A 56,594-nucleotide genomic window follows, 5' to 3' on the forward strand; every position below is an offset into this window, starting at 1 on the left:
TACGCCGGCCGCCGGCCGCTGGTCGGTGGTCTCACTCATCGTCGCCTCCGGTGGTGGTGGAGCGGATCCCGGCCGCCCGCTCGATCCGTTCCTTGATCACCGCGAGCTGGACGCGGCTGTTGGCGTTGATCCGCGCGGTCATCCCCGCGTTGTCCAGCGGCGCCTGCGGGCGCATCGCGAAGTCCTGCACCCAGGTCATCCGGGTGCCGTCGGGCTCGGTGTCGTAGCGCCAGTGGATGCGCATGTACTCGAACGGGCCGGTCTCCACCCGGTGCGCCCGCACCTCGCGGTTCTCCCAGTCGGTGGTGCGTTCGCTGACCCAGCTCCACACCGTGCCGTTCTCGTCCGGGTGCATGGTCAGCCGGAACCGGACGGTGCGGCCGTCGCGTTCGAGGATGTCCACCGCGGCGTACTCGGTGAACAGGTCCGGCCAGTTCGCCACGTCGTTGGTCAGCTTCCAGACCAGCGGCAGGGGCGCGGCGATGACGATGCCGTTCTCGGTGTGCCCGGGCGGATCGGTCTCCCGGGCGACCAGGTCGGCGACGGCGTCGATGCTCAGCTGCCCGGCCTCCTCCGGGATGCGCACCCGGTACCGGTCGGCGAGCACGGCGGACAGTTCGAGCAGGGCGAGCGAGTCCATGCCGAGTTCCTCCAGGGACGCGGCCGGTTCCCGGGCCGCGACCTCGGCGTCCAGGCCGCAGTGCGCCACCAGGATCTCGGTGATCTCGGTGGTCAACGGTCGGCCGTGGGTGACGGTCATCAGTTCCTCCTCTGGTCGGGGCCGGACGGCACGGCGCCGTCGGCGGTCGGGGCTGCGGCACCGGCCGCGGCGTCGGCGGCCGGGGCTGCGGCGTCGGCGGCCGGGTCGGCGGCCCGCAGCAGCCGGTCGACCAGGCCGGTCGAGTAGCGCCCCTTGCGGAAGGCGGCGTCGTCGAGCACCTGCCGGACGAAGGGGATGGTGGTCCGCACACCCTGCCCGCCGATGTCGAACTCGCCGAGCGCCCGTTCCAGGCGGTCCAGCGCCAGCTCCCGCTCCGGCGCCCACACGGCGACCTTGGCGAGCAGGGAGTCGTAGTGGGGGCCGACGACGTAGCCGGGCCGCCCGTGGGTGTCCACCCGGGTGAACGGCCCCCCGGGCGGGTGGAACCGGTCCAGCCGGCCGGGGGTGGGCGCGAACCCGCGCTCCGGGTCTTCCACGTTGACCCGGCACTCCACCGCGACTCCGTGCGGGCGGACGTCGGACTGTCGCATTCGCAGCGGCACCCCGGCGGCGATGTGCAGCTGCTCGTGCACCAGGTCGATCCCGGTGATCATCTCGGTGACCGGGTGCTCCACCTGGATCCGACAGTTGATCTCCAGGAAGTGGAACCGGTCGGCGTCGTCCACCAGGAACTCCACCGTGCCCGCGCCGGTGAAGCCGACCTCCAGCACCCCCCGCAGCGCGGCCCGCTCGATGCTGTCGACGACGGCCGCCGGCAGCGACGGGGCGGGTGCCTCCTCCACCAGCTTCTGGTGCCGCCGCTGCACCGAGCAGTCCCGGGTGCCCAGGTGCACGCCGTTGCCGCTGTCGTCGCAGAGCACCTGCACCTCGACGTGCCGCGCGTCGGTCAGGTACCGCTCGACGTACACCCGGTCGTCGCCGAAGGCGGCCTGGGCGGCGGCCCGGGTCCGCGCGTACGCCCGGGGCAGGTCGCCCGGGGTGTGCACCACGGTCATGCCCCGCCCGCCACCACCGGCGGCGGCCTTCACGATCACCGGGTAGCCGACCTCGGCGGCGATCTCGGCGGCCCGCTGCGCCGTCGGCAGGGTCTCCACGCTGCCCGGGGGCAACGGCAGCCCGGCCCGGCGCATCCACGCCCGCGCGGTGGCCTTGTCCGCCAACGCGGACATCACCGGCGGGGGCGGACCGATGAACGTGAGCCCGTTGTCGGCGCAGATCTCGGCGAAGTCGGCGTCCTCGGAGAGGAACCCGTAGCCCGGGTGCACGGCCTGCGCCCCCGTGCGCCGGGCCGCCTCCACGATCGCCGCCGCGTTGAGGTAGCTGCGCCGGGCCTCCGCCGGCCCGATCCGGACCGCCTCGTCGGCCAGTCGCACCACCGCGGAATCGGCGTCGGCGCTGGAGTAGACGGCCACCGTCCGCACGCCCAACTCCCGGCACGCCCGCAACACCCGCAACGCGATCTCGCCCCGATTGGCGATCAGCACCTTCTCGAACATGTCCCCACCCGACCTAGGCCGGTTCCAGCGCGACCAGCGGCTGGTCGTACTCGACCGGCGCCGCGTCGTCGGCGAGCACCGCCGCCACCCGGCCGGCCCGGTCCGCTGTGACCTCGTTCATCAGCTTCATCGCCTCGACGATCCCGACCACCTGACCGGCCCGGACCAGGTCCCCGACCGCGACGAACGGCGCGGCGCCGGGTTCCGGCGCGCGGTAGAACGTGCCGACGATCGGCGACCGCACGACGGCGCGGTCGGTCTCCTCGCGCGGCGGCGCGAGCTCGGCGCGCGGGGCGGCCGGCTGCTCCGCCGCCCCGTGCCACTCCACCTCCAGGGCGGTCTCCCCGCTGCTCAGCCGCACCCGGCGCACCGGGCCGGCCAGCTCGGCGACGAGGGCCCGGGCGTGTCGGCGCAGCCCCGCCAGCACCGCGTCGTCCGGCATCGTCTCGGCGCTCACCGGACGACCCCCACCGTCGCGCCCGCGCCGCCGGTCCGGGCCGCGCCGTACCGGCGGAACCGCTGCCGGCGGCGGCGTACCAGCGTCACGGGCGGCACGTCGAGCAGCGGGGTCAGGTTCGCCAGCACCGCCCGGCGCAGCAGTTCCCCGGCGGCCTCCGGGTCCGCGTGGGCCGCCGGTTCCGGCTCCGCCACGACCTCGTCGGCGATGCCGAGCGCGCACAGGTCCGGCGCGGTCAGCCGCAGCGCCCGGGCGGCCAGCGGGGCCGCGGAGCCGTCCGGCCAGAGAATCGCGGCGCACCCCTCGGGGCTGATCACCGAGTAGACCGCGTGCTGGAGCATCAGCACCCGGTCGGCGACCGCGAGGGCCAGCGCCCCGCCGCTGCCGCCCTCACCGGTGACCACCGCGACCACCGGCACCGGCAGGCTGCTCAGGGTGAGGATGTTCTCGGCGATGGCCGCCGCCTGTCCCTGCTCCTCGGCGCGTACCCCGGGGTCGGCCCCGGGGGTGTCGACGAGGGTGACCACCGGCAGGCCCAGCCGGGCCGCGAGCCGCATCAGCCGCAGCGCCTTGCGGTGCCCGGCGGGGCTGGCCATCCCGAAGTTACGGGCGACGAGCTCGGCGGTGTTGTGCCCCTTCTGGTGCCCGATGACCATCACGTGCCGGTCGCCGAGCCGGGCCAGCCCGCCGACCACGGCCGGGCAGTCGGCGCCGAGCCGGTCGCCGTGCAGCTCGACGAAGCCGTCGAACGCGATGTCGAGGTAGTCCAGGGTGGTCGGTCGGCCCGGGTGACGGGCCGTCCGCACCGTGTCCCACGGGTCACGCGCACCCGCCCTGCCCCCGTCGGCCCTGCCCCCGTCGGCCCGGACCCCGTCGCCCCTGCCCTCGTCGGCCCTGCCCTCGTCGGCCCGGACCCCGTCGCTCCGGCCCGCCGCCGCACGGTCGTCCGGAGCGCCGCCCAGCCGACCGGGCGGCCCGTCTACCCCGGCGCGACCGTCCGGCGCGGCGCTCGTGGCGCGGCCCGGCGGGGCGGCGAGCCCGACGCGGCTGTGGCCGCCCGGCCCGGCGGCCGGCTGGCGGGGCATCAGCTGCCCGGCCTCCGGCCGGCACACCAGCCGCCGGTCCGCCGCCCGCCGGTCCGCACGGGCCGAGCGGGCCGCCGCGAGCAGCACCAGCAGCCGTGCCCGCAGGGACCGCCGCTGCACCACCATGTCGACCTGACCGTGCCGCAGCAGGAACTCGGCGGTCTGGAACCCCTCGGGCAGGTCGCGCCCGGTGACCTGGCGGATCACCCGGGGGCCGGCGAAGCCCATCCGCGCGCCGCTCTCGGCCAGCACCACGTCCGTGTTGGTGGCGAACGACGCCGCCACACCCCCGTACGTCGGGTCGGTCAGCACGCTCACCGTCAGCAGCCCCGCCTCGCGCAGCGCCGCCACCGCCTGGCTCACCGTGGCCATCTGCATCAGCGACAGGGCACCCTCCTGCATCCGCGCCCCGCCCGAGGCGGTGACCAGCACCAGCGGGACGCCGTCGGTCAGCGCCCGCTCGGCGGTACGGGTGATCAACTCGCCGACCACGCAGCCGAGGCTGCCGCCGAGGAACCGGAAGTCCATCACCGCGAGCGCCACCGGATGGCCCCCGATCGTGGCCGTGCCGCAGACCACCGCCTCGGGCAGGCCGGTGGCCGCCCGGGCCGCCACCAGCCGGTGCGGGTACGGCAACGCGTCGACGAAGCTGATCGGGTCCACGTCGTCGGGACGGTCCGGCAGCGCGGCGAAGGACGACGGGTCCACCAGCTGACGCAGCCGCTCCGGCGCGCCGAGCCGGACGTGCGAGCCGCACTCCGGGCAGACGTCCAGGTTGCGCCGCAGCCGCTTGCGGTAGAGCAGGGCCTCGCACCCGTCGCAGCGCGACCAGAGCTGCTCGCCGTGCCCGATGGTGGCGGTCACGGCCGCCGCCCGGCTGTCGGCTCCCAGCGGTGGCAGCAGCCCGCCCCCGGCCCCCGGCCCGGCTGCCCGGCATCCTCCGGGCGGACGTGGCGGTCGTACGGCCGGCACGGCGGCCGGTGACGGGACTCGGCCGGGCGCGGCAGCTCCGTCGCGCCGGGCCCGGTGAAGACCCCGGCAGCCGGGGCCACCGGGGCGACAATCAGCGAACGATCCATGGACGTGCCTCCCTAGGGCGCGTGGCGGACGTGGCCTGGCCCGTTCGTACATGGCCTGGCCCGTTCGTCACGCGGGACGACTGCCGCCACGGTGCGCGTGCCGCCGTCACAGCGGCGTCACCACCGACCCCGGATCGGACACGACCTATGGTGACGGTGCGTTGATGCAAGCTGTGAATAATCCATGCCGCACCTTTGAATCACCTGACGGTGACGACAAGTTTTCGCAGTTGGGAAGGTGTCAATCAGGTGACATGGCCCGCGCCACCAAGGACAGCATGTTGACTCACCGTAATCACTGGGGTTAACCTCCGAGAGGGCCAGCCCGGTGGTCGCGGCGCTCGGTCCGGTGCCTTGTGGAGCCACCGGCGACAGTGGCGTCCCGGGCACGCCGCACCGGGACACGACAGTCCGGACGAGGTCCGGTGCAGGGGGTGCCGCCGTGACCGCTGATCCGCCCACGCCGACCACGTTGGACGGCCCCTCCCCACAGGTCTCGCTGCACCTGCTCGGCGGCTTCCGCCTGCTGCACGACGGAACCCCCGTCGTCGTCCCCCGCGGGCTGCAACGGGTCCTCGCGCTGATCGGGCTGCGCCCCGGCGCCACCCGCAGCCACCTCGCCGGCATGCTCTGGCCCGAGGCGCCCGAGGAGCGCGCCCTGTCCTCCCTGCGGACCGCGCTCTGGCGGCTGCGCCAGGACCCGTGCTGCCCGCTGGTCACCACCGGCGACACCGCGCGCCTGCACCCCCACGTCCGGCTCGACGTCGACGAGCTGACCACCACCGCCGCCCGGGTACGCGACGGCGACGACCCGGGCACCACCAGCGCCGCCCGCACCGCCGGCCGACACGACCTGCTGCCCGGCTGGTACGACGACTGGGTGCTGCTGGACCGGGAACGACTGCGCCAGTTGCGGCTGCACATGCTGGAACAGGTGGCCCGCAACCACATCGCGGCGGGCCGGCACGGCGAGGCCCTGGAGGCCGCGCTGGAGGCGATGGCGGCTGAACCGCTACGCGAGACGCCGCACCGGCTGGTGGTCCGCATCCACCTCGCCGAGGGCAACGTGTTCGAGGCCGTGCACGCCTTCTACGCCTACCGCGACATGCTCCTGCGGGAGCTGCGCCTGGAGCCGTCCCCGGCCATGTCCGCCCTGCTGCACGACACGCTGGCACCGATCCGGCGGGCCACCCGGCCGGCCGCGCCCGAGCCACGCCGCGAGCCGCTCCCCCGCACCGGCCCCCGCCCGCGCTGACCCGCGCCGGGGTTGGCCGACTCGTTCCCGTTCCCGGCTGGCCCCGCCCCGCACCGCCGGCGGTCCCGTCACCGTCGCCACACGGACAGTGACGGCGACGTGACAGGGCGGCCGGCAAGGTGGGCGGCAACGGTGCACGCGGTCACCCGACCTGATCCAGGAGCACCACCGGCGGGAGGGGTCCCATGAGTCGTCTACTAATCGTCAGCCGGATCATCCCCGGCGCGGAAGGCCGGGTGGCACAGATCTTCGCCGAGGCCGACGCGACGGAACTACCGGGCCTCACCGGGGTCCGGCACCGCTCCCTGTACTGCCTGCACGACCTGTGCGTACACCTGATGGAGACCGAGGACGTCGACCCCGACGTCCTGGCCGAGGCGCGCAACCACCCGCTCTATCTCCAGGTCAACGAGCGGCTCTCCGCGCACACCTCGCCGTACCTGCCGACGTGGCGCTCACCGCGCGACGCGATGGCCGGCTGCTTCTACAGCTGGGACGCCACCTCGTCGGTCAGCACGACCGGCACGGTCGGCTGACACGGAGCCGGCCCCGTGTCAGCCAAAGCACCACACGTACTGGTCATCGGGGCCGGCACCGGCGGCCTGTGCCTGGCCCACGGGCTACGCCGGGCCGGCATCGACGTCTCGGTGCACGAGCGCCACACCACCCGCGCCGACGGCCTGCTCGGCTACCGCGTCGGCATCAGCCCCACCGGCAGCAGGGCCCTGCGCGAGTGCCTGCCGCCGGAGCTGTTCGACACCTTCGTCGTCACCTGCGCCCGCGCCCCCCGCTACTTCAACGTCATCACCGAGCGGCTGCGCCAGACCGCGTCGTTCGAGCTGCGCCCGGACACCCACCCGGTCGACACCGAACGCTCCGTCGCACGGATGACCCTGCGCCAGGTGCTGCTCACCGGCCTGGAGGACGTCGTCCACTTCGGCCGGACCTTCACCCGGTACGAACAACGCGACGACGGCACCGTCACCGCCCACTTCGCCGACGGCAGCAGCGCCACCGGCGACCTGCTGGTCGCCGCGGACGGCACGCACTCCGCGGTCCGCCGCCAGTACCTGCCGCACGCCGCCAGCCGGGACGCCGGCACGATCAACATCGCCACCCGGATCCCGCTGACCGACCACACGCGCGAGCTGATCCCGGAGCGGCTCCAGCAGGGCATCTCCCTGATCTTCGGCGCCGGTGGGATGATGGGCGTGCTGCACGTGATGGAGTTCAAGTGGGACCGCCACGGCGAGATCAAGCCCGGGGTCACCGACGCCGACGCCGCACTGTTGCGCCGCTGGCCGGGCCTGCGCCACGACACCACCCGCGACAACATCAACCTCATCGTGTGGAGCACCACCCGCCGGTTCCCCGCCGACATCATGCGCCGACGAGACGGCGAACTGGTCGAGGTCGCCCAGGAACTCACCCGCGGCTGGCATCCGCAGCTACGCGAGTTGCTGGCCCGCTGCGACCCGGGCAGCGCCCTGCCGGTCAAGGTCTCCACCGCCGAGCCGGTCCCACCGTGGAAGAGCAGCACCGTCACCCTGATCGGCGACGCGATCCACAGCATGACCCCGGGCCGCGGGGTCGGCGCGAACACCGCCCTGCGCGACGCCGCCCTGCTCACCCGTCAGATCAGACTGGCGGCCTCCGGCGACAAGACCCTGGTGCAGGCCGTCGCCGACTACGAGGCCGCGATGATCCCGTACGGCTTCGCCCGGGTCGCCGACTCGTTGCGCAGCAGCGGCACCAGCGGCGACGACGCGCTGTTCCGGCCGGTGATCGGCCGGCTCGCGCTGCTCGGGGCGCGCAGCTACTTCGGCGTCACCAGCCGGGTGCCCGCGCTGCGCCGCAGGTTCGTCGACGACTTCTACACCTACCGCGGCGAGGCCGACTGACCCAGCCCGCGCGGGCCCGGTACCGTCCTGCGGTGCCGGGCCCGCGCTGTCCGGGTCCGTTCGCGTGCCCTCGGTGGACGACGGGGCCGGCGACGCGGCGGAGCGCGGGCACCCCGCCGCACCACGTTCAGTCACCCCACCACCACCTAGGGTGCGAAGCATCCCACCAGCACTGGAAGCCACGGTCCTCCCTGACGCCGACACGGCGCGTGTGCGAAGCTGCGACGGATTTTTCTCGCGACTTTTCACCGAACACACTCAATAAAGGGGAGGTTTGCCGTGCCGTCGACTTTCGGGCAATGGCTGATCGTGATCCTGGCTCTGCTGCTGGGCGCGGCGGCCGGATGGGTGCTACGCGGCCGGCAGGACGCGCCGGCCACCGTTACGCCCATCGTGGAGGGCGACCCCGTCGCCGGGGTGGCCGTGGTGTCCGGCCCGACCGCCGAGGCCACCGTCGACACGCACCGGCCGGAGGCGATCGTGGCCCCTGCCGTGGCCCCGGCCGCCGTGGTCGACCCGCCCGCCCCGGAGACCGCCGAGGCGACCCGGCCGGGCGCGGTCCTCGCCGACAAGGACCCGACCGTCTTCGCCCCGGCCGACACCGCCACCACAGGGGTTCCCGCCGACGTCGAGCCCGGCCCGGCCCCCGCCTCCGCTCCTGCCACCGACCCGAGCTCGGTGGACGCGGTCACGACCGACGCGCTCTCGGCCGACGCTACCGTTGACAACGGAACGCCGAAGGCCGGCCCGTTCGCCGACAAGGGCCGGACGGACGACGAGGCCAGCCCGGCCGAGCCAGCCAGCCCGGCCCACACCGGGGCCGCGCCGGTCGAGGCCACCCCCGCGCAGGTGACTCCGGCCGAGGCCACCCTCACCGAGGCCGCTCCCGCCGCGACCACGCCCGACGGGGGCCCGGCGGAGAAGCCCGCTCCTGTCGCGACCCCGTCGGCCGAGGAAGCTCCGGTCCCGGTTGCGGTCCCGGCAGTAGCCGGACCAATCGTGCCGGCCCCCCGGGCCGCCGCTGACGACGCCGAGCCGGCGCCGGCTGTTCCCGGCGACGCCGAGCCGGCTGTTCCCGGCGACGCCGAGCCGGCTGTTCCCGGCGACGCCGAGCCGGCTGTTCCCGGCGACGCCGAGCCGGCTGTTCCCGGCGACGTGGAGCCGGCCCCGGCCGTTTCCGTCGACGCCGAGCCGACCCAGGCCGTTTCCGGCGACGCCGAGGTGCCCGGAGCCGAGTCCCGGAACGGCGTCGACGAGGCCAGCCCGTCGGTGCCGGACGCGGCCCCCGTCGCCGCTCCGGCAGCCGGTCCCGCAGCCGCCGACGACTTCCGGCGCATCCAGGGCATCGGGCCGAAGATGGCCGCCGCGCTCCAGGACGCCGGCATCCGTACCTACCGGCAACTCGCCGGCCTGAACGAGGCCGCGCTGCGGGACACCATCCGCGCCGCCGGCCTCCGGGGGACGCCGAGCTTGGCCACCTGGCCTCAGCAGGCTGCGGTGCTCGCGGGCGCCTCGGCTGAGGCCGACCGGGCCCTCCCCGCGCCGGTCGGCGCCGACGACCTGTCCTGATCGACGACGCCGGTCGATGGCTCCGCACGGGGCCATCGACCAGAGCGCCGTTCCTCGTCAGCACCCGGGCAACGGCGCTCTGGTCGCCGGCGCCATGTTCAGCCTCAGTCAGCCGAAGGCGGGGCAACCCGGCCGCCTCCGGCTGACGGTCCACGCAGGCCCGGCGCCGTTCCCGGTCGGCCGGGCCGACCTGGGGCGCGAGGTTGTCCGACCGGGTCTCGCAGTCCCGCCCCGACGGCCCACCTGCTGACGCTCACGCAGTTCCCCTGGCCGGTGCTCAGGTAATGGAGGGCTTGGTAAGGCGTGAGTGGAGTTGTTGGAAGGGGATTGGTCAATCCGTCGGGTGAGGGTTCCCGGTGAACGAAGTGGCGTGGTCGGTGGCCCACTGGCGGAAGGTTCGCGCTGGCCTTCCGAGAAGGGCGGACACCGTGGAGGTGACGTATGCCGGGCGTCCCGTCGCGGCGTTCCACGCGGCCAGGAGCATGTCCACGGCCGGGCGCGAAATCTCTGGGGTCTCGCGTCGGAACTCGTCGGGCGGCATTTCCTCGAACGTTAGCTGGCGACCCAGCGCGTCTCCGATGATGCGTACCTGTTCGGCCTGAGTGAGTGACTCGGGGCCGGTCAGGACGTAGTCGCCGCCGGCGTGTCCGCTTTCGTGCAGGGTCCGCGCGACGACCGCGGCCACGTCTCGATCGTCGACCGGGGCTGTCTCGGCCACGCCGTATGGCCACCGGACCACGCCGTCGCCACGGATCGCGGCGGCCCACCAGAGCAGGGCGTTCGACGCGAACATCCCCGGCCGGATGATCGTCGAGTCAAGTCCGGTGGCCGCGATGAGCCGCTCGATCTCGGCGTGCAACGCCGCCATCGGGTTCGGTTGCTGGAAGAACGGGTGCGGGGTCCGGTGCGGTGCGGACAGGTAGACGACCCGCTGTGTGTGGACGGCCAGCCGGTCGACGACGGCCGCTGCGGTCTGCGGCGGGGCGGTCCAGACCAGAAAGACCGTTCTGATGGCGTGCAGCGCGGTGTCGAGCGATTCGGGCACGGTGAGATCACCGGTGACGATCTCGACGTTGGTGGGCAGTGTCGCCGCCGACTCGGAGCGGCGCACGAGGGCGCGGACCGGCACGCCCGCATCGGTCAGCAGGTCGACCACGGCGCGGCCGATGCGTCCGGTCGCCCCGGTGACGAGCACCGGAGGCCCTTCTGTGGGCGTCATGGCATCGTCGCCGTCGCCGTCGCCGACGAAGTGCGGCGAGTGTCTGTCTGTTCCATGGCCCCATTGAAACGTTACCGAATTAAATACGCAACTCGGTAATGAATGTTACCCTGATAAGGTGAGCGAGCCGGTCGGGCTGCGGGCCCGCAAGAAGGTACGAACCCGGGACGCGATCGCTGGTACGGCGATCTCGCTGTTCCTGGCGCGCGGGTTCGACCAGGTATCGGTGTCCGACATCGCCGCAGCGGCCGAGGTGTCGAAACCAACCCTGTTCCGCTACTTCGCCACCAAGGAAGACCTCGTCCTGCACCGCTTCGCGGACCACAGCGGTGAGGCCGCACGCGTGGTCCACGACCGGCGCCCCGGTATCACGCCGATCGCGGCGCTGCACCGGCATTTCCGGGCCGGTCTCGATCGCTTCGAGCCCGTCACCGGCCTCAACGATCATCCCGAGGTGGTGGCGTTTCATCGGCTGGTGTTCACCACCCCAAGCCTGGCGGGGCGGCTTCTGCAGTACATGCTCGACGATGAGGCCGCATTGGCCGCCATCCTCGACCCGGGTATCGGGGGCCGACTGCAAGCCGCCCAGGTAATCGCGGTTCAACGCGTACTGGCCCGGACCAACTGGCAGAAAATCGCCGACGGGCGGACCGCACACGATGTGCAACCCGAGGCGGTCGCCGAGGCAGACCAAGCCTTCGCCCAACTGTGCCACGCAACGGGCAGCTCCTAGCCCGCTGCGCCCGCACAAACCGGCCAGCGCCGCCGGGTGTGGGGCTGTCTCGCAAGGATCCACAGACCGCCTGCTCGGCCCGGACGCCGTTTAGCCGCTCGCCGCGGATGGGTACAACGGGGCCACCTCGACCTACCACAACCTCGACCTACCACAACCCGGAGGAAGCCATGCGGCGTGGCCCGTCGATTTTGGGAATCATCCTTGTCATCTGGCTCGTCATCGGTGCGATCGCCGCAGGCCAGCGTGGCTACTACAAAGGCGACGACACGAACTGCGCCGAGGCGGGCACCATCCTGGTGACCATCGTGGCCGGTCCGCTGAACTACATCGGCGCCAACCCGAAGGTCGACTGCGACCTTCCCGAGCCGTCCAAGTAGACCCGCTCGCCCCGGCCCGCGCCCCCGCCCCGGGGGCGCGGGCCGTTGTATGCCCGCCGGCCCCGGTCCCGCCCTCCCGGGACGGGAGCCGAGGTGCCCCTTGTCGGGCGGGACACTTCGGGCAAGGCGCCCTAGGAGGCCAGCTCGAAGATCACCCTTGGCGTGACTATATCGAGGGCGGCCCTGTGCGCGGTCCGTTAGGGCCGGCCGGGGGCCGCTTGTCGTGCACGGTCCCCGGCCGGGGCTCACACGGTGAGGTGCTGCTTGGTGCCGGAGCCGTCGGAAGTTGCCTCGGGGGTGATGCCGTGCTGCTCTTCTTCGGGGCGGCCCTTCTTGGGCAGCAGGAAGGTGATCGCGAGGAAGACCACCAGTAGGCACGCCTGGACGATCAGCGCACGGTGGAAGCCGCCGGTGAAGTCACCGGTCTTGGCCTGGGCGAAGAACACCGAGCCGAAGACCGCGACGCCGATGGAACCGCCGACCGCCTGGACCGCCGACAGGACACCGGAGGCGGATCCGATCTCGTCGTCGTCGACCGCCGCCAGGATGAAGCTGAACAGGGCGGCGATCACCATGCCGGCACCGACGCCCGTCACCGTCACGCCGGGAACGATGTCCCAGATCGAGAACGAGGCGGCATCAAGGCCGTCGAGCTCGAACCACAGCACGGCCGCGCCGGCCAGCTGGACCAGCGGTCCGATCTGCAGCACCTTGCGGCCGATCTTGTCCGCGAGGAACGCGCCGCTGACCGCGCCGCCGATCGCAGTTCCCACCGCGAGGGGCAGGTTGCCCAGTCCCGCCTCACCGGCGGTGAAGTGCTGGCCGATCTGGAGGAACAGGGTCAGCACGAGCTGGGTGCCGATGAGCCCGCCGAAGAACAGGGCGATGCCGCCGAGCCCGACGGTGAAGGCCGGCTTGCGCAGCAGGCCCGGGGTCACCAACGGCTCGCGGCCTGCGGCGGCCATGCGGCGCTGCTGGAGTGCGAAGAGAGCGAACCCGATCATCGACGCGGCCATGGACAGCCACGTCCACAGCGGCCAGCCGTTCTCCTGCCCCTGGTTCAGCGGCAGCACCAGCAGACCGCAGGAGATCACGACCAGGGCGGCGCCGGCCATGTCGACCTGTACCGTGTGGTCGCCCGCCTTCTTGGGCACGAACTTCGCGGCGGCGATCAGTGCCGCGATGCCGATGGGCAGGTTGATCAGGAATACCGACCGCCAGCCCAGGCCGAAGAAGTCGCCCTCGATGAGGAAGCCGCCCAGGACCGGGCCGATGATGCCGCCCAGACCGAGGACGGGTCCGAAGATCGCGAAGACCTTGGTGAGCTCGGGGCCGGAGAAGTTCTCCCGCAGCAGACCCAGGCCCTGGGGCAGCAGCATCGCTCCGGCGGTGCCCTGTAGCAGGCGGAAGGCGATCAGCGACTCGATGTTCGGCGCGACCGCGCACAGCAGTGAGGTCGCGGTGAAGGCCGCAAGGCCGATCAGGAACATCCGGCGCCGGCCGTAGCGGTCGCCGAGCCGGCCGCCGAGCACAAGCCCGGCGCCCAGGGTGAGGGCGTAGCCGCCGATCACCCATTGCAGTCCGACGGACCCGGCACCGAGGGACTGCTCCAAGTCCGGTCCGGCGACGTTGACGATCGAGGCGTCCAGGAGATCCATGATCTCCGCGACGATCATCACTGCCAGGATCAGCCATCGCCACCGGTAGGGCTCGGTCGTCTCGTCGGGGGTGGGGGACGGGTCACGCACGTCAGATGCCTCCATGGTGAAATAATTCCACCATGAAGGTAAAGTGGCGGCGGGTAGGTTGTCAAAGCGGGATGGCCGTGCGGACCGCGTGACAGGAGAGAAGGGCGGAGGCATGGAGGAAGCAGTACGCAACGGTGTCCCGGAGCAGCGTGAACGGCTGATGGAGTCGCTGAGGATCTACGGCGGCCACTACGCCGAGCTCAGCCGGCGCTTCGCCGCCTGGCTGGGCCTGCACTCCACGGATGCGACCGCGGTCCTGGAGATCGCCGCCGCCGAGGAGCGCGGCACCCCCCTGTCACCGGCGCGGCTGAGCGAGCGAATCTCCCTGTCCACGCCAGCCACCACCGCACTGCTGAACCGTCTCGAATCGGCCGGGCACATCACCCGCGCCCGCGAGCACTCCGACCGGCGCATCATCACGCTGCGCAGCGGCGGGCACATCCAGGAACGGGCGGACGAGTTCTTCGGCCCGCTCGCCCACCGCCTCGACGCCGCGATGTCGCCCTATCCGCCCCAGTTCCTGGAACAGGTCGAAGCGTTCATGGCCGACCTGAACACCACCATGGACAGCCACCTCACGGAACAGGACCCGGCGCCACCACGCTCCCTCCGCACCCCCTGATGGACGAACTCCCCTGACCGGCTTGCTCCCCGCCGCCCAGCCAGCTTCCCCTCAGGGAGCGACCCTGGTGGCCTGTCAGGAGCGCGTGCTGGAACTGCTCGGAACTGTCCGACGGGACAGGGCGGCCGTGCCACACGGTGGTCTCCGACGGCGGTTCGCCGTCCCGCCGTCAGCCGCCGACGTGGATGCCCGGACGGCGGGACGGGTCCGGCTCGGACTTGCGGATGATCTCCCGCACCACGGGCGGGGTGTCACCCCGGCCGAGGATCAGGTACCGCAGCAGGTGGGCGATGGGGTTGCCCTCGGACCACTCGAAGTGGGCGTGCGGGCGTACCCCGGTGGCGTCGCGCAACGCGAGCAGGATCGCGGCGATCGCGTTCGGCACGGCCGGGCTCGCCGCCCGCAGCACCCGGAACCCGCCGGCCTCCACGCCGTGCACCCGCAGCACCCGGCTGAACTCCGACGGGTCGACCACGTCGATCTCCAGGAACAGCACGTCGGCGGCGCCCGGGACCGGGTTCATGCCGCGCTGCGCGCGCTCCTTGACCCGGTACTCCTCGACCGTGCCGCTGTCGCGCTTCTTGGCGATCAGGTGCAACCGGCCGTCGTGGGCCAGCGACTCGGCGACGAACCGGCGGGCGTCGTCGTCGAACTCGATCCGCTCGGCACGCAGCTCGGTGGTGCGGGTGACCCGGGAGATCAGCGAGACGGCGACGATGCCGGCCACGAACATGCCGGAGATGGCGATCCCGTCCGGCTTCTCGATCACGTTCTCGGCCAGGGCGTAGAGCAGCACCGCCGTGAGCACGGCGAAGCCGGCCGCGGCGGACCGCTGGCGGGCGGTGACCGCCGCGGCGGTCACCGCCACCGCGCCGGAGACCATCATCGCCAGGATGCCGGTGGCGTACGCGCCGGCCTGGGCGGTGACGTCGGCGCGGAAGGCGACGGTGATGGCGATGCTGATCAGCGTGTAGACGATCACCACCGGGCGCACCGCCCGCCCCCACTCCGGGGCCATCCCGTACATGGGCAGGTAACGCGGCACGATGTTGATCAAACCAGCCATCGCGGAGGCGCCGGCGAACCAGAGGATCAGCACGCTGCTGACGTCGTAGGCGGTGCCGAACCCCTCGCCGAGGCGCTCGTGGGCCAGCCAGGCCAGCGCCCGACCGTTGGCCGCGCCGCCCGGCTGGAACTCCCGCGCCGGGATCAGCACGGTGGTGACGAAGGTGGTGCCGACCAGGTACACCGACATGATCAGCGCGGCGGTGGTGAGCAGCCGGCGGGTGTTGCGGATCCGAGCGGCCAGGCGTCCGGCGGCGTCCGGGCCGTTCCCGCGTACCAGCGGCATCATGCTCACCCCGGTCTCGAAGCCGGAGAGCCCCAGCACCAGCAGCGGGAAGGCCAGCGCCGCCGGGCCGACCACGTCGGCGAACCCGGTGCCGCCGGCGGTCAGCGCGGCGGACCAGTCGCCCACCGTGCCCGGTTCGGCGGCGATCTGCGCCAGCCCCGCCACCACGATCACCGCGTTCAGTGCGAGGAAGACCGCGACCAGCGGGATGGCCACGGTCACCGCCTCGCTGAACCCCATCAGGAACACCCCGCCCAGCACGAGCAGCAGCACCACGGTCACCGCCACCGCCGCGAGTTCGCCGTGCGGGGCGGACGCCGGCAGGTACGGGTTCTCCAGCAGGTGGACCGTGGCGTCGGCGGCCGACAGGGTGATCGTGATGATCCACGAGGTGGCGACGAAGCCGAGCAGGACGAGAACGATGATCTTGCCGCGCCAGAACGGCAGCAGCCGCTCCAACATCGCCACCGAGCCCTGCCCGTGTGGGCTCTCCCCGGCGACCCGCCGGTACATCGGCAGCATCCCGAACAGGGTCAGCGCCACGATCAGCAGCGTTGCCAGCGGGGACAGCGCCCCGGCGGCGAGCGCGGCGATGCCGGGGAGGTACGACAGGGTGGAGAAGTAGTCCACCCCGGTCAGGCACATCACCTGCCACCAGGGGTGGGTCTTCGCCTGCGCCTCCCCGGCCTCCGGCCCGACCGGCTGCACCCGATGCTGGAACAGCCAGCGGCGCAGCCGGCCGACGGGCTCGTCCCGGGGGCCGGGACGCTCGACGCGCTCGGGGATCGCCGCCGGGCCGGGGCCGCCGCGTCCGCCCAGGCGCGGGTCGCGGGCGGCCCGGTCGGCCGGGCTCGGATCCTGGGCAGGCCGCTCCTCCGGGCTCGGGTCCCGCGAGACCCGCACCCGCCGCTCCCGGGGCCGCCTCGGCCGCGCACCGTCCCGCCGCTCCGCCATGCCACGCCACCCCTTCACGCCCTGCTCCGACGGTAGGCGGTGCCGACGGCGTCGCCCGCCGGAACGGTGAGGAAGGCCGGCGGAATGGGCTCCGGACCCTGGCAAGGGGTACCGAGACGGGCGAAGCGGGCCACGCGGCGACGGGGCGCGGGCGACGACGGGGAGCAGCGCGGGGGCAGGGGCGGCGGGGACGGCGGGTCAGCTCGGCCCGACGGGGGCGGCGCGCGAGAGGCTCAGCTCAGCCCGACGAGGGCAGCGCGCGAGAGGGTCGGCCGACCAGGCGTCCCGGTGCCCGTCCAGGACTGTTCGCCGGTCGTCATCCAGCCGTCCTGCCCGAGACAGGGGGATGCCCCCGCGCTCCCCCCGGTAGCGCGGGGACCCCCCGTCCCGGCTACTGCAGGAACGCCCCGAGGGGCGACAGCAGCAGCCGGCCGAGCGCGGCGGCGTTGTCGTCCAGCCGTTCGCGCTCACACTCGCGGGCATCCGGATCGTGCCGGCAGCGCCAGACCTTCTGCGCGTTGCGCCAGGCCACGTTCCGGGTGTACTCCACCAGCTCGCCCTGGTACCAGTCGTCGATGTCGCCGTTGAGCATGTCGATCATGAGCTGCCAGTTGTCCAGGTATCCGCGGCGCAGCTCCGGGATCCGCTCCGCGAAGATCTGATTGATCTCCAGGTAGTCGTGGTGCTGGTCGCTGCCGTCGACCGGCTCGGACTCCAGGCTGTCGAACGTGGTCACCAACGCGAACGGCAGGTCGTAGTTGATGTGCGCGTTCACCCCGGCCGCGGCCGAGGGAAGCGGCCGGGCGTCCGGGCCACGCATCCGCCGGAACAGGCACGACCAGGCCCGCGGCGTGACCGGGCTCGACTCGGTCCAGTAACGCAGCGCGTCGAAGTAGCGGGCGGCGAACTCCACGTCGAGCCGGGCCAGGAAGACCGGGTCGGCGAAGCGGTCGTCGTACAGGCCGTTGAGCACGCTGGTGGTGATGGTCAGGTAGAGCTCGTTGAAGTCCGCCAGGGGGCAGCTGCGCTCCAGCGGAGGCAGCCGGACCAGCATGTCCTGGAGCTTGGTGAGGTGGTCGACCACCGCCGGCACGTCCGCCGGGTGGTCGGCCAGCAGGCCGACGATGTCCTGGTGGACAGGGCCCCAGACCGGTTCGTCCATCTCTCCTCCACTGTGGTCCGAGGCACCCCCGTGCCGCCGTCATCGGAGCACAGCCTTCCAGCCACGGCCCGTGCGGCGGATCAGTAGAACGACGTATAAGCAGCCGACCGACGTACGTCGGCGCCTACTCGGAACGGTTGCGCAGGAAGATCGCGCTGGCCTGCACCCGGGTGCGGACCTGAAGCTTGTCGAAGATGTGCGAGACGTGCACGCCGATGGTCCGCTCGCTGATGAACAGCCGCTGGCCGATCTCCTTGTTGGTCAGCCCCTCCGCCACCGCGGCGAGCACCTCACGCTCCCGGGCGGTGAGCATCGCCAGCTCGTCGCTGGCCGGCTCGGCGCCGGCCGGGGACCGGCCCTCGACCGACGCGCCGTGCTCCTCCAACTGCACCCGGGCCCGGCCGGCCAGCGTACGGATCTCGGTGCTCAGCGGCACCGCGCCGAGCCCCTGCGCCACCTGGTACGCCTGGCGCAGCAGCTTGCCGGCGGTCGCCGTCCGGCTGCGCCGGGCCAGCAGCGCCTCGGCCTGCCGCAGCCGCGAGTACGCCGCCGGGTACGGGTGGTGACGCCGTTCCCACTCGCTCACCGAGCGGGCCCACAGCTCGGGGTCGCTGCTCCCGTCGAGGCGGCTGAGCTCGGCGTCGCACAGCGCCAGGAACCCGTCGACCACGTCCCGCACGGAGCGGACGGCGTGCTCGCTCTTGCGGGCCACCCGCTCGGCCACCTCGCGCAGGCGGCGAACCGCCGTCCGGTCGACCGGCACCGTGCGGGACGCGTGCGCCTCGGCCTCGGCGCGCAGCCCGTGCCAGACCAGCGCGGCGAGGATGCCCACGTCGTCGGAGCGGCTCTCGGTCAGCCCTCGCTGCACCGCCTGACGGGCGAGGTCGTGCCGCCCCTGCCACATCGCCAGGCCGGCGCGCAGGGTGAGCAGCGGGATGACGTGCCGGGCGCCGCCGCCGGCCAGCACCGTGGCGACGGCCTCCAGGTCCCGGTCGGCGGCCTCGATGTCGCCGTAGCCGACCGAGAGGCGGCAGCGGGCCAGCAGGAGCTCCACGGCGTCCGCGCCGGAGGGGCGGTGCCGCAGCGCCGCCGCGACCACCTTCTCCGCCTCGGCCCACTGCCCGACCCGGAACAGCCCGTTGGTGGCGATGGCCAGCAGCCGGGTCTCGTACGTGCGGCCCAGCCCCAAATCGGCGACCCGCTCGGCGCCCCGGCGGGCCACCACGACGCCCTCCTCCAGGATGTTCAGCGGCCCGGTGAGCAACTCCGCCAGGTGCAGGTGCGCGCACGCCACATCCTCGGGCCGGCCGGCCCGCTCGGCGGTGTCCAGGGCCTCCCGCATGACGGCCAGCCCGGTGTCCGGGTCCTCCAGGTAGGCCTCGCTGAACCCCAGAGCCATGCTGGCCATGACGACCTCGGAGACGGACCCGTCCACCTCGGCGGCCAGCGCCAGGGCCTCCCGGGCCCGGTCGCCGGCGTCGGCGTACCGGCCCAGGTGCAGCAGCAGCTCGGCCAGGTGGGCGGCGGCGGTGGCCCGCTCCCGGGGGGTGCAGTCGGCCGCCGCGAGGGCCCGCCGGTACTCCGCCTCCGCGGGGGCGGACCGGCCGGCGGCGGCCAGGTAGCGGGCCCGCCGGATGTGCAGCGCGCAGGCCGGGGCAGCGCCGTCGGCGGTGGTGGTGGCCAGTTCCTCCAGCAGGGCCAGCGCCCGGGCGTGCTCGCCGCAGTGGTGCGCCGCCTCGGCGGCGTTCCGCAGCAGGTCCGCGCGGTCGACGACGCCAGCGTCCGCCGGGGACGTCCCGGTGGTCGCCGCGGACGCCCCGGTGGGCTGGACGCCGGCCAGCTGGAGGGCCACCGTCCAGTGCCGGTGGGCCTCGGCGTAGCCGTGCAGTCGCTCGGCCTCCTCGGCGGCGGACACCGCCGCCGGCAGAGCGCGGGCGGGCTCGCCGGCCAGCCGCCAGTGGTGTGCCAGCCGGGCCTGGTGCAGCTCCGCCGGGGCCGCGGTCAGCGCCTCCGCGTACCGGCGGTGCAGGGCCGACCGCTCGGCGGGCAGCAGCTCATGGGCGAGCACCTCGGCGACGAGCCGGTGCCGCAGCCGGTACCCGTCGCCGTCGCTGACCAGCAGCCGGTGCGCCACCGCCGCCCGGACCGCGTCGATCAGCTCCTGCTCCGGCAGCCGGGTCACCTCGGCCAACAGCCAGTGCGCCACCGGCTCCACCCCGGCCGCCACCGCGTGCACCACCGCGTGCGCGGGCTCGGGCAGGGCGTTCACCCGGGCCAGGAACACCTCCCGCACAGTGTCCGACAGCCCGTCCCGGCCGTCACGCAGGTCCCGCGCCAACTCCTCCACCACGAACGGGTTTCCGCCGCTGCGCTGCCACACCGACTCCGCCGCCTCCACGCCCAGCGGCCCGCCCACGATCTCCGCCGCCAGCCGCTCGGTGTTCGCCCGGTCCAGCGGGGCCAGGTCCAGCACCCGCACCGACCGCAGCCGGCGCAGCTCGGTGAGCACCCGGCGCAACGGGTGCGCGCCCTGCAACGACTCGGACCGCACCGCCCCCAACACCGACAGTTGCAGGTCGCCCAGGCCGGCGAGCAGGTAGAGCAGCAACTGCCGGGTGCTCCGGTCAACCCACTGCAGGTCGTCGAGCACGAGCACCAGCGGCCGACCCTGGGCCACCAGGTTCAGCCCCCGGGAGACCCGCTCCAACAGGGCCCCCGCGCCGTCCGGGCCGCCGGTCTCCTCGGCGAACATCTGCAACAGCCCGCGCACCGCCGACGAGGTACGGGCGTGCGAGGCGGTCAGGTCCGCGTCGAACCGGCGCAACGCCTGCAACAGGGGGTGCAACGGGGAGGCGTCCCCGATGTCGAGGCACCCACCGGTGAGCACCAACGCGCCGGTCGCGCGCAGCCGGTCGCCCACCTCACGCAGCAGCCGGGTCTTGCCCACCCCGCTCTCGCCCGTGAGGAAGACCGCCGCCGTCTGTCCCGGCCCGACGTCGTCGAGCAGCGCGGACCGCAGTGTCGCCACCTGGCCGGCACGGCCGACGAGCGGTGCGGTGTCCACATCGCTGGCCATGGCTCGCAGCCTAGTCACAGGTCCCCGGACCGTTCTACAAGTCTTCACGGCCACTGGTATGCCTCGCGTCGACATTACGACTAATGGTTGCGGGTGGCCGACATACGTCGTTCTGCCGATCCCCCGACCTGCCAGTGGTGGGAGTCTCCTGAGGTCGTCAGGCACCAAGCGGGGGGAAAGGACGGTGCGATGCCCATGTCCACGATCGTCACGAAAACACAGGTCACGGCACCGGCGGACTGGCCCGTTCCCGAGGAGCGGCGGACGGTCAGCGTGCTCTTCGCCGACATCGTCGGCTCGACCGCGCTGGTCGACCGGCTCGACCCGGAGGATGTCCGGGCGCTGCAACGTGCGTACTTCGACACCGTCGCCGGGGTGCTGGTCCGGTGGGGTGGCGTGGTCGAGAAGTACGTCGGCGACGCCGTGATGGCCCTGTTCGGGGCCCGGGAGTCCGACGGCTTCGACGCGTACCGGGCGGTGCGGGCCGGGCTGGAGATCCAGCGCGCGCTGGACGGACGGACGCTGCCCGGCGCGGCAGCCCTGCGTACCCGGGTCGGGGTCGCCACCGGCGAGGCGCTGGTGGACGTCGCCGCGTTGCGCGACGGCGCGCACGGCATGGCCAGCGGTGCGGTGATCACCGCCGCCGCCCGCCTGCAGGAGCACGCCCCGCCCGGCGCCGTCGTTGTCTGCGCGGCCACCCGCCGTGCCACCGATGCCCTGATCGTCCACCGCGCGCTCCCCCCGCTGACCGTCGCCGGCAAGCCACTGCCGATGGACGTCTCGATCGCCGCCGGCGTGGCCCGCCCCGAGCCGGCCGGCCACCACGGCCGGCTGGTCGGCCGCCGCCGCCAGCTGGCAGGCGCGCGGGACCAGGTGCTGCGGGCGGTACGCGAGCACAGCCCCCGCTGGGTGTCGCTGGTCGGCCCGGCCGGCAGCGGGCGCAGCCGGATGCTGCACGAGCTGCGCCGGGCCGTCGACGCCTCCGACGGAACCCCGGTGCGCTGGTGCGTGGTCGCCTGCCCGCCGTTCCCGGAGCGGCCGGTGGGGCCCGTGGCCGACCTGCTGCGCGCGTTCGCCGACGTACGCGCCGAGGACCCACCGGCGACCGTCCGCCGTCGGCTGCTGGCGGCGGCGGACGGCCTGGTGCCGCCGGCACGGGCGCTGTCCACGGCCGTCGCCCTGGAAGGGCTGCTGGACGGATCGTTCCCGGCCGGTGCGGTGGTCTGGCAGCGGCTGCTGCTGCGTCAGGCCGCCGTGCAGCCCCTGGTGGTGGCGGTGGACGACCTGGACCGCGCCGCCCCGGCGGTGACCCGGTTCCTGCGCGGCCTGATCGCGGCGGCCGTCGTGCGGCGACTGCCGTTGGCGGTGGTGACCACCCACCGTCCGGAGTGGGCCGACACCCGGCCGACGCCGGACGTCCGGCGCGCCGAGGTGCCACTGCCGCCCCTGTCCCAGGTGGAGACCGGACGGCTGCTGCGCCACCTGCTCGCCCGGGCCGGTCAGCCAACGGCGCTGGCGGCGCGGCTGCTGCCCCTGGTCGGCGGCCTGCCCGGGACCGCCGAGGCCTACGCGCGGCGGATCTCCGAGGGGGCGGACCCGGCGGCGGCGCTGCCGGACCGGGTACGCGCGAGCGCCGCTTCCCGGCTGGACGCCTGCGGCGGCGCGGAGCGCGCCGCGACGATGGTGGTCGCCGCGCTCGGGCCGTCGGTCCCCGCCGCGACGGTGGACCGGGCGTTCGGCTGGGCGCCGGGGCGGGCCGAGCCGGTCCTGCGCCGGCTCGCCGGCCGCGGCCTGCTGCGGCGCGTGGCCCGGGACGGCTACCGCGTCGCCGATCCGGCGCTGCGCCGGGTCGCGCACGACCGGCTGCCCCGGTCGGTACGGACCGAGATCGCCCGGCGGGCCGACCTGAGGGCCCCGGTCGGCCCGCACCTGGCGACGTTGCCGGTCAGCGCTGCCCTCGGTCACCCGACGCTGCCGGTCAGCGCTGCCCTGGGTCACCCGGCGAACCCGGCGCGACCGGCCGGCACGACCCTGCGCGACCCGGCGCGACCGGCCGGCACAGCCCAGGGATACCCGGCGCGACCGGCCCGCCCGACCCAGGGATACCCGGCGCGACCGGCCGGCGCGGACCTGCGCTACCCGATCGACGCGCCACTGCCCCGCCCTCGGGGCGGCCCGCCGGTGCGGGCGGGGTGGTCGCCGGCCACCCCGCGGGCCCTGACCGCGCTGCCCGGCCCCGCCGTGGCTGCCCGCCCCACGCCCGCCGGTCCGGCCCTGGGCGCGCCACGCCCCACGCCCACCGGCCCGCCCGAGGGCCCACGCCTCACTACCGCCGTTCCGCCCGGGGGCCCACGCCTCACTACCGCCGTTCCGCCCGGGGGACCAGGCCCCGCGACCACCGTTCCGCCCGCGACGACGGGGGCCCTGCGGCTCGCGGTCGCCCGTCCTTCCGCACCCGACTCCCGCCCGTCGGGCGGCCCTGCGAGGCCGGCCGGCCGGCCAACGTGGGAGATCCGGCGCGGGCCGGGAGACAGCGGGGCGGCCCGACCCGGGCCCGACGGCACCGCCTGGCCCGATGCCCGATGGGCACCGGTCGTCCGCCTCCGCGAGTGGGCAGCGCCGCCACCGGCACCCGACGGGGCGGCCAGGTCGGTGGGCCCGACGGGGAGCACCGACGGAACCGGGGCCGGACCGGGCGACCGGCCGACACCGAGCGGCACGGCCCGGCTGGCCGCGGCCGCCTGACAACCGACGCGGGGCGGGGCGGGTCAGCCGGGCGTGCGCGTCAGTGGCCGTCGAGGAAGGCGAGCACGCGTTCCCAGGTCAGCTCGGCGGCGGCCGGGTCGTGATCAGGGACATCCGCGTCGGTGAAGAGGTGACCCGGGCCCGGGTAGCGGTACACCGACAGGTCGGCGCCCGCGGCAATCATCGCCCGCTGCCACGCGTCTACCTCGTCCTGCGGCTCGTACTCGTCGGGGTCGGCGAGGTGCAGTTGCACCGGCAGGCCCGGCCGGATCGTCTCCGGCGGGCCGGCGGTGCCGTGCAGCAGGAGCAGGGCGGCGGCGGCGGGGCGCTCGGCGAGCAGTTCGGCGGCCACCCAGACGCCGAAGGAGAAGCCGGCCAGGACCGTGTCGGGCGGTAGGTCTGCCACGGCAGCCCGGGCCCGGTCGAGCACGGTCCACTTGCCGATCTTGTCGAGCAGGGCGAACCCCGCCTCGACGGTGTCGGCGGCGGGCTCCCCGTACAGGTCGGGGGTGACGACCTGGTGCCCGGCCGCGCGGAGCCGGTCGGCGGCGGCGAGCACGGCCGGGCGCAGGCCGTAGACGGAGTGGAACAACGCGATCTGACTCATCCCGCCATCGTGGCGCGCAGGTCTGACATCCACCGGCAGAACCCGCCGGTGGATGTCAGACCTGCGTACGGCACACCCCGCACCGGTTGTTCCACCGGGTGGACGCGGGGGACCCGCCCGGCGCGGCATCCTGACCGTCCCACCTCATCACACAAAGGAGTCACACAATGACATAGAGTCGCCGACCTTCGAGAGGACCACGATGACGAGCAGCGGAGTCCGCCATGAGGCATCCCCGTCCACCCCTGCGGCCCTCCCCCGGGTGCCGCCGGCCACCCGCCGGGAGGACCTGGTCACCGTCCTGTTCGGCGCGTGCCTGACGGCCGGGGCGATGTCCGACGGCTGGGCGCACAGCAACATCGTCGAGACCATCGAGGGGTTCTTCACCCCGTGGCACGGCCTGCTCTACGCGGGCTTCGTCGCCACCGCGGCGTGGACGTTCTGGCTGGCGTACCAGCGGCGTGACGCGGCACCCCGGTGGTGGCGGGACGCCTTCCCGCCCGGTTACCGGGTCGGGGCGATCGGGGCGGTGGCCTTCCTGATCGCCGGCCTGGCCGACATGGCCTGGCACGAGATCCTCGGGGTGGAGGTGGGCCTGGACGCAGAGTTCAGCCCGAGCCACCTGCTGCTGGACGCGTCGGCGGTGCTGCTGCTGACCAGCCCGCTGCGGTCCTGGTGGGCCAGCGGGGAGCGTGGTGGACGATCGGCGACGGGGGTGGCGTCCCTGGCTCTGGGCGTGATGGCGCCGTCGATCCTGCTCACCTACGCGTCGGCGTTCCTCACCCTGGCGCCGACCCGCCCGATCGGCGCCGCCGGGACGCAGCAGGCGGCGATCCTCGGCGTCGACGCGTACCTGATCACCACGCTGGTGCTGGTCGGGCCGTTCCTGCTCGCCCACCGGAGGCGGGCCACCCCGGGGGCGGCCACCACCCTGGCGGCCGGGGTGGCGCTGTTCGACATGGTGATGCACGAGTTCCCGACACCGCAGGTGTGGGCCGCCCTCGGGGCGGTCTGCGGCGCCGGCCTCGCCGACGTGCTGCTGCTCCGGCTGGACGCGATCCGCGGGCGGGACGCCGCACTGCGGCTGCCGATCGCCGGCGCCCTGCTCTCCGGGCTGATGGTCGCCGGGCACCTGGCGGGGCTCGCGCTGGCCGCCGGGATCGGCTGGACGCCGGAGGTGACCGCCGGCGTCGTCACCCTCGCCGCGCTCCTCGGCACCCTGCTCGGCGGCCTGGCCGCCCGGCCGGCCCCGACACCGGACCCGGCCGACCCGGCCCGGATCCCACCTCCGGCCGACCCGGCCCGGATCCCGGCCCCGGCCGGGCCAGCCGGTGCGGCCCCGGTGGTCGCCGACCCCGTCCCGCCGGCCCCGGCCGACCCGGGCCGCTGACCGGCGGCCGGCCGGGGCGTCGGTCCCGGCCGGCCCTGGTCCGTCCGGGTCAGACGGAAAGCAGCGTCTTGCCGACCGTCTCCCGGTCCTCGATGGCCCGGTGCGCGTCGGCGGCGCGGTCCAGCGGGAACGTCTGCCCCACCAACGGCGCCACCCAACCGGCCGCGACGGCGTCCAGCGCCGCCAGCAGGTGGCGCCGGCGGGCCTGCACCGTGAGGGCCCGCAGGTCGCCGATGCCGGTGACCGCCACTCCCCGGTCACGGGCCGACGCGGGGTCCGGCACGGCGAAGCCACCGGCCGGAGCGCCGTACGCGCACGTCCGGCCGCCGGGCACGACCAGGTCGAACGCGGCCCGGCCGTACGCCCCGCCGGCGCCGTCGAGGAGGACGTCGACGCCGCCGAGGACGGCGCGTACCCGATCGGTCCAGTCCGGGGCCGAGTAGTCCACGATCTCCTCGGCGCCGAGCCGGCGCAGCGCGTCCCGCTTGGTCGCGCCGCGCGCCGCCCCGACCACTCGGGCGCCCCCGGCTTGTGCCGCCTGGAGCAGCACCGCGCCCGCTCCCCCGGCGGCGGCGGTGACCAGCACCCGCTCGCCGGCCCGGACGCCGCCGACCAGGTCGAGCACGGCGAACGCGGTGAGTCCGTCGGTCAGCAGGGCGGCGGCGTCCCGCAGCGACACCGTCGGGGGCACGGCGAAGAGGTCGTCGACCGGCACCAGGGCCCGGTCCAGGTAACCGCCCCCCGGCCCGGTCCGCGTGACCACCCGCCGGCCGGCCCAGGCGGGATCGACGCCGGCACCCACCGTGGCGACCGTCCCGGCCACCCCCGAGCCGGGCCGGTACGGGGGCCGGTCCGGAAACCACGCCCCGGCCCGGCCCGCACGGATCGCCGTGTCGATCCACAGCACGTTCGCGTAGGCCACCTCGACCACCGCCTCGCCCGGGCCCGGGGACGGGTCCGGCACCTCGGTCAGTGCCAGCACCTCCGGTCCACCGAACCGGGTCACCTCGATCACTCTCATGCCGTACCTCCGTGTGGCTCGCCCTCACCGCCCAGGCTCGGAGATGAAGCGGCGTTGAGGTCAACCACCGTCGGGAGCGACGTGGGTCACGGGTTCCCGGGGTCGAGCCACCGGGGGGAGGCCTGTGGTCGACGAGGGCGTGACGCCGACAGAAGGGACAGCCGAGCGGGACCGGGGGCCGGCCGAGACGGGGCGGGCGAGACGGGGGGCGACCTCCCGGGCGGGGATGGAACCACCACCACCGCCCGGGACGCCCACGCCGGCCATCCGGCGATCATCGCACTGCTCATTATTCGGTAATTGCCAAGAGTTTGCAACAAGCTCTGGACCTGCGCCGGCGATGTAACTAACCTGACCGCCATGACTCCTTACATCACCGAGGCGACCGATCCGCTCGCCGGCACGGCGAGGGCCTGGCAGGAAAGCTGGGACCGGCAGCAGGAGGCGTTCATGCCGGACCGGGAGGCGCGCTTCGCCGCCATGCTCGACGCCGTCGACGCGGTCGTCGACGGGGACGCCCCCCGCCTGCTCGACCTCGCCGGGGGCACCGGCACCATCTCCCTGCGGGCGCTGGCCCGCTTCCCCCGGGCCGAGGTGACCCTGGTCGACCTCGACCCGGCGTTGCTGGCCCTGGCCGACGCGTCGCTGCGCGACCGGGCGACCGTGCTGGTCGCCGACCTGGGCCGCCCCGACTGGGCCGATCGGCTGCCGCACCGCGACTACGACGCGGTACTCACCGCCACCGCCCTGCACTGGCTGCCGGCCGACCGGCTCACCGCCCTCTACGGTGAGATCCGGGGCCTGCTACGTCCGGGTGGTCTCCTCGTCAACGCCGACCGGATGCCCGACGACGCGCTGCCGGGGCTGACCGACAGGCTGACCGCCCGGGCCCGCGAGCGCCGGGCCACCCGGTACGCCGCCGGGGCGGCCCTGTCCTGGCCCGACTGGTGGGAGCGGGCCGGCGCGGACCCGGCGCTCGGCCCGCTGGTCGCGCGACGCCACGAGATCTACCCGACCGGGCACAGTCCCGAATGGAACCCTCCGGTCTCCTGGCACCTCGCCACGCTGGCCGCCGCCGGCTTCACCGAGGCCGGCACGCTGTGGCGGGGCGGCGCCGACGCGGCGGTGGCCGCCGTCCGCTGACCGGACCCGCCGCCCGCGTCGCGGTGGCCGGGGGCCCGCCGGCGGTAGGCTCGTGCCGGCGAAAACGCGAGGGCGCCGCCGCCGGGCAGCCGCGAGGACGCGCGTCGACGGGTTTCCGCCGGCGGCGGACGTGCGGTGGGAGGGCGAGGTGACCGGAGCGGACCCGCGCCGGGTCGACCCCGACGTCGACGTGCGCGTACCCGGGGACCGGGGCGAACTGCGGGCGCACCCGGCGGCGGTGCTCGGCGTGATCGCGGCCGGAGGCGTCCTCGGCGCGCTGGCCCGCGCGGGGCTCCAGGCCGCCGTCCCGCACCGGCCCACCGGCTTCCCGTGGGCGACGTTCGCCGTCAACGTGACCGGATGCCTGCTGATCGGGGCGCTGATGGCGATGGTCGCCGCCGGGCGGACCCGGCCGCTCACCCGGCCCTTCCTCGGTGTCGGCGTGCTGGGCGGTTTCACCACCTTCTCCACGTACGCGGTGGACGTGCGGCTGGCGGTGGCCGCCGGGGCGGCCGGCACCGCGCTGGCGTACCTGGTCGCCACCCTGGTGGGGGCGCTGGTCGCGGTATGGCTCGGCGACGCCGCCGCCGGCCGGTTCCTGCGCCGCGCGGCCCGGCAGGAGGCGGGGGGCGGCGGGCGGCCGGGCGCGGGCGGTTCCCGGGCGGCGGACGGGCCGGGCGCGGACGGCCGGGCCGACGAGGATCGGGAGGCCCGGTGACGATCCTGCTGATCGCCCTCGGCGCGGCCGTCGGGGCGCCGCTGCGCTACCTCACCGACCGGGCCGTGCAGTCCCGGCACCGCTCGTCGTTCCCGTGGGGCACCCTGACCGTGAACGTGTTCGGCTCCCTGCTGCTCGGAGCCCTGGTCGCCGCGCCGGTCGGGCCGGCCGTCGCCGCGCTGATCGGCACCGGCTTCTGCGGCGCGCTCACCACCTACTCGACCTTCGGCTACGAGACGCTGCGGCTGGCCCGCGACGGATCCCGGTGGCCCGCCCTGGCCAACGCGCTGACCAGCGTGGCCGCCGGGCTGGCTGCGGCGTCGCTCGGCTACGCGGTGATCCGCTCGCTGAGCGGGTGACCCGGTCCCGGTGGCTCGTGCGGGCGACGCCGTCCGCCCGGGGTCAGCGCGCCCGGCGCTCCGGGTGCGCCCGGTTCCAGGCCCGCATCCGCTCCGGGTACCCGGTGCGCGCGGCCTCGTACAGGGGCACCGCGTGCCGTTGGGCGATCTTCGCGGCGGCCCGGGGCGAACCGGTCCGCCGCCGGATCCACTCCCCGTCGTGGGCGATCGCCACCACGGTGGTGTCGGTCGCGGTGGTCTCCGGCTCGAGGTAGAACTCCACACCCCGGCGGCTGGCCACGAACGCCTCCAGGGCGGCGAGGTCGTCCGGCGTCGCCTCCCGGTCGAGTTTCGTCGGGATCCCGTCGACGGCGCGCTGTCGCCGGCTGAACCAGCCCATGCCCGGCTCCTCTCCTCGGCGTCCCACCAAGTGGAGCACGCCCGCCTGACATCCCGCTGGGCACGGGGTGAGAGGAACCTGGCCACGGGGCACCGACCGGGGTGGGTCAGCGGGTGAGCCGGGAGCCGGCCAGCGGCCGGATCACCGGGACCAGGGCCAGGGCCGGCAGCAGCAGGAGCGGCACCACGATCAGGGCGCGCAGCGTGCCCACCTCGTCGCCGAGCAGGCCCAGCAGCGGCGGACCGCCGAGGAACGCGGAGTAGCCGATCACCCCGACGACGCTGACCCGGGCCGGCGCCCGGTCCTCGTCGTCCGCGGCGGCGCTCAGCCCCACCGGGAAACCGAGCGACGCGCCGAGCCCCCACAGCGCGACCCCGGCGATCGCGACCGGCCCGGAGCCGGCCAGCACCGCGAGGGTCGCGCCGACCCCGGCGCACAGGATCGTGCCGAGCAGCACCGGCACGCGGCCCCAACGGTCGAGCGCCACCGTGCCGACGGTGCGACCGACGGTCATGCCGACCACGAAGACGCCGAAGACGGCGGCTCCGGCGGCCTCGCTCAGCCCGTACCCGTCGACGAACGCCACCGCGAGCCAGTCGTTGGCGCTGCCCTCGGTGAACGCCATCACCAGCACCAGCAGGCCGATGAGCAGGGTGCGCGGCTCCCGCCAGGCGGCGAGCAGCGAGCCGCGGCGCGCGGCAGCGGCGTCGCGGGCGGACCCCGGGTCGGCCCCGTCAGCCGCCAGGAAAGACCGGGCCCCGAGCAGCGTGCCGGCGAGCACGACCGCCGCCAGCACGGTCAGGTGCGCGGCGATCGGCACTCCGGCCTGGGCCGCCGCCGCGCCGAGTCCCGCGCCGGCCACCGAGCCGAGGCTCCACGCGGCGTGGAACCGGGGCAGGATCGTCCGGCCCAGCCGCCGTTCGACGGCCGTCCCCTCGATGTTCATCGCCACGTCGCAGGTGCCGGAGCCGTAGCCGAACAGGAACAGGCCGACGGCGACGCCGGGCAGGAACCCGGCGAACCCGGCGGACATCCCGGCCACCGTCATGCCGCCCGCCACCAGCAGGACGCTGGCCGCCACCGTGCGGGCCGCGCCGAGGCGCTGGGTGACCAGCCCGGCGGTCGGCATCGCCAGCAGCGCGCCGACGGACATGGCGAGCAGCAGCAGCCCGAGTTGCCCGGCGCTGAGGCCCAGCGTCTCGCGGACCGCCGGCACCCGGGAGAACCAGGAGGCGATCGCGAGGCCGTTGAGGGCGAACACGGCCGCCACGCCGTTACGGGCGGCCAGGACCGCGCGTGGTACGCCGGCCGGCGCGTTCCCCCGATCGGCGGTCGAGGCGTCGGCGGTGCTGCTCACGGGGTGGTTTCCTTTCCGGCGGGGCAGTGTGGTCCCACCATTGGACACTCCGATGCGACAGCACCGACCACCGGCCCGGCCCTTACCCATAGCCGGATCGGCGGACCGGGCGGTGGGGACGTGCGACCCACCGGGCCGACGCGGGGGTCACGCCGCCGGGACGCCGAGCGCCTCGTCGATCCGGCCGAGGGTGGCGTCGTCGTCCGCCCCGATCCCCCGCAGCAGGTCGATGGCGGTGGTCCGCAGATGCCCGACGATCATGGCCAGCGGCAGGGTGCCGCCCGGGGTGAACAGCCGCCCGGCGCCCCGGACCGCCTCCAGCGCGGCGGTCTCGGCGCGGGCGGCGTCCCCGTCGGCGGCGTCCTCCCGGCCGTCCAGGTCGGCGGCCAACGCCTCCCCGGCGGCGTGCACCGCGTCGGCCATGGACCGGATCGCGGCGCCGAGGCCGTCGGGGGCGGGGGTGGGCAGCCGGGTGAGGTTCACCCCGGCCCGGGCCAGGACCCGCACGTTACGCACGACGGAGTCGATCTGCCCGATGGACGCGTCGACCGAGCGCAGCCGGCTGATGCTCCCGCGGCGGCGCACCCGCAGGGTCAGCGCCTCGCCGGCGGCGCGCACCCCGGCGCGCAGCCGCTGCACCGCGGCGTCCATCCCCCGGGCCCGGTCGAAGGTGGCCAGGGCGGCGGCCTCGTCGTGGGCGTCGAGCGCGTCAGCGACCTCGCCGAGCAGCCTGGCGAGGTCGCCGAAGCTCCGCCGGAACTCGGCGGCCAGCGGGACGAGCGGGTGCCGGGCACCGACGAGTTGGCTGGCGACGAGGGCCACCGCGCCGCCGATCAGCGCGTCGACGAAGCGGAACGGCACCAGCGACTCGGTGGGCGGGGAGACCACCACCACGTAGAGGGCCGAGACGGCGGCCTGCTCCCCGGTGACGCTCCCCGCGCCGAACGCCACAGCCAGCACGATGGTGATCAGGATGACGACGAAGACCGTCCAGCTTCTGCCGGGGCCGAGGGCCCGCACCAGCACGTCGGCGACGAGCACCCCGGCGGCGACACCGAACAGCACCTCCAGCGCCCGGCGCGTCCGGTGCCCCCGGGCCTGACCGAGGACGATCAGCGCGGCGGCCGGGGCGAAGAACGGCCGCGAGTGCCCCAGCAGCCAGCTCGCCAGCAGCCAGGACAGGGTGGCCGCCAGGGTGCCCTCCGCCACCACCACCCAGCCCCGCCGCAACCGGCTGCCCGCCTGCCGCAACCAGCCCCACCGGGCCATCGCCGTCTCCTCCACCGTCGCGCCGCCGCCCCGCCCGTGGTGCTTCCCGGCGGGCGCGGCGGCCCGGTCGGGGCCGCCGCCACCGCGGGCCCGCCCGGTGACGGCCCAGCCCGATCCGGGGCGGCGCCGGCCGATCCGGGGAGGCAGCGCCGCGCCGCTACCCGCCCGCCGCCCTGCGCGCCTCGGCGTACTCGGGGGCCGCGAGGAAGCGGGCCAGCACCTCGGCGGTGCCGGGCATGTAGGGCCGGCCGTCGAACAGCTCGTCGGGCGGGACGAAGACGATCGCGGCCCCCTCGCCGAGCACCACGTCCTCCTGACCGGCGCTCGTGCCGCCCCAATAGTAGTGCTTCATCCGATTTATCTCCGGCACCTGCGGGGTGCCGAAGGGGCGCAGGCCGGCGTCGGGCGTCAGCGCGGTCTCCTCCCGCAGCTCCCGCAGGGCGGTCTGGTCGAGCGTCTCCCCCGGCTCCCGGTGCCCGCCCGGAAGCCCCCAGACGTTCGGGTGGCGCGGCGCGTACGCGTCGCGAAGCTGCATCAGAATCCGTCCGGCCCGGTCGACGAGCAGCACGCTGGCGATGTCGATCACCCCGCCACCCTAGGTCCATGGACCGTGGTGACCCGACTCAGGCGACGTGGGTCAGGTGGGCCGTGATCGCTGCGGCGAGGATGTCCGGGCCGGGCCGGGACCACAGGTCGGCGTGGAAGACCTCCACCTCGATCGCGCCCCGGTAGCCGGCGGTGTCGACGGCGTCCCGGAACCGGCGCAGGTCGATGCAGCCCTCCCCCGGCAGCGCCCGCCCGAGCAGCACACCCTCGGGCAGCGGGGTGACCCAGTCCGCCACCTGGAAGGCGGCGATCCTGTTCCCGGCGCGGGCGATCTGCCGGTACACGGTGTCGTCCCACCACAGGTGGTACGTGTCGACGACCACCCCGACGGTGCCCGGGTCGAACCGTTCGGCGATGTCGAGGGCCTGGCCCAGGGTGGCGATGACGCACCGGTCCGCGCAGAACATCGGGTGCAGCGGCTCGATGGCCAGCCGTACCCCGGCTGCGGCGGCGTGCGGGGCCAGCTCGCCGATGGCATCGGCGACCCGCTCCCGGGCCCCGTCGACGTCCCGACCGCCGGCCGGCAGCCCGCCGGAGACGAGCACCAGCTCGGCCGTGCCGAGGCTGGCGGCCTCCTCGATCGCCCGCAGGTTCTCGTCACGCCAGTCGTCGGCGGTGAAGAACCCGCCCCGGCACAGCGAGGTGACCCTCAGCCCGGCGTCGCGGACCAGCCGGGCGGCCCTGGTCAGCCCGTACTGCCGCACCGGCTCCCGCCACAGCCCGACGGCCGGGACCCCGGCGGCCACGCAGCCGGCGACCAGCTCCGCCAGATCCCAGCCGGTGGCGGTGGCCTGGTTGAACGAGAACCGGGCCAGCCGGTCTCCGGCGGGGGCGGTCACCGCCGGCTCCCCGACGGCGGTCACTGGGCCACCCCGGCGACGGTGAGGTAGGCCCGGGCGCGGGTGGCGGCCAGCTCCGCGTCGGGCAGCAGCCCGGCGGCGTCCGCGAGGGTGAGCAGCCGGGCCAGATGCGCCGGCGACCGGCCGGCCTGCTGGCCGGCGACCATGGTGAAGTGGTCCTGGTGGCCGGTCAGCCAGGCCAGGAAGACGATGCCGGTCTTGTAGCGCCAGGTCGGGGCCGCGAACAGGTGCCGGGCCAGCGGCACCGTGGGGGCGAGGATCTCGTCGTACGCAACCAGGTCGCCCCGGTCGAGGGCGGTCAGCGCGGCGGCGGCGGCCGGGGCGATCGCGGCGAACACGCCGAGCAGGGCGTCGGAGTGGCCGGCCTCGTCGCCGCGGATCAGCTCCGGATAGTGGAAGTCGTCGCCGGTGTAGAGGCGCACCCCGGCGGGCAGCCGGCGGCGCAGGGCCACCTCCCGGTCGGCGTCGAGTAGCGACACCTTGATCCCGTCCACCTTCTCGGCGTGGTCTTTGACCAGGTCCAGCACCGCGTCGGCGGCGAGGTCCAGGTCGGTCGAGCCCCAGTAGCCGGTCAGCGCCGGGTCGAACATGTCGCCGAGCCAGTGCAGCACCACCGGCTCGTCGGTGGCGGCCAGCAGGTGCGCGTACACCCGCTGGTAGTCCTCGGGGCCTTCGGCGGCGGCGGCCAGGTGCCGGCTGCACATCAGCACCGGCCGGGCCCCGGCGGCGCGGACCTCGGCGAGCTGCTCGGCGTACGCGTCGCGGATGCGGGTGAGGTCGGCGGGCCCGGCTGGGAGCTGGTCGGTGCCGACCCCGGCGACGATCCGCCCGCCGATCGCCCGCGCCTCGGCGGCGCTGCGCCGGATCAGCTCCCGGGTGGCCGGGTGGTCCAGCCCCATGCCGCGCTGCGCGGTGTCCATCGCCTCGGCGACCCCCAGCCCGTACGACCAGAGGTGGTGGCGGAAGGCCAGGGTGCGCTCCCAGTCGACGGCGGCCGGGGCGCCGGGGACGTTCTCGGCGCGCGGGTCGGCGACCACGTGCGCGGCGGCGTACGCGGTCCGGGAGGTGGCCGGGGCGTCGGGGCGGGCGAAGCCGCCGGTGCCGGACAGCCGGTGGCGGGTGCCGTCGGGGAGGGTGACCAGGGTGCTCATCGGCCCAGCTCCGGGACCTCGACGCGGCGGTGCTCGCGGGCGGAGCGCAGGCCCAGCTCGGCGAGCTGCACGCCCCGGGCGCCGGCCAGGAAGTCCCATGGGAACGCCTCGCCGGCCACCACGTGCCGCAGGAACGCCTCCCACTGCACCTTGAACCCGTTGTCGAACTCGTCGTTGTCCGGCACCTCGGTCCACTGCGAGCGGAAGTCCTCGCCGGAGGGCAGGTCCGGGTTCCAGACCGGCTTCGGGGTGACCGACCGGTGCTGGACGCGGCAGTTGCGCAGCCCGGCGACCGCGCTGCCCTCGGTGCCGTCCACCTGGAACTCGACCAGTTCGTCCCGGTTGACCCGGACGGTCCAGGAGGAGTTGAGCTGGGCGACGATTCCGCCGTCGAGCTCGAAGATGCCGTACGCGGCGTCGTCGGCGGTGGCCGGGTAGGGCCGCCCGGCCTCGTCGACGCGGCGCGGGATGTGCGTGGCGGTGACGCAGGAGACCGCGCGCACCGGGGCGAACAGCTCCTCCAGCACGTAGTGCCAGTGCGGGAACATGTCCATCACGATCCCGCCGCCGTCCTCGGTTCGGTAGTTCCAGGACGGGCGCTGGGTGGGCTGCCAGTCGCCCTCGAAGACCCAGTAACCGAACTCGCCCCGCACGGACAGGATGCGGCCGAAGAAGCCGCCGTCGATGAGCCGCTTGAGCTTGCGCAGGCCGGGCAGGAAGAGCTTGTCCTGCACGACGCCGGTGCGCACGTTCGCGGCCTCGGCGGCCCGGGCCAGCTCCACGGCGGCGGGGCTGCCCTCCGCGAGGGGCTTCTCGGTGTAGACGTGCCTGCCGGCGTCGATCGCCTGGCGGACGGCCTTCTCCCGCTGCTGGGTGAGCTGGGCGTCGAAGTAGATCTCGACGTCGTCGCGGGTCAGGGCGGCGGTCAGGTCGGTGGTCCAGTCGGTCAGCCCGTGCCGCTCGGCGATGTCGCGCAGCCGGTTCTCGTTGCGTCCGACGAGGACCAGCTCGGGCCAGATCCGGGTGCCGTCCGCCAGCGGCACCCCGCCCTGCTCCCGGATGGCGAGCAGCGAACGGACGAGGTGCTGGCGGTAGCCCATCCGGCCGGTGACGCCGTTGACGATGATGCCGATCGGCCTGCGGGTCATGTGCTCCTCCCTCTCCTCGGCGGGCGGACGCCGTCCACCCGGCGGGCAGGGACGACCGACGCGCGAGGCAAGCGCTTTCCTGGGAGCCTAAGGGGCACCCGCCGCGCGGGGCAAGGGCTTTCCGCGACGACTGCGGTAACCTGTGCCCGACCGCGCGGGGCCGGCCGCGCGGGCGGACCACCGGGGGGCGGCGGATGGCGACGCTGGCCGATGTCGCGCGGCGGGCGGGCGTCTCCCCCGCCACCGCGTCGCGCGTGATCAACGGCAGCAGCAAACCCGTCGCCGAGGAGCTGCGCGACCGGGTGCTACGCGCCGTCGCCGACCTGCGGTACGTCCCCAACGCCCACGCCCAACTGCTGGCCCGCCCGCAGCGCAGCGTGGTCGGCGTGGTGGTGCACGACGTCTCCGACCCGTACTTCGCCGAGGTCACCCGAGGGCTGCAACGGGTCGCCACCGAGCGGGGCCGGCTGCTGATCATCTGCAACAGCTACCGCGACCCCGTCCGCGAGCTGGAGTACGTGGAGCTGCTGCGCGCCCAGCAGGTCGCCGCGATCGTGCTGGCCGGCTCCGGCTACCACGACGCCGAGTTCACCGGCCGGCTCAACGAGAAGCTCGCCGCGTACGAGGCGACGGGCGGGCGGGTCGCCGTGATCGGCCGGCACGACCACTTCGGCGACGCGGTGATGCCGGCCAACGCCACCGGCGGCGAGCTGATCGGCCGGGAACTGCTGCGCCTCGGCCACCGCGAGATCGGGGTGGTGGCCGGGCCGCGCGTGCTCACCACCATCACCGACCGGCTGACCGGGCTGCGCCGGGCGCTGGCCGGGGCGGGCCTGACGCTGCCCGAGGAGCGGATCCGCTACGCCGACTTCGACCGCGACGGCGGGGCGCGGGCCACGGCCGACCTGTTGGCGGCGCACCCCGACCTCACCGCGATCGTGGCGCTCAACGACTCGATGGCGGTCGGCGCGCTCGCCCTGCTGCGCTCGCGCGGCGTCCGGGTGCCCGAGGAGGTGTCGGTCGTCGGCTTCGACGACATGCCGATCGCCGCCGACGTCACCCCGGCGCTGACCACGGTGCGCCTGCCCCTGGTCGAGCTGGGGGTCCGGGCGATGAGCCTGGCCCTCGACCCGGCCGGCGGGGGGCCCCGCGTCGAGACGCTCCCGGCGGGCTTCGTCTCCCGCGACAGCACCGGCCCCGCCCCGCAGTCCGGGCCGACCGGGTGGGAGCGGCGCTGATACCGCTCTAGCAGCGCCGCGTCGGAGGCAGCCGACCCGCGAAGTAGGCCACGGGTGGCACGCCCATCATCGTGCTGAACTCGGCGGACATGTGCGACTGGTCGTAGTAGCCCGCCGTGGTGGCGAGCTGCGCCCAGCGGGTTGCGGGCCGCCCACCGCGGGCGAGCACGCCGCGCACGCGAGCGATGCGTTCGAACCGCTTGGGCGAGAGCCCGACGCAGTCGGCGAACAGGGCACGCAGGTGGCGCTCGCTGACCGCGAGGCGCCGGGCGAGCACCGGCATGCGCTCCCGCCGCCGCTCGGGGCGGTCGGTCAAGGCCTCGGTGGCGGCGCGTACGAGTTCGCTGCGGGCCAACTCGGTGCCGGCCGCCGTGGCGATCCGGGCCAGCAGCACCGGCTCCAGGTACGCAAGCAGACGCCTCGGATCCGTCCCCGGCTCGGTCGGCCCGCTCGCCCCCGCCCACAGCTCGCTCACCGGCACGACCTGGTCGACCAGTTCGCGTACCGGAACCCCGAACAAGAGCCGCGCGACGCCGGGGCGCAGCCGCAGCCGCAGGCAGAGCGGGAACTCCTTGCCCGCGTGGTACGACGCGCGGGTGCGCGGGCCGACCGCCAGCAGGTCCGCCTGCCGGCTGGACGTCGTGCGGAGGACCAGCGACGTGGCCGCGTCGGGCACGTGCACGAGTGGCCGGCGTTCGCCGGAACCGTCGGCGGTCAGCACGGTGACATCGTCGACCCACCGGCGCAGCCCGCCCGGCACGGGCATCCGTGACTGGGTGCTCACTGGCTCACGTTATCCGCCGGCCGCGCGCCGCGACGAGCGCCCCAGCCGTGCCGAAAGTTCCTATTGGCGCGCGGTGGTGGCGGGGCAGGGTGGACACCATGATTCTTGTTACGGGTGCCACCGGCACGATCGGTGGTGAGGTCGTCCGGCTCCTGGCAGGCCGGGGCGAGCCGGTACGGGCGATGACGCGGAACCCGGCGAAGGCCGCCCTGCCGGCCGGCGTCGAGGTGGTACGGGGCGACTTCGACGACCCGGAGAGCCTGACCGGCGCGGCGACCGGGGTCGAGGCGCTGTTCCTGCTCGACGCCCCGGGACCGTGGGTCGCCCGACACGACCGGGCGATGCTCGCCGCCGCGCGGGCGGCGGGCGTACGGCGGGTGGTGAAGCTGTCGGCCATCGGGACCGGACAGCAGGCCGGCAAGGTCGGCGACTGGCACCTCCCGGGCGAGCAGGAGTTGCGCTCGGGCGACGCGGGGTGGACGGTGCTCCGCCCGTCCGGCTTCGCGTCGAACGCCCTGCGCTGGGCCCCCGCGATCCGTGCCGGGCAGCCGGTTCCCAACCCCACCGGCACGGGCGCACAAGGCGTCGTCGACCCACGAGACGTGGCCGAGGTCGCCGTGCGGGCGCTGCTGTCGGACGCGCACGTGGGACGGGTGCTCACCCTGACCGGGCCCGAACTGTTGAGCGTTCCGGACCTGGCCGAACGGCTGGGCGAGGTGCTCGGGCGTAGGGTCGCGACGGTCGACGTGCCGCTGGGGGCGTACCGCGAGAGCATGCTCGCCAGGGGCCTCGATCCCGTCTTCGTCGAGGTCGCCGTCAACGGCGCCAAGCTGATCGCGGAGGGCGACGCCGCCCGGCTCACCGACGACGTGGCGCAGGCGCTGGGTCGCCCGCCGCGCACGTTCGCCGCTTGGGCGTACGACCACCGCGACGCCTTCGGTGGCTGACGTATGCCACCCGCCGTCAGTCCGGGCGGGCGGCGGTGTCCCGGTCGTCCCGGGCCAACTCGGCGAGGCGGTCGATCTGGGCGGGGTCGGACAGCGCGGACCCGACCGCCACCACCCTGACCCCGGCGACCAGGAAGCCTGCGGCGTTGCCCGCGTCGATGCCGCCGGTGGCGACGAAGCGCAGCTCGGGCAGGGGCCCCGCGACGGCCTTGAACCACTGCGGCCCGAGGCTCACCGCCGGGAATGCCTTGAGCCAGGTCAGCCCGTGGTCGCGGGCCCGCTGCGCCTCGGTCGGGGTGGCCACGCCGGGCAGGTGGGGAATCCCGTGCCGCAACGCGGCGTCGGCCACGGCGAGGTCGAGGCCGGGTGCCACGGTGAACGCCGCGCCCGCGTCGGCCGCCTGCCGTACCCGCTCCGGGCTGAACACGGTGCCGGCGCCGACGAGCCGGTCCCGGTCCCGCCCGGCGGCCACGGCGGCGCGCAGCGCGGGCATCGCCTCCGGGGTACGCACCGGCACCTCCACCACGTCGATGCCGAGGTCCCAGGCCCGGTTCGCGAGCCGGACCGTCTCCTGCGACGGCAGGTCCCGCAGGATCACCATCACCCGGGAACCGGCGAAGATCGGGCCGAAGCCGTGGGCCGTCACCGGCCGCTCCTCTCGTTCTGCGCGCCGGCCACGCCGGTCGCGGAATCCAGCAGGCCCGCCGCGACCGGGTCGAGTGCCGCCCAGCGGTCGGCCGGCAGCGCGACGAGGTCGTCGAGGTCGCGCCGCCGGGGTGGCAGCGCGCAGTCCCCGGGCACCGCGAGGGCCCGTACCGCGACGAGGTGCCCGCAGCGCAGCGCGGCGGCGGCGTCGAGGCCGCGCAGCACGGCGCTGAGGTAGCCGGCGGCGAACGCGTCGCCCGCGCCCACCGGGTCGAGCACCGCCGCCCGCAGCGCGGGCACGAAGACCGCCGACCCGGTACGCCCCAGCGCGGTCGCCCCGACCGCGCCGTCCTTGACCACCACCGTCGCCGGGTGGGGCAGCAGGCGGCGCACGGCCTGCGCGTCGGTGCTCCCCCAGAGCCGCTCGGCCTCGTCCAGCCCGACGAGGACGATGTCGGCCCGGTCGGCGACGGCGCGCAGCACCCCGGCGGCGGCGCCGGCCGGCCAGAGCCGGGGCCGGTGGTTGACGTCGAAGCTGACCAGCGCGTCGCCGAGCGGCCGGTCGGTGACCGCGTGCTCGACCAGCGCCCGGCAAGACGCCGAGAGCGCCGGGGTGACCCCGGACAGGTGCAGCAGCCGCGCCCCGGCCAGGCGCGGGTCGGCCAGCGCCGGCGGGCCGAGCCGGGACGCGGCGGAGCCGGCCCGGTAGTAGTGCACCCCGGCCACCTCGGGGTCCTTGAAGTACACGCCGGTGGGGGCGTGCGGGTCGACGGCGACACCGGCGACGTCGACGCCGGCCGAGGCGACCTCGGCCGTCACCCGCCGGCCGAACGGGTCGTCGCCGACCCGGCTCACCCAGGCGACCCGGTGCCCGAGGCCGGCCAGGCCGATCGCCACGTTGGACTCCGCCCCGCCGACGCCGAGCCGGACCGAGCCGGCGCGCTCCAGCGGCGCGCCGTCGCCCGGCGACAGCACCACCATCGTCTCGCCGACGGTCACCACCTCCGGCCCACCCGCCCCGCTCATGCCGGCCCACCCGGGACGCCCGCGCCCGCGGGACCGCCCAGGCCCGACGGAGAGCCGTGGCCCCCCGGAAAGTCCTCGCCCGCCGGAGAGCCGTGGCCCCCCGGAGAGCCGTGGCCCGTCGGGAAGTCGGAACCCGGCTCGGCGGTGGCGTCCGCCTCGGCGGCCAGGGCCGCGGCGGCGGTGCGGTCGAGGATCCCGTCGGCGACCGTGACGGTGTGCCGGCCGGGCCGGCTGCCGCCGGCCGGGACCACGGCCGGGGTGTCGAAGGCGAAGGCCACGCAGACCCCCGGGTACATCGCCGTCCGGACGAACCATCGGTCGCCCGACCCGAGCCCCGTGAAGACCAGGGTGTACGCCCCGCCGTCCGGCCCGGTGCCGGTCAGCGCCACCCACGGCGAGTCCGCGCCGTTAACGGACTCCTCACCGTCGGCGTCCACGGTGAACACCTGCGGCGGGTCGGCCGCGACGGCCCGCCAGAAGAACCCGCCGTACCCGGCGCCGCCGGGGCGGCCGTTGGTGGCCGGGCTGCCGAGGGGAACGTCCCGGTCGACGGGGGCGGTCAGCGCGTACCGCAGCTCCAGCCGCCACGCCCCCGGCGCGGCGGCCACGGGCGCGGCGGTGATCCGGCGGTCCTCGGTGAGCAGCACCGCGCCGGCCGGGTCGCGCCACTGCAGCCGGTGTGCCAGCACGTCGTCGGCGCGCTCGGTCCAGCCGGTGTGGACGATGCGGCCGTGGTCGTCGCGCCAGGTGTAGCCGGCGTCGCGGACGTAGGTGCGCCCGCCCCAGAGGTTGCTGCCGGCGACGTCCTGCACGGCCAGCGACGCGCCGAGGTGCCACACGTGGTCCTCGGGCAGCGCGTCGGTGACGACCGTGCCGGCGAGGGTGCGCACCGGGTGCAGGTAGGGGCGCGGGCCGTGCCGGGGGTCGAGATCCGGGGCGAGCACGTACCGGGCCACCTCGACCCCGTCGACCCGCAGCCGGGCGTCGTCGGAGTCCGTTCGGCGGGGAGCGTCGTCGTCGGCACCCGCCCGGCGGGGGGCGTCGTCGGAGTCCGTTCGGCGGGAGGCGTCGCCGGTCACGACGGCTCCACCGCGACGGCCCGGCGGCGGCGGGCGACCGCGTGCAGGGCGGCGAGGGTGTAGCCGGCGAGGATCGGCAGCGCGACCGGGATGACCAGCGCGGTCAGCACGGCGGCCACGCCGCAGATCCCGCTCGCCGCCGCCCAGCCACCCGGTCGGGCGACGCAGGCGCGGGCGGCGCTGCGGGCGGCGACCCGCCAGCCCCGCCCGCCGGCCCGACCGACCTCGACGACGACCAGCCCGACGTACCCGACCAGCGCCGCCGTGACCAGGGCCGTGACCAGCAGGGCGGGCGGCCCGCCGGGAACCCGGCCGGTGGCCAGCGCGGCCAGGTCGGCGCCGAGCAGGAGCGCGCCGGCCAGCGCGATCAGGGTGACCGGCACGCCGGCCGGCAGCGCCCGGACGTAGCGTCGGCCGGTGGTCCGGGCGGCCGGCCAGCCGCCGTCGGTGAACCGGTCGTGCACGGCGGCGCTGGCGGCGGCGAGCGCGGCGCCGGCGGTCAGCACCGGCAGCGCGCCCACCACCAGGGCGAACCCGACCAGCGCCAGGTCGGTGGCGTCGGCGACCACGTCGCGCCAGTCGCGGCGGGGCGGCTTCTCCGGCGTCGCGGCGTCACCCCTTGGGTCCGTCACGGCGTCACCCCTTGAGTCCGCTGGTGTTGATGCCCTCGACGAGCATCCGCTGGAAGGCGAGGAAGAACAGGAACACCGGCAGCAGCGACAGCACCGACATGGCGAACATCGGGCCGACCGCGCTCTGGCTGGTCGAGTCGATGAAGAGGGTCAGCGCCACCGGCACGGTGTAGTCCTCCAGGCTGGAGAGGAAGACGAGCTGCCGGAAGAAGTCGTTCCAGGTCCAGATGAACGAGAAGATCGCGGTGGTGACCAGCGCGGGTCGGCTCAGCGGCAGGATGATGTGCCGGAAGATGCCGAACGCGCTGGCCCCGTCGATCTTCGCCGCCTCGTCCAGCTCGCGCGGGATGCCCCGCATGAACTGCACCATCAGGAAGACGAAGAACGCCTCGGTCGCCAGGAACTGCGGGATCAGCAGCGGCAGGTAGGGCCACTCGCCGCCGACCAGTCCGAGCGAGCGGAACAGGATGTACTGCGGCACGATCAGCACGTGCCCGGGCAGCAGCAGGGTGCCGATCATGACGGCGAACCACATCCCGCGCAGCCGGAACCTCAGCCGGGCGAAGGCGTACGCGGCGAGCAGGCAGGAGACCGCGTTGCCGACCACGGTCAGCAGGCTGACCATGGCGCTGTTGAGGAAGAACCGGCCGAAGCTGAGGTCGAAGTTGGCCCACCCGTCGGTGTAGTTGCCGGGGGTGAACTCCCTCGGCAGCAGGCCGGTGTTGCTGACGATCTCCTCCTGGCCCTTGACCGAGGTGCCGATCATCCAGAACAGCGGGTAGAGCACGACCACCACGATCGCGATCAGGATGACCAGGCGCACGGCCTGCCCGCCGCCGGAACGCGGGCGGCGCGGCCGGGTCACCACCAGGCCTGCGGTAGCCGTCACCGGTCCTCCCCGTCGGAGTAGTGCACCCAGAACCGCCCGGTGCTGAAGAAGATGGCCGTGATGAGGCCGATGGCGAGCAGGAAGACCCAGGCCATCGCCGAGGCGTAGCCCATCTCCAGGTCGGTGAAGCCCTTGATGTAGAGGTTCAGCGTGTACATGAGGGTGGAGTCGACCGGGCCGCCGGTGCCGTTGCTGAGCACGAAGGCCGCGGTGAAGCCCTGGAAGCCGTTGATGGTCTCCAGCACCAGGTTGAAGAAGATGACCGGGGAGAGCATCGGCAGGGTGACGGCGCGGAACTGCCGCCACGTGCCGGCCCCGTCGACCGAGGCGGCCTCGTACAGCTCCGTCGGCACCTGCTTGAGCCCGGCCAGGAAGATCACCATCGGGGCGCCGAACTGCCAGATGGCGAGCACCATCAGGGTCTCCAGCGCCCAGTCCGGGTCGTTGACCCAGGGCTTGCCCTCGATGCCGAACAGGGCCAGCACCGAGTTGAACGCGCCGTCGCGGTTGAACATGTTCACCCAGACGATGGCCAGGGCGACGCTGCCACCGAGCAGCGACGGCAGGTAGAACAGGCTGCGGAACAGCCCGACCCCGCGCCACGCCCGGTTGAGCAGCAGCGCCACCCCCAGCGCGGCGGCCAGCTTCAGCGGCACCGCCACCAGGGCGAAGGTCAGCGTCACGCGGACCGCGTGCCAGTACGAGGGGTCGTTGGTGAACATCCGCTCGTAGTTGGCGAACCCCACCCACTCGACCTCCGAGAAGGGGGTGAGGATGTCGTAGTCGGTGAAGCTCAGGTAGAGCGACAGGAGCATGGGAATCGCCGTGATGGCCATCAGTCCGATGAGCCAGGGCGAGAGGAAGACGTACCCCGCCAGACCTTCGCTGTGCCGGATCCGCCCGGCCACGTCCCGGGGGGCGTGGGCGCGGGCGGATCCGGTGCCGCGTCGGGTCGGGTCGGGCGTCGTGGTCAGTGCCACGAGCCGGCTCCTTTCCGAACGTGTGCGGCGGCTCAGACGATGGCGGACTTGCAGGCGGCGAGGTACTGCGCCGCCGCCTCCGCCGGGGTGGCCCGGCCGTACTGGGCGTTCTCCGCCGCCTTGATCAGTTCTGCGCGGACCTTGCTGTGGCCCTTGATCGGCACCTGCGGCGACTCGCCGAACTTCTGGGCCAGTTCGGCCTCCACCGCGATGGACTGCTTCATCGCCGGGTCGGTGGTGCCCTCGCTGACGAGCCGGCGCAGGTCCTGGTTCGACGGCAGGCCCCGGTCGGTACCGAGGAGCTTGACCGCCTCCTGGTCGTTGGCCAGGAAGTTCAGCACGTCGACCGCGATGTCCCTGTGCTTGCTGCCCTTGAACACGGACCAGTACATCGAGGCGCGGGCCCACTGGGCGCTGGGGTCGCCCGGGTAGGCGACGACGCCCAGCTCGTCCTTGGTGTTCTTCTTCAGCTCCGGCATCTGGTTGACCCAGACCCAGGACGTGCCGGCCTTGCCGGTGACCACGAGCTGCTTGGTGATGTCGGTGGCGTTGCCCTCGTGGATCACGTCCGAGGTCGGGGTCGCCCCCCGGTCCCGGGCGCCCTTCCACAGCTCGAACCACCGGGTCACGTCCTCGACGGTGAAGCCGAGCTCCCTGCCCTTGTACAGGTCCTTGCCCTGCTGGCGCAGCCAGACCCAGAACGCCTTGTAGTCGGCGCTCGGGTCCTGGGTGCCGGGGACCTTGGTCTTCTTCGCGACCTGCTCGGCCCAGGCGATGTGTTCCTCCCAGGTCATGCCGGTGGTCGGCTCCGGGAGGCCGTTCCTGGTCAGCAGCGTCTTGTTGTAGACCAGCCCCTGGGTGTTCTCCCCGGCGGCCAGCCCGGCGAGCTTGCCGTCGACCACGCCGTACTGCCACAGGCTCTTGGGGAACTTCGACACGTCGAGCTTGCCGGAGTCGGAGTAGCTGGTCAGGTCGAGCGTGGTGTTGCGGGACGCGTACTCGGCGAGGAAGTTGTCGTCGATCTGGAAGATGTCCGGCGGGTTACCGCCGGCGGTGAGGGTGGCCAGCTTGTCGAAGTAGCCCTGGTTGGCCTGCCAGGTCTTCTCGAACGTGACGTTGGGGTGCTTCCTGGTGTAGAGGGCGAGGGCGTCCTCGGTCAGCTTCGCCCGGGCCTCGCCGCCCCACCAGAAGATGGAGAGCTTGACGGGGGCGTTGGGGTCGTCACTGGCCTCGTCGCCGCCGCAGGCGGCGGCGCCCAGGGCCAGCGGCGCGGCGACCACCAGGGCGACGAGCCCGCGCAGCAGCCGACGGCGGGGGGTACGGTGGGAACGCCCGGCGGGTGCGCCGGCGGTGGGGGGCGTGGCGGGGTGCATGTGCGCTCACTCCTTGGCATTAGGAGGCGACGACACCACCGGTGGCCGCAGTCGGGCGGCCCGGGTCCGCAAGGCGATGCGGGCCCGGGCCGACACGTTCGGCACCGGGGCCACCGGACGACGGAACTACTCCGGTGGAGTCGCGGATGACCAGCTCGGTCTGGAGCATTACCTGTGCGGTGGTGCGACGGGCGCCGGCTGCCGTGCCCCGACCGGCGCCCCGCGGTCCCCGCGGCGCGTCGGTGTCCTGTTGCAGCAGCATGTCGACGGCCGTCCGGCCGGCGGCCGCGGTAGGCGTGGCCACCGTCGTCAACTTGGGCCGGGTGAGCCGGCTCAGGGCGATGTCGTCGATGCCGACGACGCTGACGTCCTGCGGCACCCGGACCCCCAGGGCGTCGAGCCCCTCGATCAGCCCGATCGCCATCAGGTCGTTGTAGGCGAGCACGGCGGTGACGCCGGCCCGCTGGACCTGTTCGGCCAGCGCGCCGCCGCCGTGCTCGGTGGGCGGGTTGGGCCCGAGAACGGTCAGTTCCGCGCCGCCGGCCCGCGCCGCGGCGGCGGCCGAGCGGCGGATCTCCCGGTTGGTCCACGAGCCACGGGGCCCACCGAGCAGGGCGATCCCGGTGTGGCCGAGGCCGACCAGGTGCTCGATCGCGGAGCGGGCCCCCTGCCCGACGTCCATCATCACGCAGGGCAGGCCGGTCACCTGCCGGTTTATCACCACCAACGGGACCTCGCGGCTGAGCTGTTCGATGAGGCTGTTGCTCATCCGGGGGCTGCACAGCAACACCCCGTCGACCTGCTTGGCCAGGGCGTGGACCAGCTCCTCCTCGACCACCGGGTCCTCGTTGGTGTCGGCGACGAAGATGTGGTAGTCGCGGTGCCGGGCCTGCCCCTCCGCCGCCTTGATCAGCGGCGGGAAGAACGGGTTGGCGATGTCGGCGATGATCAGGCCGATGTTGTGGGTGCGGCCGGTGATCAGGGCCCGCGCGGCGCGGTTGGGTCGGTAGCCCAGGTCCTCCGCGCAGGCCAGCACCCGGACCCGGGTCTCCGGGTTGACCAGGTGCGGTGCGGAGAACGTGCGGGAGACCGTGGAGATGTGCACGCCCGAGGCCCTCGCGACGTCCCTGATGGTGACTGGCACGGCGGCCCCTTCGTCCAGTGTGGTTGCGGTCACGTGGGTGCCGACAATTAATGCAAACGGTTGCTCCACTGTCAACGCTCGAAGGTTACGACCACGTTTCGAGCGGTCACCTTCCATGCCCTGATAAGCCCATGAAGCCGGGCAAACCGAACCGATTTTGGCTACGTCGTTGACTCATGACGATCGATCGTGGTTTCTTCACTGCAAACCTTTGCAGTCTCACCCGGGAGGCGACGCGATGTCTTCGAGATCCGGTGAACGGACCCGTCACGCGGTGGTCGGCACCGGCGCCCGGGCCGAGATGTTCGTCCGGGCGCTGGTCCGGGACCATCCCGACACCGCCGAACTGGTCGCGTTCGCCGACGTCAACCAGTCCCGGATGGACGCGCACAACCGTTGGCTGGCCGAGCTGGGCCACCGGCGGGTGCCGACGTACCGGGCCGACGAGTTCGCCGCGATGCTGACCAAGGAGCGCGTCGACACCGTGCTGGTCACCACGGTGGACGCCACCCACGACGAGTACATCGTGGCCGCCCTGCGCGCCGGCTGCGACGTGGTGTCGGAGAAGCCGATGACCGTCGACGCGCCGCGCTGCCGGCGGATCCTGGACGCGGTCGCCGAGACCGGCCGGCAGGTCACCGTCGCCTTCAACTACCGCTACAACCCGCTGCACGAGCAGCTGCGCCGGCTGCTGACCGACGGGGCGGTGGGCGAGATCGGGTCGGTGCACTTCGAGTGGCTGCTCGACGTGCGGCACGGCGCCGACTACTTCCGGCGTTGGCACCGGGACAAGGCCAGCTCCGGCGGGCTGATGGTGCACAAGGCGAGCCACCACTTCGACCTGGTCAACTGGTGGCTCGACGCCACGCCGGTCGAGGTCTACGCCGCCGGCCGGCTGTTCTTCTACGGCGACGCCGGCCGCCGGCACGGCTACGCCCGGGACTACGACCGGGCACACGGCGCCCCGGACGCCACCGGCGACCCGTTCGCCCTGCGGATGGCCGAGCACCCCCGGCTGCGCGAGCTCTACCTCGACGCCGAGGCCGAGGACGGCTACCACCGCGACCAGAACGTGTTCGCCCCCGGCGTCACCATCGAGGACGACATGGCGGTGCTGGCCCGCTACTCCTCCGGCGTGACCATGACGTACCACCTCACGGCCTACGCCCCCTGGGAGGGCTACCGGGTGATGGTCAACGGCAGCCGGGGCCGCGTCGAGTTGGAGGTCGTGGAGAGCGACTTCGTCAGCCCCGGGGCCGCCGGGGCGCTCAAGGGCGCGGCGTTGCACGGCGACGAGGCCGCCGCCGAGGGCGGCTCGGCCACCCTCACCCTGCGTCCGTTCTGGTCGCCGCCCCGGCAGATCGAGGTCGAGGGGTACACCCGGCAGGGCCACGGCGGCGCGGACGCCCGGATGACGAAGGTCCTCTTCGGCGGCGCACCGGACCCGCTGCACCGGGCCGCCGGCGCCCGCGATGGGGCCCGCGCCCTGCTCACCGGCCTGGCCGCCAACCGGTCCTTCGAGACCGGGCAGGCCGTCCGGGTCGCCGACCTGCTCACCCTGCCCTGACCGACCGCGCCCGGAGCCGCGCCGCCGGGACCGGCGGCCCCGGCCGGCCCCGCCGGTCCGCCCCGTTCGACCGACCGCACCCGAGGAGCCATCCGACGTGCCGACCACTTCCCGCCCCGACCTGCTCCTCCCCGCCGACCCGGGCCTGCGCACGCTGTCCCGGCAGCTCTACGCGCTGGCGGCCGAGCAGCCGATCATCTCGCCGCACGGGCACGTCGACCCGGCGCTGCTGGCCGAGGACCGGCCGTTCCCGGACCCGTCGCGGCTGATCATCGTGCCCGACCACTACCTGACCCGGATGCTGCTCAGCCAGGGCGTTCCCCCGGCGGACCTGGGCGTCCCGACGGTGGACGGCAGCCCCGTGGAGACCGACGGGCGGACGATCTGGCGGCGCTTCGTCGACGGCTGGCACCTGTTCCGGGGCACCCCGTCGCGGCTGTGGCTGGAGCAGACCCTCACCGGGGTCTTCGGGGTGGACACCCCGCTCTCCCCGGCCACCGCCGACGCCGTGTACGACGAGGTCGCGGCCCGGCTCGCCGAGCCGGAGTTCCGGCCCCGGGCGCTGTTCGACCGGTTCCGCATCGAGGTGCTCGCCACCACCGAGTCGCCCCTGGACGACCTGGCCCAGCACGCCAAGCTCGCCGCCGACGGCTGGGGCGGCCCCGGCGGCAGGGTGGTCACCACGTTCCGGCCGGACAACGTCGTCGACATGGAGTTCGACAACTGGGCCGCCAACGTCGAGCGGCTCGGCGAGGTCTCCGGCGAGGACACCGGCACGTACGCCGGGTTCCTGGCCGCCCTGCGGCGACGCCGGGAAGCGTTCGTCGCGGCCGGCGCCACCTGCTCCGACCACGGCCACCCGACCGCCCGCACCCTGAATCTGAGCGGGTCGGAGGCGGCGGCGCTGTACGACCGGGGCCGGCGCGGGGCGGCCGACGCCGCCGACGCGGAGGCGTTCCGGGCGCACATGCTGCTGGAGTTCGCCCGGATGTCGCTCGACGACGGGCTGGTGATGCAACTGCACCCCGGTTCGGTGCGCAACCACAACCGCCGGCTGTACGCCCGGCACGGCCGCGACGTCGGCGGGGACATTCCGCAGGCCACCGAGTACCTGCACGCGCTCACCCCGCTGCTGGACGCGTACGGCAACGACCCCCGGCTGCGGGTGGTGGTCTACACCCTCGACGAGTACACCTTCACCCGGGAACTGGCCCCCCTCGCGGGTGGCTACGCGGCCCTGTACCTCGGCGCGCCCTGGTGGTTCCTCGACTCCCCCGAGGTGCTGCGCCGGTTCCGGGAGGCGGTCACCGAGACCGCCGGGTTCTACAACACGGCCGGGTTCGTCGACGACACCCGGGCGTTCTGCTCCATCCCGGTACGTCACGACGTGGCCCGCCGGGTCGACGCCGGTTTCCTCGCCCGGCTGGTCGCCGAGCACCGGCTGACCGAGGACGAGGCCGCCGAGACCATCGTCGACCTCGCGTACCGCCTGCCCAAGAAGGTCTTCAAGATCGGCGAAAGGTTGGTCCCGGTGAGCGCGAGGAGTGCAGCGCAGCGGAGCCCCGCAGTCGCGAACGAAAGGCTGGTTCCGTGAGCGTCACCATCACTTCCGTGGACGTGCACGACGTGCGCTTCCCGACCGCGGCGGCCGGCGACGGCTCGGACGCGATCAACCGGGGCGACTACTCGGCGACGTACGTCGAGCTGGGCACCGACGCCGGGCCGGTGGGTGCCGGGTTCACCTTCACCAACGGCCGGGGCAACGAGATCACCTGCGCGGCCGTGCGCGCCCTGGCCCACCACGTCCGGGGCAGGACGGTCGAGGAGATCGGCGCCGAGCCGGTGGCGTTCTGGCGCTCGCTGAGCGCCGACGCGCAGCTGCGCTGGCTGGGCCCGGAGAAGGGCGTCATCCACATGGCGACCGGCGCGCTGGTCAACGCCGTGTGGGACCTGCGGGCCAAGCTCGCCGGCAAGCCGATGTGGCGGTTCCTGGCCGAGCTGCCCACCGAGGACCTGGTGGCCAGCATCGACTTCCACCACATCACCGACGCGCTCACCCCCGGCGAGGCGGCCACCATCCTGGACGGGGGCCGCGACGGGATGGCCGACCGGCTCGCCCTGCTGGCGCGCGACGGGTTCCCGTCGTACACCACCTCCGTGGGCTGGCTGGGCTACCCCGACGACAAGGTCCGGGCGCTGACCCGCGAGGCGTACGCGCGGGGCTGGCGGGCGGTGAAGATGAAGGTCGGCGGCCCTCCCGCCGACGACCTGCGCCGCGCCCGGATCATCCGCGCGGAGATCGGCTCCGACGCGCTGCTGATGATGGACGCCAACCAGGTGTGGGACGTCGACGAGGCGATCGCCAACATGACGGCGCTGGCCGAGGTGGACCCGTACTGGATCGAGGAGCCGACGCACGCCGACGACATCCTCGGCCACGCCCGGATCGCCCGCGCGGTGACCGAGCTGACCGGCGGGCGGTGCCGGGTGGCCACGGGCGAGGTGGCCGCCAACCGGGTGATCTTCAAACAGCTGCTCCAGGCCGAGGCGATCGGCGTGATGCAGATCGACGCCTGCCGGGTCGGCGGGGTCAACGAGGTGCTCTCCGAGATCGTCATGGCGGCGAAGTTCGGGGTGCCGATCTGCCCGCACGCCGGCGGCGTCGGCCTGTGCGAGTACGTGCAGCACCTGGCGATCTTCGACTTCCTGCGGGTCGGCGCCAGCCTCGACGGCCGGATGGTCGAGTACGTCGACCACCTGCACGAGCACTTCGTCGACCCGGTGCGCACCCGGGGCGGCCGGTACCTGCTGCCCGAGGCGCCCGGCTACAGCTCGACGATGCGTCCCGAGTCGATCGCGCAGTTCCGCTTCCCGGACGGCCCGGTATGGCGGTGACCGTGGGGTCGTCCCGGCTCGGGCTGGCCGCGTTGCGCCGGTTGCCCGAGGCGAGCCGCCCGCTGTTGCGCCCCGGCACCGTGCCCGCCGGGATCGTGCACCTCGGCCTGGGCGCGTTCCACCGCGCCCACCAGGCCGTCTACACCGAGGCCGCGATCGGCGCGGCGGGCGGCGACTGGGGCATCGTCGGGGTCGCCCCGCGCAGCACCGAACTGGTCGGGACGCTCGCCGCGCAGGACAACCTGTTCAGTGTTACCACCAGGGCCGCCACCGGCGGCAGCACCCGGGTGATCGGGTCGCTGGCCGGGGTCCGGCACGCCGCGAGCGACCCGGCCGGGATCGTGGCGCTGCTCGCCGACCCGGCGATCCGGGTGGTCACGCTGACCGTGACGGAGAAGGCGTACCAGCTCGACCCGGTCACCGGCCGGCTGCGCCCGGACCCGGCGCTCGCCGCCGACCTGGCCGGCGACGGGCCGCCCGGCACGGTGCCCGGCCTGCTGGTACGCGGGCTGGCCGCCCGGGCGGCGGCCGACGCCGGGCCGATCGCGCTGGTCAGCTGCGACAACCTGCCGTCGAACGGGGTCCGGCTGCGCGGCGTGGTCGAGCAGGCGCTGGCCCGTTCCGGCGCGGCGGAGCGGGTGCTCGGCTGGGTGGCGGCGAACGTCACCTTCCCCGGGACCATGGTGGACCGGATCGTGCCGGCCAGCACGGCGGACACGTTCGCCGTGGCCCGGCACGCGCTGGGCTTCGCCGATCTGGCGGCGGTGGACGCCGAGCCGTACACCCAGTGGGTGATCGAGGACGCCTTCCCCGGCGGCCGGCCGGCGTGGGACCGGGCCGGAGCGGTGCTCACCGACGACGCCGGGCCGTGGGAGCGGCTGAAGCTACGCGGCCTCAACGGCCTGCACTCGGCCACCGCCTACCTGGGCGCCCTCGCCGGTCGGGAGACCGTCGCCGACGCGCTGGGGATTCCCGGCCTGACCGGGGTGCTGCGCCGCCTCGTCGCCGAGGAGGTGGCGGTCAGCTTCGCCCCGCCGGCCGGGGTGTCGGTGGTCGAGTACGGCGACGAGGTGCTGGGCCGCTTCGCCAACCCGGCGATCCGGCACCGCACCCTCCAGGTCGCCCTGGACGGCTCGCAGAAGCTGCCCCAGCGGATCCTGCACACCATCGCCGACCTGCGCGCGGCCGGCCGTCCGGCGCGCTGGTCCGCGCTGGTGGTGGCCGCGTGGGCGCGGTTCGCCTGCGGGCACGCCGACGACGGCGGCGCGCTCCCGCTGGTCGACCCGCTCGCCGACCGGATCCGGGGCGCGCTGGCCACCGCCGGCGGCACCCCGGCCGGGGTGGTCGACGCCCTGTTCGGGCTGCGTGAGGTCTTCCCCGCCGTGGTGGCCGACGACGACGAGGTGCGGGCCGACGTCACCGACTGGCTGGCCGCCCTGCACCGGCACGGGGTGGCCGCGACCCTGGCCGGTGCGGCGTGAGCGGCTCCCGCCCGGGGGCCGCCCCGGGTGGCGCCGGCCGGTCCGGCGCCGCGTCGGCCGGGGGCCCGCCCCGGGTGGCGGTCATCGGGGCGAACGGGCACGGGCGCTGGCACCGCCGGGCGATCGCGCCGCTGCACGCCGCCGGCCGGGTCCGGCTGGTCGCCCTGGTCGACGTACGCCCGATCGAGGAGGAGCCGCAGGCACCGGTGCCGGCCGGCGCGGTGGTCTTCACCGACCACGCCGCGATGCTCGCCGAGGCGAAGCCGGACGTGGTGGTGGTCTGCACCCCGCCGCACACCCACCTGCCGATCGCGCTGGACGTGCTGGCCGCCGGGGCGGACCTGCTGCTGGAGAAGCCGCCGGTGCTGTCCACGGCCGAGCACCGGACGCTGACCGCCGCGCTGGCCGACACCGGCCGGTCCTGCCAGGTCGGCTTCCAGGCCCTCGGCTCGGCCGCGCTGGCCGAGCTGACGGCGGCGGTGACCGGCGGGCGGCTCGGCACGGTCACCGGCATCGCCACGGTAGCGGCCTGGCAGCGCTCGGACGGCTACTACGCCCGGGCCCCGTGGGCCGGCCGACGGACGCTGAACGGCCGGCCGGTGCTCGACGGGGCGCTGGCCAACCCGCTCGCGCACGCGGTGATGCAGTGCCTGGCGGTGGCCGAGGCGGTCGCCGGCGCGCCGGTGCGGCCGGCGGTGATCGAGCTGGAGCGCTACCGGGTCCGCCCGATCGAGGTGGACGACACGGCGGCCCTGCGGGTCGTCCCGCGCTCCGGGCCGCCGATCGTCGCCGCGGTGACCCTGGCCGGCGAGGACTTCGTCGCCGGGGAGGTGATCGTGACCGGCACCGCCGGCCGGGCGGTGCTGGAGTACCCGACGGACCGGCTGCTGCTGCCGGGCGACGACGTGCCCTGGGAGGTACCGGGGCGGCGCGGCCTGCTGGAGAACCTGCTGGATCACCGCGCCGACGGGACGCCGCTGATCGCCCCGCTGGCCCGCACCGCGCCGTTCACCGCCGTGCTGGAGGCGGTCCGGGTCTCGCCCGAGCCGACCCTGCTCGGCGGCGACCTGGTGACCGCAGCCGGCAGCGGGCCGGACCGGGTGCTGAGCGTCCGTGGTGTCAACGGGGCGCTGCGGCGGGCGGCCGAGTCCGGCGCGCTGCTGTCGGAGCTGGCGGTGGCGTGGGCGGTGCCGCCGGCACGCACCGAGCTGATGGAGGAGAAGCACTCGTTACGGAATCCGCCGCACCGACAGACCACTTCGGAGAGTCCCTGATGCGTCCACGCGTTCTCGGGGCGGCCCTGGTCGCCCTGTCCCTGTCAGTCGTACCGGGCACGGCGGCGTCGGCCGCCCCCGGTGCCACCGCCCCGGTGCCCGACCCCGTCGAGCGGCTCGCCCGCCAGGCGCTGCCGGCCGGCGACGGCTGGGCGGCCGACGGCGTCGGCACCACCGGCGGCTCGACGGCCGCCGCCGACCAGGTCCACCTGGTCCGCAGCCGGGCCGAGCTGGTCCGCGCCCTGGGCGGTGACAACGCCACCAACCGGGCCAACGCCACCCCCAAGGTGATCGTCGTCGACGGCGTCGTCGACGGGTTCGAGGCCGACGACCGCAGCCTGCTCGACTGCGCTGACCTGGCGGACCCTGGGTACTCGCTGCCGGCCTACCTGGCCGCGTACGACCCGGCGGTGTGGGGCATGACGCCGCCGACCGGGGTGTTGGAGGCCGCCCGGGTGCGCTCGGTGGCGAACCAGACGCGACAGACCCAGATCAACGTCGGCCCGAACACCACCATCGTCGGGCTGCGCGGGGCGATGCTGACCGGGCTGACCCTGATGATCGACAGCGCCAGCAACGTCATCGTGCGGAACCTGACCTTCGACGACGCCCGGGACTGCTTCCCGGCGTGGTCGCCGACGGACGGCGCCACCGGCAACTGGAACTCCCAGTACGACCAGATCTCGGTGCGGCGCAGCGAGCACGTCTGGGTCGACCACAACAGCTTCACCGACGGCGACAACCCGGACAGCGCCCAGCCGGTGCACTTCGGCCGGCCGTACCAGGTGCACGACGGGTCGCTGGACATCACCCACACCGCCAGCCTGGTCACCGCCTCGTACAACCGGTTCGTCGGACGGGACAAGCTGATGCTGATCGGCTCGTCGAACACGGTCGGGCCGGACGTCGGCCGGCTCAAGGTGACCCTGCGCCACAACCTGTTCGACAGGGTGCTCCAACGCCTGCCCCGGGTCCGGTTCGGCCAGGTCGACGTCTACAACAACTGGTACCGGCTGGCCGGCGAGGACTTCCAGTACGCCGTCGGCGTCGGGGTGCAGTCCGCTCCGTACGTGGAGAACAACTACTTCACCCTCGGCGCGGGCCTCGCCGCCGGGGGCCTGCTCTACGACTGGGGCGGCACCGCCGTCACCACCCGTGGCAACTGGGTCCGCGCCGGCGGCGACCGGGCGCGTCCGGTCGACCTGGTGGCCGCGTACAACGCGACCCACGATCCCGACCTGGGCGTCGACGCCGGCTGGACGCCGGCCCTGCGCAGCGGCCAGGTGCTGCCCGCGCCGCTGGTCCCGCTCGTGGTCGGCGCGCTGGCCGGGGCGAACCGGCTGCCGTTGTAGAGACCCCCGGACGCGCCGCCGATCGGCTTCGCCTCGGTCGACGCGCTCGGCCAGAACGGGACCACCGGCGGCGCGGGCGACCCGACCGGCACCGTGGACACCCCCACGGGTCACCTCACCCCTGTGAGGGCGGGGCCCCTGCCCGACGCGCCGCGGCGGCAGGGGCCCTGCCCGCACGCCCCTGCGTGCCGGGGAAGCGGGCCGGCCCCGCCCACGGCCTCACCCGGCCGCCCGGCGGTGCCGCCAGAGGCGGGCCGCCACCAGCACCACCAGCAGGGCCAGCAGCACCTCTCCGCCCAGGCCAAGGCGACGCTCCAGCAGCCGGTACGAGGCGCCCGCCAGGTAGCCGAGCACCGCCACGGTCACCGCCCAGAGCACCCCGCCGGAGACGTTGGCCAGGGTGAACGTGACCCGCGGCATCCCACTGAGCCCGGCGATCCCCGGCACGAGGGCGCGCAGCGCCGCCACCCAGCGGCCGAGCACGACCGCCACCGCGCCCCGGCGGCGGACCAGGTCCAGCGCCCGCCGCAGTTCCCCGGAGCGGACCAGCCGGCGGGGTGTGCGGGACAGCAGCCGGCGGCCGTACCGGCGGCCGATGAGGTAGCCGGTCTGGTCGCCCAGCGTCGCCCCGACCACCGCCGCAGCGGCCACCGCCCAGAGTGGCAGCCGCCCCGAGTGCGCGAGCACTCCGCCGACCAGCACCGCGACCTCCCCCGGCACGAACAGCCCGAGGAAGGTGGACGCCTCCAGCGCGGGAAGCAGGAAGACCAGGGCGAGCACCAGCGCGGGCGGCGACGTCACCAGCACCGCGAGCACCCGGTCCACCCGGCCATTCTCCCCAGACGGCGAGGGCCGTTGACGCCGATCACCGTTTCCGGCCACCGCCGGCCCGTGCCGCCCCCGCACGGCGTCCCGGAGGAAACCACGGTCCCGCTGGTCGAACGGGCGTCTGTCAGCGGCTGACCCGCGCGGTTGCCGTCGCAAGGCCGACGACGGTACCCACGGACGGTGAAGATCAGCTATAAGTGGTCCATGGACTTCCCGCCGTACCTGGCCACCATGCCGATGCACGCGATCACCGAGATCCACGGCGAGCCCGGCCTGCTGGAACGGTTCCGGCTGGAGATCCGCGCATTCGACTCCGACGCGCGGGCCCGGCTCACCGCCGCCCTCGACCTGGCCGCCGAACTGCACCGCGACGACCGGCGCGTGCGCGAGCCGTACCTGAACCACCTGCTGCGGGTGGCCATCCGGATGATGCACCACTACCAGGTGCGCGACCTGGATGTGATCGTCGCCGGCCTGCTGCACGACGCGGTGGAGGACCACCCGGCGGAGCTGGCAGGTCTGACCGAGGGCCACCCGGCGGGGCCGGCGGGCCGGGCGGGGGACCACCCGGCGGGGCCGACGGCGGACGGGCCCACGGCGGGGCCGGTGGTCGCGGCCGGCGACTGCACGGCGGCGGCGCTGGCGGTGCTCGCCGCGCGGTTCGGCCCGCGGGTCGCGCGCCTGGTCGCCGCGGTCACCAACCCGGCGTACGACCCGGGGCGCGACCGGCACGCGCAGTACCGGGAGCACGTGGCGGCCAGCCTGGACCGGGAGCCGTGGGCCCGGGTCATCAAGGTCTCCGACTTCACCGACAACGGGGTCGGGGTGATCCACGCCGTCGGCCCGAAGGTGTTCTCCCTGGCGGCGAAGTACCGGCCGCTGGTGCCGGTCTTCCGGGA

51 protein-coding genes (2 of these 51 only partly in view) are annotated in these 56,594 nt (G+C 74.6%); 21 read left to right on the plus strand and 30 right to left on the minus strand.

Translation table 11 applies throughout. The features are described from left to right. The 6 genes in view from ACFYZF_RS09490 to ACFYZF_RS09515 are tightly spaced (at most 13 nt apart) and all read right to left on the minus strand, a layout consistent with a single transcriptional unit that may run on beyond the window. On the minus strand, window positions 1–39 hold the 5' portion of the coding sequence (locus tag ACFYZF_RS09490) for a cupin domain-containing protein (RefSeq protein WP_387017595.1). Its footprint begins 396 nt before the window's first position; only the first 39 of its 435 coding nucleotides appear in the window; the start codon lies at window positions 37–39; its stop codon lies beyond the left edge, outside the window. Beyond that, window positions 32–760 carry an SRPBCC family protein gene (locus ACFYZF_RS09495; protein ID WP_387017596.1) on the minus strand — a complete coding sequence of 243 codons (729 nt, stop codon included), beginning with the start codon at window positions 758–760 and terminating at the stop codon, window positions 32–34. The genes ACFYZF_RS09490 and ACFYZF_RS09495 overlap by 8 nt, the downstream gene beginning before the upstream one ends. Continuing rightward, complete coding sequence (locus ACFYZF_RS09500; RefSeq protein ID WP_387017597.1) at window positions 760–2,217, minus strand: acetyl/propionyl/methylcrotonyl-CoA carboxylase subunit alpha; 1,458 nt, start codon at window positions 2,215–2,217, stop codon at window positions 760–762. Before ACFYZF_RS09500 ends, ACFYZF_RS09495 begins: the two co-directional genes overlap by 1 nt. Window positions 2,218–2,230: 13 nt before the next feature. Continuing rightward, window positions 2,231–2,659 carry an acetyl-CoA carboxylase biotin carboxyl carrier protein gene (gene accB, locus ACFYZF_RS09505; protein ID WP_387018396.1) on the minus strand — a complete coding sequence of 143 codons (429 nt, stop codon included), beginning with the start codon at window positions 2,657–2,659 and terminating at the stop codon, window positions 2,231–2,233. 11 nt (window positions 2,660–2,670) lie between these two features. Then, complete coding sequence (locus ACFYZF_RS09510) at window positions 2,671–4,623, minus strand: acetyl-CoA carboxylase carboxyltransferase subunit alpha (RefSeq protein WP_387017599.1); 1,953 nt, start codon at window positions 4,621–4,623, stop codon at window positions 2,671–2,673. Next, window positions 4,620–4,838, minus strand: coding sequence for a hypothetical protein (locus ACFYZF_RS09515; RefSeq protein ID WP_387017601.1), 219 nt, complete (start codon window positions 4,836–4,838; stop codon window positions 4,620–4,622). Before ACFYZF_RS09515 ends, ACFYZF_RS09510 begins: the two co-directional genes overlap by 4 nt. A 442-nt stretch (window positions 4,839–5,280) precedes the next feature. On the opposite strand from ACFYZF_RS09515, the gene ACFYZF_RS09520 reads away from it, so the two are divergent. From ACFYZF_RS09520 to ACFYZF_RS09535, 4 genes are all read left to right on the plus strand, one after another. Further along, window positions 5,281–6,093 carry a BTAD domain-containing putative transcriptional regulator gene (locus tag ACFYZF_RS09520; RefSeq protein WP_387017603.1) on the plus strand — a complete coding sequence of 271 codons (813 nt, stop codon included), beginning with the start codon at window positions 5,281–5,283 and terminating at the stop codon, window positions 6,091–6,093. 185 nt (window positions 6,094–6,278) lie between these two features. Next, window positions 6,279–6,629, plus strand: coding sequence for a TcmI family type II polyketide cyclase (locus tag ACFYZF_RS09525; RefSeq protein WP_387017605.1), 351 nt, complete (start codon window positions 6,279–6,281; stop codon window positions 6,627–6,629). Window positions 6,630–6,644: 15 nt separating this feature from the next. After that, on the plus strand, window positions 6,645–7,994 hold the full coding sequence (locus ACFYZF_RS09530) for an FAD-dependent oxidoreductase (protein WP_387017607.1): 1,350 nt from the start codon (window positions 6,645–6,647) through the stop codon (window positions 7,992–7,994). Between the two features lie 279 nt (window positions 7,995–8,273). Continuing rightward, entirely contained in the window at window positions 8,274–9,563 is a 1,290-nt protein-coding gene (locus tag ACFYZF_RS09535; RefSeq protein ID WP_387017608.1) for a hypothetical protein, read from the plus strand. Window positions 9,564–9,894: 331 nt separating this feature from the next. On the opposite strand, the gene ACFYZF_RS09540 is transcribed toward ACFYZF_RS09535, so the two are convergent. Then, window positions 9,895–10,782, minus strand: a complete 888-nt coding sequence (locus ACFYZF_RS09540) for an NAD(P)H-binding protein (RefSeq protein WP_387017609.1) — start codon at window positions 10,780–10,782, stop codon at window positions 9,895–9,897. A 118-nt stretch (window positions 10,783–10,900) separates the two neighbouring features. On the opposite strand from ACFYZF_RS09540, the gene ACFYZF_RS09545 reads away from it, so the two are divergent. Both ACFYZF_RS09545 and ACFYZF_RS09550 read left to right on the plus strand, forming a co-directional pair. After that, window positions 10,901–11,515 carry a TetR/AcrR family transcriptional regulator gene (locus ACFYZF_RS09545; RefSeq protein WP_387017611.1) on the plus strand — a complete coding sequence of 205 codons (615 nt, stop codon included), beginning with the start codon at window positions 10,901–10,903 and terminating at the stop codon, window positions 11,513–11,515. Between the two features lie 170 nt (window positions 11,516–11,685). Then, on the plus strand, window positions 11,686–11,895 hold the full coding sequence (locus tag ACFYZF_RS09550; protein WP_350888920.1) for a hypothetical protein: 210 nt from the start codon (window positions 11,686–11,688) through the stop codon (window positions 11,893–11,895). Window positions 11,896–12,140: 245 nt separating this feature from the next. Here the strand turns inward: ACFYZF_RS09550 and ACFYZF_RS09555 are convergent, their stop codons facing one another. Continuing rightward, the gene (locus ACFYZF_RS09555; RefSeq protein WP_387017613.1) at window positions 12,141–13,757 is read right to left on the minus strand and encodes an MFS transporter; all 1,617 of its coding nucleotides are present in this window, start codon (window positions 13,755–13,757) and stop codon (window positions 12,141–12,143) included. Between ACFYZF_RS09555 and ACFYZF_RS09560 the strand changes: the two genes are divergently transcribed. After that, the gene (locus ACFYZF_RS09560; RefSeq protein WP_387017615.1) at window positions 13,756–14,265 is read left to right on the plus strand and encodes a MarR family winged helix-turn-helix transcriptional regulator; all 510 of its coding nucleotides are present in this window, start codon (window positions 13,756–13,758) and stop codon (window positions 14,263–14,265) included. The genes ACFYZF_RS09555 and ACFYZF_RS09560 overlap by 2 nt on opposite strands. 169 nt (window positions 14,266–14,434) lie before the next feature. Here the strand turns inward: ACFYZF_RS09560 and ACFYZF_RS09565 are convergent, their stop codons facing one another. The 3 genes from ACFYZF_RS09565 to ACFYZF_RS09575 form a co-directional block, all read right to left on the minus strand. Next, window positions 14,435–16,570, minus strand: a complete 2,136-nt coding sequence (locus ACFYZF_RS09565; RefSeq protein WP_387017616.1) for an amino acid transporter — start codon at window positions 16,568–16,570, stop codon at window positions 14,435–14,437. Between the two features lie 391 nt (window positions 16,571–16,961). Next, window positions 16,962–17,732, minus strand: coding sequence for a DUF5995 family protein (locus tag ACFYZF_RS09570; RefSeq protein WP_387017618.1), 771 nt, complete (start codon window positions 17,730–17,732; stop codon window positions 16,962–16,964). A gap of 124 nt (window positions 17,733–17,856) precedes the next feature. Beyond that, entirely contained in the window at window positions 17,857–20,808 is a 2,952-nt protein-coding gene (locus ACFYZF_RS09575; RefSeq protein ID WP_387017619.1) for a helix-turn-helix transcriptional regulator, read from the minus strand. Window positions 20,809–20,997: 189 nt separating this feature from the next. On the opposite strand from ACFYZF_RS09575, the gene ACFYZF_RS09580 reads away from it, so the two are divergent. Then, window positions 20,998–23,553 (plus strand): AAA family ATPase, encoded by a 2,556-nt coding sequence (locus tag ACFYZF_RS09580; RefSeq protein WP_387017621.1) that lies wholly within the window; start codon window positions 20,998–21,000, stop codon window positions 23,551–23,553. 40 nt (window positions 23,554–23,593) lie between these two features. Here ACFYZF_RS09580 and ACFYZF_RS09585 read toward each other — a convergent pair whose 3' ends face one another. Further along, entirely contained in the window at window positions 23,594–24,160 is a 567-nt protein-coding gene (locus ACFYZF_RS09585; protein WP_387017622.1) for a dienelactone hydrolase family protein, read from the minus strand. A gap of 202 nt (window positions 24,161–24,362) precedes the next feature. On the opposite strand from ACFYZF_RS09585, the gene ACFYZF_RS09590 reads away from it, so the two are divergent. Next, window positions 24,363–25,550: a hypothetical protein gene (locus ACFYZF_RS09590; protein WP_387017624.1), complete on the plus strand. Its 1,188-nt coding sequence runs from the start codon at window positions 24,363–24,365 to the stop codon at window positions 25,548–25,550. Between the two features lie 49 nt (window positions 25,551–25,599). Here ACFYZF_RS09590 and ACFYZF_RS09595 read toward each other — a convergent pair whose 3' ends face one another. Beyond that, complete coding sequence (locus tag ACFYZF_RS09595; protein WP_387017625.1) at window positions 25,600–26,571, minus strand: zinc-binding dehydrogenase; 972 nt, start codon at window positions 26,569–26,571, stop codon at window positions 25,600–25,602. 360 nt (window positions 26,572–26,931) lie between these two features. Here ACFYZF_RS09595 and ACFYZF_RS09600 point away from each other — a divergent pair, with 360 nt between their 5' ends. The 3 genes from ACFYZF_RS09600 (at window position 26,932) to crcB (ending at window position 28,791) form a co-directional block, all read left to right on the plus strand. Next, a complete protein-coding gene (locus ACFYZF_RS09600) occupies window positions 26,932–27,714 on the plus strand; it encodes a class I SAM-dependent methyltransferase (RefSeq protein WP_387017627.1) in 783 nt (260 codons plus the stop codon). Window positions 27,715–27,862: 148 nt separating this feature from the next. Continuing rightward, window positions 27,863–28,432 (plus strand): CrcB family protein, encoded by a 570-nt coding sequence (locus tag ACFYZF_RS09605; protein WP_387017629.1) that lies wholly within the window; start codon window positions 27,863–27,865, stop codon window positions 28,430–28,432. Then, a complete protein-coding gene (gene crcB, locus ACFYZF_RS09610) occupies window positions 28,429–28,791 on the plus strand; it encodes a fluoride efflux transporter CrcB (protein ID WP_387017631.1) in 363 nt (120 codons plus the stop codon). The genes ACFYZF_RS09605 and crcB overlap by 4 nt, the downstream gene beginning before the upstream one ends. A 43-nt stretch (window positions 28,792–28,834) precedes the next feature. On the opposite strand, the gene ACFYZF_RS09615 is transcribed toward crcB, so the two are convergent. The 7 genes from ACFYZF_RS09615 to ACFYZF_RS09645 all read right to left on the minus strand — a co-directional run bounded on the left by ACFYZF_RS09615 (window position 28,835) and on the right by ACFYZF_RS09645 (window position 35,561). Then, on the minus strand, window positions 28,835–29,170 hold the full coding sequence (locus ACFYZF_RS09615; protein ID WP_387017633.1) for a hypothetical protein: 336 nt from the start codon (window positions 29,168–29,170) through the stop codon (window positions 28,835–28,837). A gap of 106 nt (window positions 29,171–29,276) precedes the next feature. Further along, window positions 29,277–30,527: an MFS transporter gene (locus ACFYZF_RS09620; RefSeq protein ID WP_387017635.1), complete on the minus strand. Its 1,251-nt coding sequence runs from the start codon at window positions 30,525–30,527 to the stop codon at window positions 29,277–29,279. Window positions 30,528–30,674: 147 nt separating this feature from the next. After that, window positions 30,675–31,796 carry an aromatic acid exporter family protein gene (locus ACFYZF_RS09625; protein WP_387017636.1) on the minus strand — a complete coding sequence of 374 codons (1,122 nt, stop codon included), beginning with the start codon at window positions 31,794–31,796 and terminating at the stop codon, window positions 30,675–30,677. A 157-nt stretch (window positions 31,797–31,953) separates the two neighbouring features. After that, window positions 31,954–32,382: an NUDIX domain-containing protein gene (locus tag ACFYZF_RS09630; protein WP_387017638.1), complete on the minus strand. Its 429-nt coding sequence runs from the start codon at window positions 32,380–32,382 to the stop codon at window positions 31,954–31,956. A gap of 37 nt (window positions 32,383–32,419) precedes the next feature. Further along, a complete protein-coding gene (locus ACFYZF_RS09635; RefSeq protein WP_387017639.1) occupies window positions 32,420–33,265 on the minus strand; it encodes a sugar phosphate isomerase/epimerase family protein in 846 nt (281 codons plus the stop codon). After that, window positions 33,262–34,413, minus strand: a complete 1,152-nt coding sequence (locus tag ACFYZF_RS09640; protein ID WP_387017641.1) for a dihydrodipicolinate synthase family protein — start codon at window positions 34,411–34,413, stop codon at window positions 33,262–33,264. Before ACFYZF_RS09640 ends, ACFYZF_RS09635 begins: the two co-directional genes overlap by 4 nt. Continuing rightward, complete coding sequence (locus ACFYZF_RS09645) at window positions 34,410–35,561, minus strand: Gfo/Idh/MocA family protein (protein ID WP_387017643.1); 1,152 nt, start codon at window positions 35,559–35,561, stop codon at window positions 34,410–34,412. Before ACFYZF_RS09645 ends, ACFYZF_RS09640 begins: the two co-directional genes overlap by 4 nt. 194 nt (window positions 35,562–35,755) lie before the next feature. On the opposite strand from ACFYZF_RS09645, the gene ACFYZF_RS09650 reads away from it, so the two are divergent. After that, on the plus strand, window positions 35,756–36,799 hold the full coding sequence (locus ACFYZF_RS09650) for a LacI family DNA-binding transcriptional regulator (RefSeq protein WP_387017644.1): 1,044 nt from the start codon (window positions 35,756–35,758) through the stop codon (window positions 36,797–36,799). Between the two features lie 7 nt (window positions 36,800–36,806). Here the strand turns inward: ACFYZF_RS09650 and ACFYZF_RS09655 are convergent, their stop codons facing one another. Continuing rightward, on the minus strand, window positions 36,807–37,583 hold the full coding sequence (locus tag ACFYZF_RS09655) for a helix-turn-helix domain-containing protein (protein ID WP_387017646.1): 777 nt from the start codon (window positions 37,581–37,583) through the stop codon (window positions 36,807–36,809). A 98-nt stretch (window positions 37,584–37,681) separates the two neighbouring features. On the opposite strand from ACFYZF_RS09655, the gene ACFYZF_RS09660 reads away from it, so the two are divergent. Further along, entirely contained in the window at window positions 37,682–38,530 is an 849-nt protein-coding gene (locus ACFYZF_RS09660) for an NAD(P)H-binding protein (protein WP_387017648.1), read from the plus strand. Window positions 38,531–38,546: 16 nt separating this feature from the next. Here ACFYZF_RS09660 and ACFYZF_RS09665 read toward each other — a convergent pair whose 3' ends face one another. The 8 genes from ACFYZF_RS09665 to ACFYZF_RS09700 all read right to left on the minus strand — a co-directional run bounded on the left by ACFYZF_RS09665 (window position 38,547) and on the right by ACFYZF_RS09700 (window position 46,298). Next, on the minus strand, window positions 38,547–39,176 hold the full coding sequence (locus ACFYZF_RS09665; protein WP_387017650.1) for a bifunctional 4-hydroxy-2-oxoglutarate aldolase/2-dehydro-3-deoxy-phosphogluconate aldolase: 630 nt from the start codon (window positions 39,174–39,176) through the stop codon (window positions 38,547–38,549). Then, window positions 39,173–40,201: a sugar kinase gene (locus tag ACFYZF_RS09670; protein WP_387017652.1), complete on the minus strand. Its 1,029-nt coding sequence runs from the start codon at window positions 40,199–40,201 to the stop codon at window positions 39,173–39,175. Before ACFYZF_RS09670 ends, ACFYZF_RS09665 begins: the two co-directional genes overlap by 4 nt. Further along, on the minus strand, window positions 40,198–41,280 hold the full coding sequence (locus ACFYZF_RS09675; RefSeq protein WP_387017654.1) for a PmoA family protein: 1,083 nt from the start codon (window positions 41,278–41,280) through the stop codon (window positions 40,198–40,200). The genes ACFYZF_RS09670 and ACFYZF_RS09675 overlap by 4 nt, the downstream gene beginning before the upstream one ends. Continuing rightward, window positions 41,277–41,912, minus strand: a complete 636-nt coding sequence (locus tag ACFYZF_RS09680) for a hypothetical protein (RefSeq protein ID WP_387017655.1) — start codon at window positions 41,910–41,912, stop codon at window positions 41,277–41,279. Before ACFYZF_RS09680 ends, ACFYZF_RS09675 begins: the two co-directional genes overlap by 4 nt. Window positions 41,913–41,916: 4 nt before the next feature. Then, window positions 41,917–42,678 carry a carbohydrate ABC transporter permease gene (locus ACFYZF_RS09685; RefSeq protein WP_387018399.1) on the minus strand — a complete coding sequence of 254 codons (762 nt, stop codon included), beginning with the start codon at window positions 42,676–42,678 and terminating at the stop codon, window positions 41,917–41,919. Window positions 42,679–42,797: 119 nt separating this feature from the next. Next, window positions 42,798–43,781: a carbohydrate ABC transporter permease gene (locus ACFYZF_RS09690; protein ID WP_387017657.1), complete on the minus strand. Its 984-nt coding sequence runs from the start codon at window positions 43,779–43,781 to the stop codon at window positions 42,798–42,800. Window positions 43,782–43,813: 32 nt separating this feature from the next. After that, window positions 43,814–45,154 carry an ABC transporter substrate-binding protein gene (locus ACFYZF_RS09695; protein ID WP_387017659.1) on the minus strand — a complete coding sequence of 447 codons (1,341 nt, stop codon included), beginning with the start codon at window positions 45,152–45,154 and terminating at the stop codon, window positions 43,814–43,816. A gap of 19 nt (window positions 45,155–45,173) precedes the next feature. Further along, window positions 45,174–46,298, minus strand: a complete 1,125-nt coding sequence (locus ACFYZF_RS09700; RefSeq protein WP_387017661.1) for a LacI family DNA-binding transcriptional regulator — start codon at window positions 46,296–46,298, stop codon at window positions 45,174–45,176. Between the two features lie 238 nt (window positions 46,299–46,536). On the opposite strand from ACFYZF_RS09700, the gene ACFYZF_RS09705 reads away from it, so the two are divergent. The 6 genes from ACFYZF_RS09705 to ACFYZF_RS09730 all read left to right on the plus strand — a co-directional run bounded on the left by ACFYZF_RS09705 (window position 46,537) and on the right by ACFYZF_RS09730 (window position 54,867). Then, window positions 46,537–47,865 (plus strand): Gfo/Idh/MocA family protein, encoded by a 1,329-nt coding sequence (locus ACFYZF_RS09705; protein ID WP_387017663.1) that lies wholly within the window; start codon window positions 46,537–46,539, stop codon window positions 47,863–47,865. A gap of 97 nt (window positions 47,866–47,962) precedes the next feature. Next, window positions 47,963–49,459, plus strand: coding sequence for a glucuronate isomerase (gene uxaC, locus ACFYZF_RS09710; RefSeq protein WP_387017665.1), 1,497 nt, complete (start codon window positions 47,963–47,965; stop codon window positions 49,457–49,459). Further along, window positions 49,456–50,760, plus strand: a complete 1,305-nt coding sequence (locus tag ACFYZF_RS09715; RefSeq protein ID WP_387017667.1) for an enolase C-terminal domain-like protein — start codon at window positions 49,456–49,458, stop codon at window positions 50,758–50,760. The genes uxaC and ACFYZF_RS09715 overlap by 4 nt, the downstream gene beginning before the upstream one ends. Further along, window positions 50,751–52,241: a mannitol dehydrogenase family protein gene (locus tag ACFYZF_RS09720; RefSeq protein ID WP_387017669.1), complete on the plus strand. Its 1,491-nt coding sequence runs from the start codon at window positions 50,751–50,753 to the stop codon at window positions 52,239–52,241. Before ACFYZF_RS09715 ends, ACFYZF_RS09720 begins: the two co-directional genes overlap by 10 nt. Next, window positions 52,238–53,515, plus strand: a complete 1,278-nt coding sequence (locus tag ACFYZF_RS09725) for a Gfo/Idh/MocA family protein (RefSeq protein WP_387017671.1) — start codon at window positions 52,238–52,240, stop codon at window positions 53,513–53,515. The genes ACFYZF_RS09720 and ACFYZF_RS09725 overlap by 4 nt, the downstream gene beginning before the upstream one ends. Further along, entirely contained in the window at window positions 53,515–54,867 is a 1,353-nt protein-coding gene (locus ACFYZF_RS09730) for a polysaccharide lyase family 1 protein (RefSeq protein WP_387017672.1), read from the plus strand. The genes ACFYZF_RS09725 and ACFYZF_RS09730 overlap by 1 nt, the downstream gene beginning before the upstream one ends. A 219-nt stretch (window positions 54,868–55,086) precedes the next feature. Here ACFYZF_RS09730 and ACFYZF_RS09735 read toward each other — a convergent pair whose 3' ends face one another. After that, window positions 55,087–55,692, minus strand: coding sequence for a DedA family protein (locus ACFYZF_RS09735; protein ID WP_387017673.1), 606 nt, complete (start codon window positions 55,690–55,692; stop codon window positions 55,087–55,089). Between the two features lie 207 nt (window positions 55,693–55,899). On the opposite strand from ACFYZF_RS09735, the gene ACFYZF_RS09740 reads away from it, so the two are divergent. Beyond that, a protein-coding gene (locus tag ACFYZF_RS09740; protein WP_387018401.1) for a phosphohydrolase crosses the window boundary here: on the plus strand, window positions 55,900–56,594 show its 5' portion. 121 nt of this gene lie beyond the right edge of the window; 695 of the gene's 816 nt are visible here — the first part of the coding sequence; its start codon is at window positions 55,900–55,902; its stop codon lies off the right edge, out of view.

Source organism: Micromonospora sp. NPDC001898 (assembly GCF_042891255.1).
GTDB lineage: Bacteria > Actinomycetota > Actinomycetes > Mycobacteriales > Micromonosporaceae > Micromonospora.

Bases quoted from the DNA above. Each gene is read 5' to 3' on its own strand.
- ACFYZF_RS09495 (WP_387017596.1), bottom strand. From the start codon at position 760: ATGACCGTCACCCACGGCCGACCGTTGACCACCGAGATCACCGAGATC.
- ACFYZF_RS09500 (WP_387017597.1), bottom strand. From the start codon at position 2,217: ATGTTCGAGAAGGTGCTGATCGCCAATCGGGGCGAGATCGCGTTGCGG.
- accB (WP_387018396.1), bottom strand. From the start codon at position 2,659: ATGCCGGACGACGCGGTGCTGGCGGGGCTGCGCCGACACGCCCGGGCC.
- ACFYZF_RS09515 (WP_387017601.1), bottom strand. From the start codon at position 4,838: ATGGATCGTTCGCTGATTGTCGCCCCGGTGGCCCCGGCTGCCGGGGTC.
- ACFYZF_RS09525 (WP_387017605.1), top strand. From the start codon at position 6,279: ATGAGTCGTCTACTAATCGTCAGCCGGATCATCCCCGGCGCGGAAGGC.
- ACFYZF_RS09540 (WP_387017609.1), bottom strand. From the start codon at position 10,782: ATGACGCCCACAGAAGGGCCTCCGGTGCTCGTCACCGGGGCGACCGGA.
- ACFYZF_RS09550 (WP_350888920.1), top strand. From the start codon at position 11,686: ATGCGGCGTGGCCCGTCGATTTTGGGAATCATCCTTGTCATCTGGCTC.
- ACFYZF_RS09560 (WP_387017615.1), top strand. From the start codon at position 13,756: ATGGAGGAAGCAGTACGCAACGGTGTCCCGGAGCAGCGTGAACGGCTG.
- ACFYZF_RS09555 (WP_387017613.1), bottom strand. From the start codon at position 13,757: ATGCCTCCGCCCTTCTCTCCTGTCACGCGGTCCGCACGGCCATCCCGC.
- ACFYZF_RS09565 (WP_387017616.1), bottom strand. From the start codon at position 16,570: ATGGCGGAGCGGCGGGACGGTGCGCGGCCGAGGCGGCCCCGGGAGCGG.
- ACFYZF_RS09570 (WP_387017618.1), bottom strand. From the start codon at position 17,732: ATGGACGAACCGGTCTGGGGCCCTGTCCACCAGGACATCGTCGGCCTG.
- ACFYZF_RS09575 (WP_387017619.1), bottom strand. From the start codon at position 20,808: ATGGCCAGCGATGTGGACACCGCACCGCTCGTCGGCCGTGCCGGCCAG.
- ACFYZF_RS09580 (WP_387017621.1), top strand. From the start codon at position 20,998: ATGCCCATGTCCACGATCGTCACGAAAACACAGGTCACGGCACCGGCG.
- ACFYZF_RS09585 (WP_387017622.1), bottom strand. From the start codon at position 24,160: ATGAGTCAGATCGCGTTGTTCCACTCCGTCTACGGCCTGCGCCCGGCC.
- ACFYZF_RS09590 (WP_387017624.1), top strand. From the start codon at position 24,363: ATGACGAGCAGCGGAGTCCGCCATGAGGCATCCCCGTCCACCCCTGCG.
- ACFYZF_RS09595 (WP_387017625.1), bottom strand. From the start codon at position 26,571: ATGAGAGTGATCGAGGTGACCCGGTTCGGTGGACCGGAGGTGCTGGCA.
- ACFYZF_RS09600 (WP_387017627.1), top strand. From the start codon at position 26,932: ATGACTCCTTACATCACCGAGGCGACCGATCCGCTCGCCGGCACGGCG.
- ACFYZF_RS09615 (WP_387017633.1), bottom strand. From the start codon at position 29,170: ATGGGCTGGTTCAGCCGGCGACAGCGCGCCGTCGACGGGATCCCGACG.
- ACFYZF_RS09625 (WP_387017636.1), bottom strand. From the start codon at position 31,796: ATGGCCCGGTGGGGCTGGTTGCGGCAGGCGGGCAGCCGGTTGCGGCGG.
- ACFYZF_RS09640 (WP_387017641.1), bottom strand. From the start codon at position 34,413: ATGAGCACCCTGGTCACCCTCCCCGACGGCACCCGCCACCGGCTGTCC.
- ACFYZF_RS09645 (WP_387017643.1), bottom strand. From the start codon at position 35,561: ATGACCCGCAGGCCGATCGGCATCATCGTCAACGGCGTCACCGGCCGG.
- ACFYZF_RS09650 (WP_387017644.1), top strand. From the start codon at position 35,756: ATGGCGACGCTGGCCGATGTCGCGCGGCGGGCGGGCGTCTCCCCCGCC.
- ACFYZF_RS09660 (WP_387017648.1), top strand. From the start codon at position 37,682: ATGATTCTTGTTACGGGTGCCACCGGCACGATCGGTGGTGAGGTCGTC.
- ACFYZF_RS09670 (WP_387017652.1), bottom strand. From the start codon at position 40,201: ATGAGCGGGGCGGGTGGGCCGGAGGTGGTGACCGTCGGCGAGACGATG.
- ACFYZF_RS09685 (WP_387018399.1), bottom strand. From the start codon at position 42,678: ATGATCGGCACCTCGGTCAAGGGCCAGGAGGAGATCGTCAGCAACACC.
- ACFYZF_RS09695 (WP_387017659.1), bottom strand. From the start codon at position 45,154: ATGCACCCCGCCACGCCCCCCACCGCCGGCGCACCCGCCGGGCGTTCC.
- ACFYZF_RS09705 (WP_387017663.1), top strand. From the start codon at position 46,537: ATGTCTTCGAGATCCGGTGAACGGACCCGTCACGCGGTGGTCGGCACC.
- ACFYZF_RS09720 (WP_387017669.1), top strand. From the start codon at position 50,751: ATGGCGGTGACCGTGGGGTCGTCCCGGCTCGGGCTGGCCGCGTTGCGC.
- ACFYZF_RS09730 (WP_387017672.1), top strand. From the start codon at position 53,515: ATGCGTCCACGCGTTCTCGGGGCGGCCCTGGTCGCCCTGTCCCTGTCA.